Annotated in this window: 48 protein-coding genes and 1 other RNA gene (1 of these 49 cut by a window edge); 26 read left to right on the plus strand and 23 right to left on the minus strand. The window is 73.3% G+C overall.

What is annotated here, in order from left to right; genetic code table 11:
• Window positions 1-687 (plus strand): AAA family ATPase (locus ACIBFB_RS20425; protein WP_397232379.1); only part of this gene is annotated, 687 nt, incomplete at its 5' end.
• 1 nt (window position 688) lies between these two features.
• Here the strand turns inward: ACIBFB_RS20425 and ACIBFB_RS20430 are convergent.
• The 3 genes from ACIBFB_RS20430 to ACIBFB_RS20440 all read right to left on the minus strand — a co-directional run bounded on the left by ACIBFB_RS20430 (window position 689) and on the right by ACIBFB_RS20440 (window position 4,457).
• Entirely contained in the window at window positions 689-1,489 is an 801-nt protein-coding gene (locus tag ACIBFB_RS20430) for a cyclase family protein (protein ID WP_397232381.1), read from the minus strand.
• Window positions 1,490-1,624: 135 nt separating this feature from the next.
• Window positions 1,625-2,746 (minus strand): alpha/beta hydrolase, encoded by a 1,122-nt coding sequence (locus tag ACIBFB_RS20435; protein WP_397232383.1) that lies wholly within the window; start codon window positions 2,744-2,746, stop codon window positions 1,625-1,627.
• Between the two features lie 91 nt (window positions 2,747-2,837).
• Entirely contained in the window at window positions 2,838-4,457 is a 1,620-nt protein-coding gene (locus ACIBFB_RS20440) for an MFS transporter (RefSeq protein ID WP_397232385.1), read from the minus strand.
• Window positions 4,458-4,841: 384 nt separating this feature from the next.
• Here ACIBFB_RS20440 and ACIBFB_RS20445 point away from each other — a divergent pair, with 384 nt between their 5' ends.
• From ACIBFB_RS20445 to ACIBFB_RS20460, 4 genes are read left to right on the plus strand one after another with little or no spacing between them, the layout of a single operon-like run.
• The gene (locus ACIBFB_RS20445; RefSeq protein WP_397232387.1) at window positions 4,842-5,882 is read left to right on the plus strand and encodes an iron-siderophore ABC transporter substrate-binding protein; all 1,041 of its coding nucleotides are present in this window, start codon (window positions 4,842-4,844) and stop codon (window positions 5,880-5,882) included.
• Between the two features lie 10 nt (window positions 5,883-5,892).
• Window positions 5,893-6,909, plus strand: coding sequence for a FecCD family ABC transporter permease (locus tag ACIBFB_RS20450; protein ID WP_397232389.1), 1,017 nt, complete (start codon window positions 5,893-5,895; stop codon window positions 6,907-6,909).
• A gap of 29 nt (window positions 6,910-6,938) precedes the next feature.
• Complete coding sequence (locus ACIBFB_RS20455) at window positions 6,939-7,958, plus strand: FecCD family ABC transporter permease (RefSeq protein WP_397232391.1); 1,020 nt, start codon at window positions 6,939-6,941, stop codon at window positions 7,956-7,958.
• Window positions 7,937-8,749, plus strand: a complete 813-nt coding sequence (locus ACIBFB_RS20460; protein ID WP_397232393.1) for an ABC transporter ATP-binding protein — start codon at window positions 7,937-7,939, stop codon at window positions 8,747-8,749. The genes ACIBFB_RS20455 and ACIBFB_RS20460 overlap by 22 nt, the downstream gene beginning before the upstream one ends.
• Window positions 8,750-8,789: 40 nt before the next feature.
• Here ACIBFB_RS20460 and ACIBFB_RS20465 read toward each other — a convergent pair whose 3' ends face one another.
• Both ACIBFB_RS20465 and ACIBFB_RS20470 read right to left on the minus strand, forming a co-directional pair.
• A complete protein-coding gene (locus tag ACIBFB_RS20465) occupies window positions 8,790-9,278 on the minus strand; it encodes a GbsR/MarR family transcriptional regulator (protein WP_397232395.1) in 489 nt (162 codons plus the stop codon).
• Window positions 9,279-9,288: 10 nt separating this feature from the next.
• Window positions 9,289-9,900: a TetR/AcrR family transcriptional regulator gene (locus ACIBFB_RS20470; RefSeq protein ID WP_397232397.1), complete on the minus strand. Its 612-nt coding sequence runs from the start codon at window positions 9,898-9,900 to the stop codon at window positions 9,289-9,291.
• Between the two features lie 82 nt (window positions 9,901-9,982).
• On the opposite strand from ACIBFB_RS20470, the gene ACIBFB_RS20475 reads away from it, so the two are divergent.
• Both ACIBFB_RS20475 and ACIBFB_RS20480 read left to right on the plus strand, forming a co-directional pair.
• Window positions 9,983-10,399, plus strand: a complete 417-nt coding sequence (locus tag ACIBFB_RS20475) for a VOC family protein (RefSeq protein WP_397232399.1) — start codon at window positions 9,983-9,985, stop codon at window positions 10,397-10,399.
• A 176-nt stretch (window positions 10,400-10,575) separates the two neighbouring features.
• Window positions 10,576-11,202 carry a TetR/AcrR family transcriptional regulator gene (locus ACIBFB_RS20480; protein WP_397232401.1) on the plus strand — a complete coding sequence of 209 codons (627 nt, stop codon included), beginning with the start codon at window positions 10,576-10,578 and terminating at the stop codon, window positions 11,200-11,202.
• 96 nt (window positions 11,203-11,298) lie between these two features.
• Here the strand turns inward: ACIBFB_RS20480 and ACIBFB_RS20485 are convergent, their stop codons facing one another.
• Genes ACIBFB_RS20485 through ACIBFB_RS20500 form a run of 4 tightly spaced genes read right to left on the minus strand, consistent with a single transcriptional unit; the run spans window position 11,299 to window position 15,065 of the window.
• Window positions 11,299-12,510 carry an acyl-CoA dehydrogenase family protein gene (locus ACIBFB_RS20485; protein ID WP_397232700.1) on the minus strand — a complete coding sequence of 404 codons (1,212 nt, stop codon included), beginning with the start codon at window positions 12,508-12,510 and terminating at the stop codon, window positions 11,299-11,301.
• Window positions 12,510-13,529 carry a phosphotransferase family protein gene (locus ACIBFB_RS20490; RefSeq protein ID WP_397232403.1) on the minus strand — a complete coding sequence of 340 codons (1,020 nt, stop codon included), beginning with the start codon at window positions 13,527-13,529 and terminating at the stop codon, window positions 12,510-12,512. Before ACIBFB_RS20490 ends, ACIBFB_RS20485 begins: the two co-directional genes overlap by 1 nt.
• The gene (locus tag ACIBFB_RS20495) at window positions 13,526-14,308 is read right to left on the minus strand and encodes an SDR family oxidoreductase (protein ID WP_397232406.1); all 783 of its coding nucleotides are present in this window, start codon (window positions 14,306-14,308) and stop codon (window positions 13,526-13,528) included. The genes ACIBFB_RS20490 and ACIBFB_RS20495 overlap by 4 nt, the downstream gene beginning before the upstream one ends.
• Before the next feature lies 1 nt (window position 14,309).
• Window positions 14,310-15,065: an SDR family oxidoreductase gene (locus tag ACIBFB_RS20500; RefSeq protein WP_397232408.1), complete on the minus strand. Its 756-nt coding sequence runs from the start codon at window positions 15,063-15,065 to the stop codon at window positions 14,310-14,312.
• A gap of 137 nt (window positions 15,066-15,202) precedes the next feature.
• Here ACIBFB_RS20500 and ACIBFB_RS20505 point away from each other — a divergent pair, with 137 nt between their 5' ends.
• Window positions 15,203-15,496 (plus strand): GNAT family N-acetyltransferase, encoded by a 294-nt coding sequence (locus ACIBFB_RS20505; protein ID WP_397232410.1) that lies wholly within the window; start codon window positions 15,203-15,205, stop codon window positions 15,494-15,496.
• A 12-nt stretch (window positions 15,497-15,508) separates the two neighbouring features.
• A complete protein-coding gene (locus tag ACIBFB_RS20510; RefSeq protein ID WP_397232412.1) occupies window positions 15,509-16,408 on the plus strand; it encodes an LLM class flavin-dependent oxidoreductase in 900 nt (299 codons plus the stop codon).
• Between the two features lie 12 nt (window positions 16,409-16,420).
• Here ACIBFB_RS20510 and ACIBFB_RS20515 read toward each other — a convergent pair whose 3' ends face one another.
• The gene (locus tag ACIBFB_RS20515) at window positions 16,421-17,377 is read right to left on the minus strand and encodes a zinc-binding alcohol dehydrogenase family protein (RefSeq protein WP_397232414.1); all 957 of its coding nucleotides are present in this window, start codon (window positions 17,375-17,377) and stop codon (window positions 16,421-16,423) included.
• A 299-nt stretch (window positions 17,378-17,676) separates the two neighbouring features.
• Between ACIBFB_RS20515 and ACIBFB_RS20520 the strand changes: the two genes are divergently transcribed.
• A complete protein-coding gene (locus ACIBFB_RS20520) occupies window positions 17,677-19,047 on the plus strand; it encodes an acetyl-CoA carboxylase biotin carboxylase subunit family protein (protein ID WP_397232416.1) in 1,371 nt (456 codons plus the stop codon).
• Window positions 18,980-21,010, plus strand: a complete 2,031-nt coding sequence (locus ACIBFB_RS20525) for a CocE/NonD family hydrolase (RefSeq protein ID WP_397232418.1) — start codon at window positions 18,980-18,982, stop codon at window positions 21,008-21,010. Before ACIBFB_RS20520 ends, ACIBFB_RS20525 begins: the two co-directional genes overlap by 68 nt.
• A gap of 38 nt (window positions 21,011-21,048) precedes the next feature.
• Here ACIBFB_RS20525 and ACIBFB_RS20530 read toward each other — a convergent pair whose 3' ends face one another.
• From ACIBFB_RS20530 to ACIBFB_RS20545, 4 genes are all read right to left on the minus strand, one after another.
• A complete protein-coding gene (locus ACIBFB_RS20530) occupies window positions 21,049-23,442 on the minus strand; it encodes a Tex family protein (protein ID WP_397232420.1) in 2,394 nt (797 codons plus the stop codon).
• A gap of 160 nt (window positions 23,443-23,602) precedes the next feature.
• Window positions 23,603-23,956: a hypothetical protein gene (locus ACIBFB_RS20535; RefSeq protein WP_397232422.1), complete on the minus strand. Its 354-nt coding sequence runs from the start codon at window positions 23,954-23,956 to the stop codon at window positions 23,603-23,605.
• 152 nt (window positions 23,957-24,108) lie between these two features.
• Complete coding sequence (locus tag ACIBFB_RS20540; protein WP_397232424.1) at window positions 24,109-24,969, minus strand: deoxyribonuclease IV; 861 nt, start codon at window positions 24,967-24,969, stop codon at window positions 24,109-24,111.
• 71 nt (window positions 24,970-25,040) lie between these two features.
• On the minus strand, window positions 25,041-26,426 hold the full coding sequence (locus tag ACIBFB_RS20545) for an FAD-binding oxidoreductase (protein WP_397232426.1): 1,386 nt from the start codon (window positions 26,424-26,426) through the stop codon (window positions 25,041-25,043).
• Between the two features lie 61 nt (window positions 26,427-26,487).
• Here ACIBFB_RS20545 and ACIBFB_RS20550 point away from each other — a divergent pair, with 61 nt between their 5' ends.
• The 6 genes from ACIBFB_RS20550 (at window position 26,488) to ACIBFB_RS20575 (ending at window position 30,637) form a co-directional block, all read left to right on the plus strand.
• On the plus strand, window positions 26,488-27,483 hold the full coding sequence (locus tag ACIBFB_RS20550) for a helix-turn-helix transcriptional regulator (RefSeq protein WP_397232428.1): 996 nt from the start codon (window positions 26,488-26,490) through the stop codon (window positions 27,481-27,483).
• 4 nt (window positions 27,484-27,487) lie between these two features.
• On the plus strand, window positions 27,488-28,354 hold the full coding sequence (locus tag ACIBFB_RS20555) for a Nif3-like dinuclear metal center hexameric protein (RefSeq protein WP_397232430.1): 867 nt from the start codon (window positions 27,488-27,490) through the stop codon (window positions 28,352-28,354).
• A 99-nt stretch (window positions 28,355-28,453) separates the two neighbouring features.
• The gene (locus ACIBFB_RS20560; RefSeq protein WP_397232432.1) at window positions 28,454-29,215 is read left to right on the plus strand and encodes a zinc ribbon domain-containing protein; all 762 of its coding nucleotides are present in this window, start codon (window positions 28,454-28,456) and stop codon (window positions 29,213-29,215) included.
• Entirely contained in the window at window positions 29,212-29,871 is a 660-nt protein-coding gene (locus tag ACIBFB_RS20565) for a histidine phosphatase family protein (RefSeq protein ID WP_397232434.1), read from the plus strand. Before ACIBFB_RS20560 ends, ACIBFB_RS20565 begins: the two co-directional genes overlap by 4 nt.
• 15 nt (window positions 29,872-29,886) lie before the next feature.
• An RNA gene (rnpB, locus tag ACIBFB_RS20570) (RNase P RNA component class A) lies at window positions 29,887-30,272 on the plus strand.
• A gap of 215 nt (window positions 30,273-30,487) precedes the next feature.
• On the plus strand, window positions 30,488-30,637 hold the full coding sequence (locus ACIBFB_RS20575; RefSeq protein ID WP_397232436.1) for a hypothetical protein: 150 nt from the start codon (window positions 30,488-30,490) through the stop codon (window positions 30,635-30,637).
• On the opposite strand, the gene ACIBFB_RS20580 is transcribed toward ACIBFB_RS20575, so the two are convergent.
• The 3 genes from ACIBFB_RS20580 to ACIBFB_RS20590 form a co-directional block, all read right to left on the minus strand.
• Entirely contained in the window at window positions 30,586-32,946 is a 2,361-nt protein-coding gene (locus ACIBFB_RS20580) for a SulP family inorganic anion transporter (RefSeq protein WP_397232702.1), read from the minus strand. The genes ACIBFB_RS20575 and ACIBFB_RS20580 overlap by 52 nt on opposite strands.
• A 339-nt stretch (window positions 32,947-33,285) precedes the next feature.
• Window positions 33,286-35,298: a hypothetical protein gene (locus ACIBFB_RS20585; protein WP_397232438.1), complete on the minus strand. Its 2,013-nt coding sequence runs from the start codon at window positions 35,296-35,298 to the stop codon at window positions 33,286-33,288.
• A 355-nt stretch (window positions 35,299-35,653) separates the two neighbouring features.
• Window positions 35,654-36,265, minus strand: a complete 612-nt coding sequence (locus ACIBFB_RS20590; RefSeq protein WP_397232440.1) for a YbhB/YbcL family Raf kinase inhibitor-like protein — start codon at window positions 36,263-36,265, stop codon at window positions 35,654-35,656.
• A gap of 265 nt (window positions 36,266-36,530) precedes the next feature.
• Here ACIBFB_RS20590 and ACIBFB_RS20595 point away from each other — a divergent pair, with 265 nt between their 5' ends.
• Complete coding sequence (locus ACIBFB_RS20595) at window positions 36,531-39,818, plus strand: BTAD domain-containing putative transcriptional regulator (RefSeq protein ID WP_397232442.1); 3,288 nt, start codon at window positions 36,531-36,533, stop codon at window positions 39,816-39,818.
• Window positions 39,819-39,859: 41 nt separating this feature from the next.
• On the opposite strand, the gene ACIBFB_RS20600 is transcribed toward ACIBFB_RS20595, so the two are convergent.
• The 3 genes from ACIBFB_RS20600 to sepH form a co-directional block, all read right to left on the minus strand.
• A complete protein-coding gene (locus ACIBFB_RS20600; protein WP_397232444.1) occupies window positions 39,860-40,699 on the minus strand; it encodes an ABC transporter permease in 840 nt (279 codons plus the stop codon).
• Entirely contained in the window at window positions 40,696-41,670 is a 975-nt protein-coding gene (locus ACIBFB_RS20605) for an ATP-binding cassette domain-containing protein (protein WP_397232446.1), read from the minus strand. Before ACIBFB_RS20605 ends, ACIBFB_RS20600 begins: the two co-directional genes overlap by 4 nt.
• Before the next feature lie 246 nt (window positions 41,671-41,916).
• Window positions 41,917-43,122, minus strand: coding sequence for a septation protein SepH (gene sepH, locus ACIBFB_RS20610; protein WP_397232448.1), 1,206 nt, complete (start codon window positions 43,120-43,122; stop codon window positions 41,917-41,919).
• A 549-nt stretch (window positions 43,123-43,671) separates the two neighbouring features.
• Here sepH and ACIBFB_RS20615 point away from each other — a divergent pair.
• Window positions 43,672-44,532, plus strand: a complete 861-nt coding sequence (locus ACIBFB_RS20615; RefSeq protein WP_397232450.1) for a hypothetical protein — start codon at window positions 43,672-43,674, stop codon at window positions 44,530-44,532.
• A 48-nt stretch (window positions 44,533-44,580) separates the two neighbouring features.
• Here the strand turns inward: ACIBFB_RS20615 and ACIBFB_RS20620 are convergent, their stop codons facing one another.
• Entirely contained in the window at window positions 44,581-45,879 is a 1,299-nt protein-coding gene (locus ACIBFB_RS20620; RefSeq protein ID WP_397232452.1) for a D-arabinono-1,4-lactone oxidase, read from the minus strand.
• A 129-nt stretch (window positions 45,880-46,008) separates the two neighbouring features.
• Here ACIBFB_RS20620 and ACIBFB_RS20625 point away from each other — a divergent pair, with 129 nt between their 5' ends.
• From ACIBFB_RS20625 to ACIBFB_RS20635, 3 genes are all read left to right on the plus strand, one after another.
• Window positions 46,009-47,040, plus strand: a complete 1,032-nt coding sequence (locus ACIBFB_RS20625; protein ID WP_397232454.1) for a ferrochelatase — start codon at window positions 46,009-46,011, stop codon at window positions 47,038-47,040.
• A gap of 132 nt (window positions 47,041-47,172) precedes the next feature.
• Window positions 47,173-49,209, plus strand: coding sequence for a S9 family peptidase (locus ACIBFB_RS20630; RefSeq protein ID WP_397232456.1), 2,037 nt, complete (start codon window positions 47,173-47,175; stop codon window positions 49,207-49,209).
• 34 nt (window positions 49,210-49,243) lie between these two features.
• The gene (locus tag ACIBFB_RS20635) at window positions 49,244-50,056 is read left to right on the plus strand and encodes an inositol monophosphatase family protein (RefSeq protein ID WP_397232458.1); all 813 of its coding nucleotides are present in this window, start codon (window positions 49,244-49,246) and stop codon (window positions 50,054-50,056) included.
• Between the two features lie 147 nt (window positions 50,057-50,203).
• Here ACIBFB_RS20635 and ACIBFB_RS20640 read toward each other — a convergent pair whose 3' ends face one another.
• Window positions 50,204-50,368, minus strand: a complete 165-nt coding sequence (locus tag ACIBFB_RS20640; protein ID WP_017598337.1) for a hypothetical protein — start codon at window positions 50,366-50,368, stop codon at window positions 50,204-50,206.
• A 606-nt stretch (window positions 50,369-50,974) separates the two neighbouring features.
• Here ACIBFB_RS20640 and ACIBFB_RS20645 point away from each other — a divergent pair.
• The 3 genes from ACIBFB_RS20645 (at window position 50,975) to ACIBFB_RS20655 (ending at window position 53,615) form a co-directional block, all read left to right on the plus strand.
• Window positions 50,975-51,628, plus strand: coding sequence for a response regulator transcription factor (locus tag ACIBFB_RS20645; RefSeq protein WP_397232461.1), 654 nt, complete (start codon window positions 50,975-50,977; stop codon window positions 51,626-51,628).
• Window positions 51,625-52,875: a sensor histidine kinase gene (locus tag ACIBFB_RS20650; RefSeq protein WP_397232463.1), complete on the plus strand. Its 1,251-nt coding sequence runs from the start codon at window positions 51,625-51,627 to the stop codon at window positions 52,873-52,875. The genes ACIBFB_RS20645 and ACIBFB_RS20650 overlap by 4 nt, the downstream gene beginning before the upstream one ends.
• A 443-nt stretch (window positions 52,876-53,318) precedes the next feature.
• Window positions 53,319-53,615, plus strand: a complete 297-nt coding sequence (locus ACIBFB_RS20655) for a DUF4193 domain-containing protein (protein WP_075926289.1) — start codon at window positions 53,319-53,321, stop codon at window positions 53,613-53,615.
• Between the two features lie 330 nt (window positions 53,616-53,945).
• Here ACIBFB_RS20655 and ACIBFB_RS20660 read toward each other — a convergent pair whose 3' ends face one another.
• Window positions 53,946-54,224, minus strand: coding sequence for a DUF4235 domain-containing protein (locus ACIBFB_RS20660; protein WP_397232466.1), 279 nt, complete (start codon window positions 54,222-54,224; stop codon window positions 53,946-53,948).
• A 181-nt stretch (window positions 54,225-54,405) separates the two neighbouring features.
• Between ACIBFB_RS20660 and valS the strand changes: the two genes are divergently transcribed.
• A protein-coding gene (gene valS / locus ACIBFB_RS20665) for a valine--tRNA ligase (protein ID WP_397232468.1) crosses the window boundary here: on the plus strand, window positions 54,406-56,695 show its 5' portion. 287 nt of this gene lie beyond the right edge of the window; only the first 2,290 of its 2,577 coding nucleotides appear in the window; its start codon is at window positions 54,406-54,408; its stop codon lies beyond the right edge, outside the window.

A 56,695-nucleotide genomic window follows, 5' to 3' on the forward strand; every position in this document is an offset into this window, starting at 1 on the left:
CCGTCGATCACCCGGGATGTGTCGGGTGAGGGTGTGCAGCAGGCGTTGTTGAAGATCCTGGAGGGGACGACGGCGAGTGTGCCGCCGCAGGGGGGTCGTAAGCATCCGCATCAGGAGTTCATCCAGATCGACACGACGAACGTGTTGTTCATCTGCGGTGGGGCGTTCGCGGGTCTGGAGAAGATCATCGAGTCGCGGACGGGTCAGCAGGGGATGGGGTTCAACGCGGTGTTGCGGCCTCGGTCGGAGGTGGCGCAGTCGGCGTTGTTCTCGGAGGTGATGCCGGAGGATCTGTTGAAGTTCGGGATGATTCCGGAGTTCGTGGGTCGGTTGCCGGTGATCACGAGTGTGCATGATCTGGATCGTGAGGCGTTGATCCGGATTCTGACGTTGCCGCGGAATGCTTTGGTGAAGCAGTATCAGCGGTTGTTCGAGTTGGATGATGTGGAGTTGGAGTTCACGCGGGACGCGTTGGAGGCGATCGCGGAGCAGGGGATCGTGCGGGGGACGGGTGCGCGTGGTTTGCGGGCGATCATCGAGGAGGTGTTGTTGTCGGTGATGTACGAGGTGCCTTCGCGTGAGGATGTGGGTCAGGTGATCATCACGCGGGAGACGGTGATCGACAACGTCAACCCCACCATCGTGCCGCGGCGCCCGGACGACCGGCCCGGACGCCGCTCCGCCTGAGTCACCACAACGCCAGGACCCGGCACGGGCCGCCGGAGGCGTCCTCCCCCGGGAACACGCCGACCACGAGGGTCGCGCCGGTCGGCGGCAGCTGGTCCAGTCCCCGCAGGCACTCCAGCCCCCACCGGTCGGCCCGTCCGATCACCTCGTGCGCGGGGTACTCCGTCGTCGTCCCCGGGTCGGTGCTCAGGGTGTCCACCCCCACCCCGGCCACACCGCGCCGCGACACGAGGTACTCGCACGCCTCCGGCCCGAAGCCGGGGAAGTGCCAGGCGCCGTCCCCGCCCACGCCGCGCACGGCCTCGTCGCCCTCCGGCCAGCGCGCGTCCCAGCCGGAGTTCATCAGCACCGCGGCCCCGGCCGGGATCGGCCCGTGGACCCGCTCGAAGGCCAGCACGTCCTCCACCGCGACCACGGTGTCGGGGTCCTCGGCCGCCCGCGCCCGGACGTCGATGACCGCGGCGGGGACGACCAGTTCGTGCGGCGCGATCTCCGGGACGGTCCTGCCGCCCCCGATCACGTGCGCCGGCGCGTCCAGGTGGGTACCGGTGTGCTCGATCAGCGACCAGCGCTGCAGCCAGAATCCGAACGCGCCGTCGGCCTGGGCGGGCCCGGTCGGCTCCCGGCGCGGCTTCTCGTCGTCGAAGGTGGGCATCGACGGCGACACCACGTGGCTGAGGTCGGCGATCCGCCGGTGTCCGGACGGCCAGGGGCGGGGAGCCGCCGGAGCACTCGGGGGGTCGGCCGCGACCGCCTCCCCGCTCCGGGAGCGGACGGTCTCACCGGTTCCGCGCAGACACATGGTTCCCCCCTTCGGCCGCCGTGCCCTCCACGGCGGCGCCTGGCCTCACCCTGGCACATCCGCCCCCACGGCGAAGGGGACCGACCCCCCGTGGGGGAGTCGGTCCCGTTCAGTGTCGGCGACGGGCGTCGCGTCCTAGCCGATGGACTCGGTCAGCCACGCGTCCATGTCCTCGAAGACCGTCTCGGCGTTGCGCTCCAGACCCATGTAGTGACCGGCGTCCGGCACCACCAGGGTGCGGACGTCGGGCGAACCGCTGTACAGGTCGGCCTGCAGCTGGACGTCCTGGATACGGGCGTCCTCCTCGCCGAAGACGACGTGCACCGGGACGTCGATCTCGTCCATGCGCATCAGGTCGACGTAGATCGCCGAGGTGATGGTGGACATGTCGTTGCACGGGTGCGCGTTCTGGAGCGGGGTGACCGCCTCCAGCATCTCCGGGGTGGCGTCGGCGAAGTTGCCGGTCAGGAACTCCTCGGTGCCGTTGTCGTAGTAGTTGTAGCCCTCGGGCAGCTCGGGACGGGGGTCCTCCATCGCGGGGCTCATCCGCTGGAGGCAGCCGCCGGTCGCGGCGATGAAGCGCTCGTCGGCCTCGGGGGTGAAGCCGAGGTCGCCCCAGCCGTGCACGGACAGGCCGTCCACGTTGCCGAACGAGATCGCGGCGATGTTGACGATCAGACCGCCGTTGGACTGGCCGGCGAGGACGACCTTGTCGAACTCGGGCGTGCGGCGGCCCGGGACGGCGCCCCGGTCGGCCGAGCGGTCGAGCTCGTAGTCGCCGTCGCGCAGCTGCTCGACGATCTGGTTGGTGATGTCGGCCTGGGCGCCGATGCAGGTGTCGTAGCCGTTCGGGACGCCGCTGTTGTCGTAGCCGATCCGGTCGATGCTGACGGAGATGTGGCCGCGCTCGGCCATCTCCTCGACGTGGTTGTAGCCCTCCATGTCCATGTTCCAGTACCACTCGCCGCCGGCGATGCCGTGCTGGTACATGGTGACCGTGAGGTCCCGGGGACGGCCGCGGAAGGCGTCGGCGGGAGCGGTCAGGTGACCGGCCACCTCGTAGGTCTCACCGTCGGTGTTGCACTGCACGGCCGACCGGTTGACGTTCTCCACCTCGAAGGTGACGGGGAGCTGGATGATGTCCCCACCGCGCTGGGCCGAGGTGTCGGGTTCGGCGAGCGCCGAGCCGGCGGCGGGCACGACGACCAGCCCGAGGGCGGTCGCGGACGCGAAGATCGCCTTGTTGATCCGTCGCATGATGGCCTTCCTATTCCTTGTGAGAACTGCGTCGTCCCGGAAAGGACTGGGGGTTGGCGTTGGTGCGGGTGCGGGCCGGAGCCCGCGGGTCTCAGTGCGCGTCTCCGGCGGGTTCGGAGCGCGGCGTGGGGACGGGGGCGTCGGTGGCCGGGTCGGCGTCCGCGGGCGCGCCCTCGTCCGCCGAGGGCCGGGGCTCGCGCAGCAGGCCGATGATGAAGGGCACGCCCGCCAGGCAGACCGCCGCCAGGATCCACAGCGTGAGCTGGAAGGCGTCGGTGTAGGAGGCGGCCATGACGCCGAACACCTCGGTCTCGTCGCCGGTGACCGTGCCGGCCGCTCCGGCGAGGTCGCCCTGGGCGACCCGGTTGGCCAGGGCGCCGATGTCGAGCGCCTCGTCGGAGGTCACCGCGGGCAGCTGTTCGGTGAGGTTGGTCTGGGTCAGGCTGACCAGGAACGCGCCCATGCCCGCGACCGCGATCGCCTCGCTGGCCAGGCGCATGGTGTTGAACATCCCGGCGGCCATACCGGCGCGGGCCGGTTCGACGGAGCTGACCGCGGCGCCGTCGATGATGCCGAAGGAGATGCCGACGCCGGAGCCGATCACCATGAGCGGGCCGAGCAGCCCGATCAGCGTGGTCTCGGGGTTGAGCGTGGTGAGCCAGGCGGCGCCGAGCCCGATGAGGAGCATGCTCAGGCCGAGCAGCCAGCCGACGGGGATGAAGCGCAGCATCTGGCCCGCGAACAGTGGGAGCCCCATGACCGGGACGGTCAGCAGCATCATCGTCAGGCCGGAGCCCTGCGGGGACATCCCGTTGACGCCGATGAAGTAGGAGGGCAGGAAGACCAGCAGGCACACGAAACCGAAGGCGAGCAGGACCGGCACCAGGCACACAGCGATGAAGCGGGGGTTGCCCAGGAGGGAGAGTTCGAACATCGGGCGCCGCTGCACCCGCTCGGCCACCGCGAACGCGACCATGAGCGCCGCCGCGAGGGCGAAGCCGCCGAGCACGACAGGGTCGCCCCACCCGCGCTGGGGTCCCTCCACCACGCTGAGCGTCAGCAGGAACAGGCTGCTGGTGAAGGTGATCGCGCCCCACCAGTCGACGCTGGTGGCGTCGGGGTCCCTGGACTCGGGCAGCTTGGCCGCGCCCAGCAGGACGACACCGGCGATGACCGCCTGCGCGATGAACACCCCCCGCCAGCCGAACGCGCCGACCAGCAGCCCCGCGGTCGAGGGGCCGAGCGCCAGCCCCATGCCGAAGGAGGCGCCGAGCATGCTGAAGGCGCGGGCCCTGGTGGCGGGGTCGGTGAAGACCTGGGCGAGCAGGGCGGACCCGGCGGTCATCACCGCGGCCGCGCCCGCGCCGGAGGCGCCGCGCAGGACGTCGAGCAGGACGATGTCGCTGATCAGTCCGCTCGCCAGGGAGGACAGCGCGAAGAGGGAGAGTCCGAGGGTGAACATCAGGCGGCGGCCGAACAGGTCCGCCAGGCCGCCGCTGGCCAGCATGAAGCTGGCGAACATCACGTTGTAGGCGTGCACGACCCACTGCAACGGAGCGAGGTCCGTCTCGAGGTCGGTGCCGATGTCGGGGAGGGCGACCGACGATCCGGTGAGGGCCGCGGGCAGGAGCGCCGCGGCGACGCACACCAGGACCAGCGGCAGCCAGGACCGACCGATTCCCGTCGCCTGCGCGGTTGGGGGTCCGGACACGATGACGACTCCTTGTGAGGTTCCACGGGCAGTGATGACTGATATCGATCAGAAGGAAGCAACCTGACTATAATCAGATCTCTGATACTCGCGCAATCGTGTTCGGTTCACCAGTCGCGGAGTGTGACGCTTGACACGTTCGCCGTGGTCGCGGAGGGCGACGCCGCGCGGCCCCGGCGGGAATCGAGCGCCGCCGGGGTGGGGGCGCGTCTCGCCCGCGGAGTTCAGAATTTTTGAAACGACTGGTAAGTGAGGTTAGACTTACCTTGGTTGTCGTCAGGTTTGTCCTGGTCTGTCCCCCCGCGTGGCCCCTGGGGCTCCCACCCCCGCGCGGCCCTCCGGACACGAGGCGACCTCCCCCGTCACGAAGAAAGCAGCGTCAGCATGGACTTCACCCTGCGCCGCCTCGGCGCCCTCGGATCGACCGCCCTCCTGGCCCTCGGCCTCGCCGCCTGCGGCGCCGAACCCGCGGAGCAGGACGGAGGCGACTCCGCCTCGGCCGACGGCGCCTTCCCCGTCACCGTCGAGCACGCACTCGGCTCGGCGCAGATCCCCGAGCGGCCCGAGCGCGTGGTCACCCTCGGCCAGGGTTCCGCCGAGACCGCGATCGCCCTCGGCGTCACCCCGGTCGGCATCGAGAGCTACCCGTGGGGCAGCGACGACACCGGCTACCTGCCGTGGATCCACGAGGCGGTCACCGAGGCGGGAGACGAGCTGCCCACCCAGTTCGCCGGGGCCGACGACATCGACTTCGAGGCCGTCATCGAGCTGGAGCCCGACGTCATCCTCGCCCCGTGGTCCGGGATCACCCAGGAGCAGTACGACGTCCTCTCCGACATCGCGCCCACGGTCGCCTACGCCGAGGAGGCGTGGAACGCCGAGTGGCGCGAGCAGATCGAGGTCGTCTCCACGGCGCTGGGCCAGCCCGACGAGGCCGCCGGCCTGATCGAGGACATCGAGGGCCGGTTCGCCGCGGTCGCCGAGGAGCACCCCGAGTTCGAGGACCTCGTCTTCTCCTACGTCTACACCGACGGCCCCGGCACCCTCGGCGTCTTCATGCCCACCGAGCAGCGCGTGGCCATGGTCAGCAACATGGGGCTGACCGTCGACCCGGTCGTGGAGACCTTCCCCGAGACCGAGGGCACCGACTCGGCGGTCATCGGCCTGGAGAACGCCGACCGGCTCAGCGGCAGCGACCTGGTCTTCACCTTCTACACCGACCCCGAGACCCGCGCCGAGATCGAGGCGCAGGACCTCTACGGGGCGATCCCCGCCGTCGAGCGCGGATCCGTGGTCGCCAGCGACGACACCTCCTTCGTCACCGCCTCCTCGATCATCAACCCGCTCACCGTCCCCTGGGTCGTCGACCGCTACGTGCCCCTGATCCAGGAGGCCGCGGAGAACATCGACGGCGCGACCCCCTGACAGCACGATCGTGAAGACACTCCCGGCGCCGCCCCGGAGGGGACCCGCCCGCACCGCCGCCGCGCTCGGCGGCGGCGCCGCGGCCCTGACCGGGGCGGCCGTCCTGAGCCTCGCGCTCGGCGGTCGGCCCACACCGCCCGCCGAGCTGTGGGCGGTCCTGACCGGTGAGGCGGACGCATTCACCACGGCCGTGGTGGCGAGCCGCCTCGCGCGGACCGTCGTGGGCGCCCTCTGCGGGGCCGCGCTGGCACTGGCCGGAACCCTCATGCAGGGCGTCACCCGCAACCCGCTCGCCGACCCCGGCCTGCTGGGCGTCAACGCCGGCGCGGCGGCGGCCGTGGTCACCGGCACCGCCCTGTTCGGGCCGGCCACGACCACCGGGGCCCTGTGGTGGGCACTGCCCGGCGCGCTCGCGGCCGGACTGGTCGCCCACGCCGTCGGCACCCGGGGCGGCGACGGCGGAACGGCCCGCCTCGTCCTCGCCGGAGCGGTGGTCTCCGCCGTCCTGACCGCCTACGTCCAGGCGGTCTCGCTGAGCATGCCCGAGGTGTTCGACACCTACCGCTACTGGGTCGTCGGCTCCCTGGCCGGACGGGACCTGGACGTCTCCCTCGCGGTGCTGCCCGTCATCGCCGCCGCCACCGCCGTCGCCCTGCTCGCGGCCGGAGGGCTCAACGCCCTGGCCCTCGGCGAGGAGGCCGCCGTGTCCACCGGGGCCGACACCGCCATGGTGCGCGCCGCCGCCCTCGTCGCGGCGATCGTCCTGGCGGCCGCCGCGACCGCCGCCGTGGGGCCCATCGGCTTCGTGGGCCTGGCCGTTCCGCACGTCGTCCGCGCCCTGGTCGGCGTGGACTTCCGCCTGCAGGTGCCGTTCGCCCTGCTCGTCGGCCCCACCCTGCTGCTGCTCGCCGACGTCGCGGGCCGCACGGTCGCCCGGCCGATCGAGCTCATGGTCGGCGTGGTCACCGCCTTCGTCGGCGCGCCCGTGCTCCTGTACGCGGTGCGCCGGATGCGGGGGGCGACGTGAGCCGGGCGGCGGGCCGCGGGGAGGGTCCCGTGCTGAGGGTGGGGCGGGTGATCGCGCTGCCGCTGCACTCGCGCGCTCTGCTGTGGGCCGCCCTCTACGTCGTCCTGGTGGCGGGGATCGCCGCGCTCACGCTCACGCTGGGCCGCCTGGGCATCCCGCTCGACCGTCTGCCCGCCGTCGTCGCGGGTTCGGGTGAGGCCACGGAGACCTTCGTGCTCGACCGTCTGCGCGGCCCCCGGCTGACGGTCGCCCTGGGCGCCGGCGCGGCCCTGGGCATGGCGGGCGCCCTGTTCCAGTCGGTGACCCGCAACCCGCTGGGCAGCCCCGACGTGATCGGGCTGGGCGCGGGGGCCGGGGCCGGCGCGGCGGTCGCCGTGCTGCTGCTGCCCGGCGCCGTGTCCGTCCCGCTGGGGGCGCTGGCCGGATCGGCGCTGGCCATGGTCCTCGTGGCCCTGGCCACCGGCACCGGGCTGCGCCACCCCGGCCGACTCATCGTCGCCGGGATCGGCGTGGCCGCCATGGCGCACGCCTTCACCCAGTACGTCGTCGCCGTGCTGGCCAGGAACGAGGCCACGGTTCTGTCCGCCTACATCTACGGGAGCCTCGGGGCGCGGTCGTGGGACCACGCCGCGACCATCTGGCTCGTGCTGGCCGCGGCCGTCCCGTTCACCCTGGCCCTGGCCGGTCCGGTCGCGGTCAACGAGATGGGCGACGAGCTGGCCGACTCCCTGGGCGCGCGGGCCGGACGCACCCGTACGGCGGCCGTCGTGCTGTCGGTGGTGCTGTCGGCCGCGGCCGTCGCCGTCGCGGGGCCGATCGCGTTCGTGTCGCTGACCGCACCGCAGATCGCGCGCCGGACGACGCGTGTCCCCGGGCCGAACCTGGCCGTGTCAGCCCTGGCCGGTGCGCTCCTGCTGGCCGCGGCGGACCTGGTCGTGCAGCAGGTCCCGGCGGCGGAGGGGCTGCCGGTCGGGGTCCTGACCATGGCGCTGGGCGGCGTGTACCTGGGCTGGCTGTTGGTTCGAGAATGGCGAAGGGGAGTCTTGTGAGCGAGGCCAACGGTCCGGCGCTGACCGCGGAGGGCCTGACCCTGGGGTACGGGGCCGACCCGGTCGTGCGCGACCTCGACCTGGAGGTGGCCGAGGGGGAGTTCACCGTGATCGTCGGTCCCAACGGCTGCGGCAAGTCCACCCTGCTCAAGGCGCTGGGCAGGGTGAACGCGCCGGTGGCGGGGCGGGTGCTGCTGCACGGCCGCGACGTCCGCGCCCAGCGGTCCAAGGCGGTCGCGCGGCGCATGGCGCTGCTGCCGCAGAGCCCCCTCGCCCCGGAGGGCATCACCGTCCGGGCGCTGGCCGCGCGCGGCCGGTTCCCGCACCACACGCTGCTGCGGCAGTGGAGCCCGCGCGACGAGGAGGCGGTCGACGAGGCGCTGGAGCTCACGGGGATGGCGGACCTCGCCGACACGCTGGTGGGGTCGCTGTCCGGAGGGCAGCGCCAGCGCGCGTGGGTGGCGATGGTCCTGGCCCAGGACACCGGTGTCCTGCTGCTGGACGAGCCGACCACCTACCTGGACATCGCGCACCAGTACGAGCTGCTGGAGCTGTTCGCCGACCTGCACCGGCGCGGGCGCACGATCGTCGCGGTCCTGCACGACCTGGCCCAGGCCGCCCGGTTCGCCACCCGGCTGGTGATGATGGCGGGCGGCCGCGTGGTCGCCGACGGCGCTCCGGAGGACGTGGTCACCGCGCCGCTCGTGGCGGAGGTCTTCGGGCTGGCCTGCGACGTGGTGCCCGACCCGCGCACGGGGACTCCGCTGGTCATCCCGCACGAGCGGTCCTGAGGAGGGACGCGGGGACCGGGGGACGGGCGCGCGGCCCGGGTCAGCGGTCGCGGCGGGCCTTGTACTCCTCCCAGTGCGTCAGGAGGGTGTCGTGGTAGTCGTCCAGCCAGGTCATGTAGTCGTACATGTTGCGCAGGCGGGTGCGGGACGGCGGGCTCAGCCCCGGCAGCCGGTCGAGCGCCGACCGGGCCAGCTCGCGCTGCTGCCTGAGGTAGCCGCGTTCGTTGCGCAGGAACCCGCCCCAGACGTCCTCGTCCATGCTCACCAGGCGCGAGCGCCGGTCGGGCGCCTCCTGGAGGGTCACGAAGCCCAGGTCCACCAGGCGGCGCACGGACTGTGAGACCGACCCGCGGCTGACCTGGGCGCCCTCGACGATCTCGTCGGCGGTGACCGCCTCGCGGTCGGCGACCAGGAGGAAGCCGACGATGCGCCCCTCGGCGCGGGGGCGGCCCTGCGACTGCCAGAACTCGGAGAAGCGCCGGACGAAGTCGGCCCTGAACTCCTGCTCCTCCCGTTCGCTCTCCGACATGCCGGCCAGCCTATCGCCCGCCGCGCGCGGCCGCGTCGGTCCGCAGCGATTCCAGCATCGCCGACAGGGCCGCCCACACGTCCTCCAGGTCGCGGTCGGTTCCGGCCGAGGCCAGCCACAGGGCGGCCTCGTTCATCGCGCCGGAGAGCAGGTGGGCGAGCGGCGCGATCGGCTGCGGGCGCAGCAGGCCCGCGTCGGCCAGTTCGGTGAGAGCCTCGGCCAGGTGGCGGGCCGACCCGGCCTCGTCCATGGCCCGCCAGGCGTCCCAGCCCAGGATCGCGGGGCCGTCCACGAGCATGATCCGCTGGACCCGCGGGTCCGTGCTCGCGGTGAGGAACGCCCTGCACCCCGAGGTGAGCTGGAGCCAGGGGTCGTCGTGGGCCTCCGCGGACTCCGCCACAGTCGCGGCGACCTCCGCCTGCACCTCCTCCAGGACGGCGCGGAACAGGTCGGCCTTGCCGTCGAACTGGTGGTACAGCGCGCCCTTGGTCACCGAGGCCGCCGCGACGACCTGGGCCAGGCCCACCCCGGCGTACCCGTGTTCGGCGAACAGCCGACGCGCGTGCCCGACCAGCGCCCTCCGGGTCCGTTTCCTCTGCTGCGCGCGTGCGGTCGCGGCCATCGGCTCCCCTCCCACTTGACATACCTTCGGTATGCCAATAGCGTACCTTCACATACCAAGAGTACGTGAAAAGGGGTCGATCATGCGTCTGACCAGCTTCTACCCGGTGATCTGCACGTCCCGGATCGACGAGACGCAGGCGTTCTACACGGATCTGTTCGACTTCGAGGTGACCTTCGCGGCCGACTGGTACGTGAGCCTGCGCCGCCCCGGGCCGCCCGCCCACGAACTCGCCCTCCTCGATTACACCCACCCCACGCTGCCCGAGGCCTACCGCGCCCCCGTGCGCGGCCTCCTGCTGAACTTCGAGGTGGCGGACGTGGACGCGGAGTGGGAGCGGCTCGTCGAGCGCGGCGGCCTCACGCCCCAGCTGTCCCTGCGCAGCGAGGACTTCGGCCAGCGGCACTTCATCGTGGCCGACCCCAGCGGCGTCCTCGTCGACGTCATCACCCCGATCGAGCCCTCGGCCGCGTTCTCCGAGCAGTTCACGGACGGGTGAGGGGTGCGGTCGGCCGGGGGCGGGGGCGGGGGCTCCGCGCCCCCGGGGCGACGGCGCCGTGGCGCCGGCCGACCGCGGCGAGCGGCCGTGCGTCGGCATGTGCACGCGGTACCAGCCGGTCGGTATGCTGTCCTGACCGGTGGCGGTGCCCCCGGGGGTGCGAGGTGAGGCTGGACATGGCGCGAGGACAGCGATCGGTCGGATCGGACGGGGGAGCCGTCCCCGAACGCGGGGCGGTGCCCGAGCGGCTGCTCGGGGCGGCGACGCGGCTGTTCGCCCAGCGGGGGTTCGAGGGAACCTCGGTGCAGGAGATCGTCGCGGCCGCGGGGGTCACCAAGGGCGCGATGTACCACTACTTCGGCTCCAAGGACGACCTGCTCTACGAGGTCTACGCGCGCGTGCTGCGGATGCAGACCGAGCACCTGGTCCGGATCGCGGCCCAGGACGCCTCGGTCGCCGAGCGGGTGCGCGAGGCGGCGGCCGACGTCATCGTCACCAGCGTCGCCAACCTGGACGACACCGTCATCTTCTTCCGCTCGATGCACCAGCTGGACCAGGACAAGCAGCGCACCGTGCGCGCCGAGCGCAGGCGCTACCACGAACTGTTCCGGGACCTGGTCCAGCAGGGCCAGGACGAGGGGGTCTTCCGCGACGACGTGCCCGCCGACCTGGTCGTCGACTACTTCTTCGGATCGGTGCACCACCTGGGCACCTGGTACCGCAAGGACGGCGCCCTGTCCGGCGAGGACGTCGGACGGCACTTCGCCGACCTGCTCATCCGCGGACTGCGCCCGAAGGACTGACGGAGGGCGCGGCCCCGGGCGCCGGGGCACGCGCCCGGCACGCGTGCCCCGCCCGCCCACGCTCCCGGGCCGGGCGCGGGACCGGACCAGCGGCGCCTACCGGTACCGCGCCAGCTCGGCGCGGGCCAGGGACCGCAGGTGCACCTCGTCCGGACCGTCAGCGAGCCGCAGCGTCCGGATGCCCGCCGTCCACGCGGCCAGCGGAAGGTCCTGGCTGACCCCCGCCGCCCCGTGCGCCTGGACGGCCCGGTCCAGGATCCACTCCACCGTGCGCGGCGTGGCGATCTTGATCGCCTGGATCTCGGTGTGGGCGCCGCGGTTGCCCACGGTGTCCATGAGGTAGGCGGTCTTGAGCACCAGCAGCCGCAGCTGTTCGATCCTGACCCGCGCCTCGGCGATCCACTCCCGCACCACCCCCTGGTCCGCCAGCGGACGCCCGAACGCGACGCGGTCCAGCACCCGCCGGCAGGTCATCTCCAGGGCACGCTCGGCCATCCCGATGGCGCGCATGCAGTGGTGGATCCGCCCGGGACCGAGGCGGGCCTGGGCGATCGCGAACCCGTCGCCCTCGCCCCCGACGAGGTGGTCGGCGGGTACGCGCACGTCCTCGAAGACCACCTCGGCGTGGCCGCCGTGGTCGTTGTCGTCGTACCCGTACACGCCCATGCCCCGCCGGACGGTCACGCCCGGGGTGTCGCGCGGTACGAGCACCATGCTCTGCTGCCGGTGCCGCTCGGCGTCCGGATCGGTCTTGCCCATCACGATGAGGACCGCGCAGTCCGGGTTCATCGCCCCGGTGATGTACCACTTGCGGCCGTTGACCACGTAGGAGTCGCCGTCGCGGGTGATCGTGGTGGCGATGTTGGTGGCGTCGGAGGAGGCCACGTCCGGTTCGGTCATCGCGAAGGCCGACCGGATCCGCGCCTCCAGCAGGGGCTCCAGCCACCGCCGCTTCTGCTCCTCGGTGCCGAACATCGCCAGCACCTCCATGTTCCCGGTGTCCGGCGCGGCGCAGTTGAGCGCCGCGGGAGCCAGCCGGGGGCTGCGTCCGGTGATCTCGGCCAGCGGCGCGTAGGTGAGGTTGGAGACGCCCCCGTGCTCGGGGTGGCCCGCCAGGAAGAGGTTCCACAGCCCCTGCGCACGGGCCTTCTCCTGGAGCTCCCGCACGACCGGCGCGGTCGCCCACGGGTGGTCGCGGTCGGCGAGCTGGGCCTCCAGCACCGACTCGGCCGGGTAGACGTGGTCGTCCATGAAGGCCAGCAGCCGCGCGCGCAGCCGCTCGGTCTCCTCGTCGAAGGTGAAGTCCATCATTGCTCCTTCAGGGTGGCGTGGGCGCGCTCGACCAGCGGCGCGACCATCGCGCCGATCCGGTCGAAGCCCGCTCCGACGGTGAGGCCCCGGCTGTGCCGGAGATGGATGCCCTCGGCGATCACCGCGAGCTTGAAGCAGCCGAAGGCCACGTACCAGGCGAGCCGGGACACGTCGCGGCCGGTGGCCGCCGTGTACAGCTCCACCAGCTCGGCCGAGGAGGGGAACCCCTCGGCGGAGGTCGCGGGAACGGAGTCGCCGCCCACGTCGGCGGCCTGCTCCCGGTAGACGAGCATCAGCCCCAGGTCCACGAGCGGGTCCCCGAGGGTGGCCATCTCCCAGTCCAGGACGGCCGTGAGGTCGCCCTCGGGGGTGACGAGGACGTTGTCGAGCCGGTAGTCGCCGTGCACGATCGCGGGCGCCGACTGCTCGGGGACCGTCCGCGCCAGGTGCTCGTGCAGCTCGTCGATCCCGGGGATGTCGCGGCTGCGCGAGGCGTCGAGCTGCTTGCGCCACCGCCGCACCTGGCGTTCCAGGAAGCCGACGGGGCGGCCGAAGTCACCGAGCCCGACCTTCCCGGGCGCCACCGCGTGCAGCTCGCCCAGTGTGGCCACGAGCGACTCCGCCGCGGCGCGGGTCCGCTCGGCGCCCAGCACCGCGATCTCGTCGCGGGTGCGGAAAGGGGTGCCCGCCACGTACTCCATGACGTAGAACGGCGCCCCGAGCACGTCGGGGTCCTCGCACAGGGTGTACGTGCGCGGGACGGGGACGGGGGTGTCGCGGAGCGCGGTCATCACGCGGTACTCGCGCGCCATGTCGTGCGCGGTCGCGAGCACGTGCCCCAGCGGAGGGCGGCGCACCACCCAGCTGCCCGTTCCGTCGGTGACGACGTAGGTCAGGTTGGACTTGCCGCCCGCGATGACCCGTCCGCTCAGCGGGCCCGCGACCAGCCCGGGCGCCGCGCGGTCCAGATACGAGCGCAACCGCGCGGGATCCAGCCCGGGAAGCTCCTCGGTCACTCCCCGGCCTCCCCCGCGAAGACCTTCTCCCTCAGGTGCCGCATCCCCGCCAGCCAGCCGTCGGTGTCGGCGGCCCGGGCCGCGTAGTACCCCGCGACCTGGGGGTGGGGGAGGATGAGGAAGCGCCCGTCCGCCAGTCCCGCCATGACGGTGTCGGCGGCCTCCTCGGGGGTGATCGCGTCCGCGTCCATCAGGGCCTTCCCGGTCTCCCCGCTGGCCTCCAGCATCGCGGTGCGCACCCCCATCGGGCACACGCACTGCACGGTGACGCCCCGGTCCCCGTAGGTGGCCGACAGCCACTCGCCGAACGCCAGCGCGGCGTGCTTGGTCACCGAGTAGGGCGCGCTGCCGAGCATCGTCAGCAGTCCCGCCGCCGAGACGGTGGACACGAACCGCCCCTGGCCCCGCTCCAGCCAACCAGGCAGGAGCTCGCGCGCGGCGCGCACGTGCGCCATCACGTTGACCTGCCAGGACAGCTCCCAGTCGGACTCCGGGCTCTCCGGGCCGGTCCCGACGCCCACACCGGCGTTGGCCACGTAGAGGTCGATCGCGCCCAGGTGGGCGCCCGCCTCGGCGACGAGCGCCGTGACGCCCTCCTCGCTCGCCGCGTCGCCCGGCACGGCCACCCCGCCGATCTCGGCGGCCACGGCCTCGGCCGCGGCGGCGTCCAGGTCGTTGACGACCACGCGCGCTCCGGCCCCCGCCAGTCGGCGCGCGAGCGCGGCCCCGATCCCGTTGCCCGCGCCCGTGACGACGGCCCCGCGTTCGTTCAGCTCCATGTCAGAAACCTCCGGTGAGCGTGACGCCGCCGTCCAGGACGAGCGTGCGGCCGGTGACCCAGGCGGCGTCGTCGGACAACAGGAAGGCGACGGCGCCGGCCACGTCCTCGGGGACGCCGAGGCGGCCCAGCGGGTAGGCGGCCGAGACCTCCTCCTCGCGCCCCTCGTACAGGGCGGAGGCGAAGCGCGTCTTGACCACGGCGGGCGCCACCCCGTTGACGCGCACGTCCGGAGCGAGCTCCACGGCCAGCTCGGCGGTGATGTGGCTGAGCATCGCCTTGGTGGCGCCGTAGAAGCCGATGCCGGGCGAGGGCTGGGTTCCAGCCACGGACGACACGTTGACGACCGCGCCGCCGTGCTCGGCCATCCACGCCTTGTGCGCCGCGCGGACCCACGCGAGCGCGGACAGCACGTTGACCTCGACCATCTTGCGCGCGGCGGCCGGGTCCAGGTCGATCAGCCGGCCGAACACCGGGTTGATGCCGGTGTTGTTGACCAGCAGGTCGACGCTGCCGAAGGCCTCCATGGCGGCGGCGACCGCGGCGTCCTGGTGCTCGGGGTCGTCGGCCCTGCCGGGCACGGCGACGGCGTGGTCGGGGCCGCCCAGGGCTTCGACCGCCTCGTCCAGGGCCTCGGCGCCGCGCGCGGTCAGGCACACCCGAGCGCCCTCGTCGACGAGGCGTCGGGCGATGCCGAGGCCGATGCCGCGGCTGGCGCCGGTGACGATGGCGGTCCGCCCGCCGAACCGGGATGTCATCTGGTTCTCCTTAGACCGACTGGTCGGTATGTATGGGGGACTCTACGCGGACCCACGGGCGCGCCGCAAGGGGACTCTGCGCGACAATGGCGCTGGGCCGGACCGGCCCGGACCGCGAACGGCAGAGTGAGGCTTCCATGGCAACCGAGGTGACCGACGCGCCGGACCGGCGCCGGTACGAGATCAGGGTCGACGGGGAGACCGCGGGCTTCTCCGAGTACGTGCGCACCGGTGATCTGGTCACCTTCACGCACACCGAGATCACCCCCTCCCACGAGGGGGAGGGGCTGGGCGGGACCCTCGTGCGCGCGGCCCTGGACGACGTCCGCTCCCAGGGGCTGTCCGTCCTGCCGCTGTGCCCGTTCGTCAAGGTGTGGATCGCCCGCCACCGGGAGTACGCCGACCTGGTCTACCGGGCTCCGACGGAGTAGGGGAGGCCCACGATGACCGACTACGGACGCGACGTCGCCTTCGGCGTCTTCCCGACGCCGAGCGCCGACCCCGACGGCCTGCGGACCCTGTGGGCGGTCGTGGCCGCGGCCGAACACGGCGGACTGGAGTTCGCGGGGATCCAGGACCACCCCTACCAGCGCGCGCACCTGGACACCTGGACGCTGATGGCCGCGGTCCTGGCCCGGACCGAGCGGCTGCGGGTCTTCCCGGACGTGGCCAACCTGCCCCTGCGCCCACCCGCGATCATCGCCACGTCGGCGGCGAGCCTGGACGTGCTCTCCGGCGGCCGTTTCGAACTGGGGCTCGGCGCGGGTGCGTTCTGGGACGCGGTGGCGGCGATGGGCGGGCGGGCCCGCGCGCCGCGCGAGGCCGCCGACGCCCTCCTGGAGGCCGTCGAGGTGATCCGGCTGATGTGGTCGGACGCTCGCTCGGTGCGCTTCGAGGGGGAGCACTACCGGTTGTCCGGGGCCCGGCCGGGCCCCGCGCCCGTCCACGGCATCGGGATCTGGCTGGGCGTCCTGGGCCCGCGGCTGCTGCGCGCCCTGGGCAGGACGGCCGACGGCTGGCTGCCCTCCAGCGGCTACGCCCGACCCGACCAGCTCGCGGACATGCACGCGCGGATCGACGCGGGCGCCGCCGAGGCGGGTCGCGACCCCGCGTCGATCCGGCGGGCGTACAACGTGTGGGGGACCATCACCGACGGCTCGTCCGGCGGGTTCCTGGAGGGGCCCGTGGACCAGTGGGTGGACGAGCTGACCGAGCTGGTGCTCGAGTACGGCATGGACACGTTCGTGTTCGGTCCGTCGGCGGATCCGGTCGCGCAGGTGAGCCGGTTCGCCGCCGAGGTGGCCCCCGCCGTCCGCGAGGCGGTGCGGGCCGAGCGGGGGTGACCGCGGCGGGGCCTACCGCGACGGGTCGAGGGTCAGCTTCCCGACGGTGCCGCGCGAGCGCAGGTCCTCGTGCGCCCGTCGCGCCTCGGACAGGGGGTAGGTCCCGCCGACGATCGGCCGCAGTCGGCCGTCGGCGACCATCGCGAACTGTTCCGCCATGGCCTGGCCGACCACGTCGCCGGGCAGGAACCAGGCGTGCGGGAGCCACATCCCGCTCACCGTGGTGGAGAAGCGCATGAGGTTGGGCAGCTTCACGGCCCTGGGCTCCTCGCGCGAGGCCATGCCGTAGAAGGCGAGCCGGCCGAACGGGGCCAGGGCGCGCAGGCTCTCGTCGGTCACCCGGCCGCCGACCATGTCCAGCACCGCGTCCACGCGGCGGCCCCCGTTGGCGGCGATCAGCGCCTCGGTCATGTCGGGCGCGGCGGAGTCCACCACGGCGTCGGCGCCCAGCTCCAGGGCCAGGTCGCGCTTGGCCTCGCTGCTGGCCACCGCGATGACGCGGCCCGCGCCGAACGCCTTGGCGAGTTGGACGGCGAGGGTGCCGACCCCGCCCGCCGCCGCGTGCACGACCACGGACTCGCCCGGGTCCATCCGCACGCTCCTGCGCAGCAGCACCCAGGCCGTCGCGCCCTGGACGACGAGCGCGAGCGCGGCCTCGTCGGAGACCCCGTCCGGGATGTCGTAGGTCGTCCCGGGGGTGCTCAGGGCCCGCTCGGCGTAGCCTCCCGCCGCGGTCAGGGCCACGACGCGGCGTCCGTCGGCGGTGCGTCCGGCGATCTCCCCTCCGGGGACCATGGGCAGGGACGAGGGGGAGAGGTAGCTGTTCTCCGCCTGGTGGGTGTCGGCGTAGTTGATCCCGGCGCGGGACACCTCGACGAGGACGCCGTCCGGTCCCGGCTCGGGGTCGGGCAGCTCCGTGGGGACGAGGACCTCGGGTCCGCCGAACTCGGTGATCTGGATGGCGCGCATGGTGGCCTCCGTTCGTAGGGACGTACCGACCGGATGGTATGTTACGCGCCGGTCGTCCGCACACGTCACCCCCGCGCTGGGCGCCGCGCACCGTCCCGCTGCGCGCGCCTCGCTGGTGCAAGACGGACAGAGCGGCGTAAAACTTCAGAAAAGACCCGCGTCTGACACCGGTGGTCATGTGAAATTCCGTGTCATCGCGAGTGAGGGTGGATACGGGGACGGTGCCCCCGTGCGACGTGTCCCGGCGGGGCGCGCGACGGGGACGCCAGGGGCCCGCGCCGCCGCACCGGAGGTGCGCGATGACCACGAACGTCTTCGTGCTGGGTCTCGACGAACAGAACCGCGAGGTACTGAACGGGCTGCCCGGCACCGCGGACTGCCGGTTCCTGACGCTGCTCGGTCTCGACGAGATCGGCCAGGAACGGGACATCGACATGCCCGGCCTGCTCGCGCTCGCGTCCAGGCGGCTGGATTCCTTCGACGGGACGGTCGACGCGATCATCGGCCTGTGGGACTTCCCGGTCAGCTCGCTCGTACCCCTGCTGTGCCGCCCGCGCGGACTGCCCTGCGCGTCCCTGGAGGCGGTCGTGCGCTGCGAGCACAAGTACTGGAGCCGTCTGGAGCAGCGGGCCGTCGTTCCGCGGGCCGTTCCGAGGTTCGCGGTGGTCGACCTCGACTCCGCGGCCAGGCCCGGGACCCTCTCCTACCCGCTGTGGGTCAAGCCGGTGAAGTCCTTCTCGTCGGAACTGGCGTTCCGGGTGACCGACGACGCTGGGTACGAGGCCGCGATACGCCGGGTCAGGAAGGGCGCCGGACGCGTCGGAGCCCCCTTCCAGTGGGTGATGGACCGGGTCCGGATGCCCGCCGCGATCCGCTCCGTCGGCGGCACGGCCGGGCTCGTGGAGGAGGAGGCGACGGGGGACCAGCTGACCGTCGAGGGGTACGTCCGCGGCGGCGTGGCGCACTCCTACGCGCTCGTCGACTCCCTCGTCTACCCCGGCACACCGAGCTTCCTCTGCTACGAGTACCCGTCCCGGGCGCCGGCGTCGGTCCGCGACCGCCTGTTCGACCTGGCCGACCGGGTGATCGCCCGGGTCGGGCTGGACGACACGACCTTCAACGTCGAGTTCTTCCACGATCCGGAGACCGACGCCGTCAGGCTCCTGGAGATCAATCCCCGGCACTCCCAGTCGCACGCCCGGATGTTCGAACTCGTGCGCGGGGTGTCCAACCACGAGATCGCCCTGCGGATCGCGCTCGGGGAGGAACCGGTGCTGGAGCGCGCTGGGACGTACGGGGTGGCCGCCAAGTGGTTCCTCCGGCGCTTCCGCGACGGGTTCCTGGCGTCGGTTCCCACCCCGGAGGACGTCGCGCGCGCCGAGGACCGGGCCCCGGACGCGCGGGTGGAGATCACCGCGCGCGCGGGCGGGTGGCTCTCCGACCTGCCGATCCAGGACAGCTACAGCTACGAGCTCGCCGACGTCTTCGTGGCGGGGCGGGACGCGCGGGAGTGCGAACGCGGGTTCCGCGCGTGCGCGCGCGAGCTGCCCTTCACCATCAGGGACGTCCGCGAGGACCGACCGCGAAGAGGAGCGGGAGACGATGAGAACCGTCAGCGAACTGCCGAACGACGTCCGCGAGGACGTCTGCGTCCTCATCCCGCTCAGTGACGGCGTCCGGCTCGCCGCACGCGTCTGGCGCCCCGTCGGCAGCGACGGACGCCCGGTGCCCGCGATCCTGGAGTTCATCCCGTACCGCAGGCGCGACCTCACCGCGCAGCGCGACTCGGTGCACCATCCCTACCTGGCCGGGCACGGGTACGCGTGCGCCCGCGTGGACCTGCGCGGCAGCGGGGACTCCGAGGGCGTGCTCACCGACGAGTACCTGGAGCGGGAGCTCCAGGACGCGGAGGAAGTGCTCGCCTGGCTCGCCGACCAGCCCTGGTGCGACGGACGCACCGGCATGATGGGCATCTCCTGGGGAGGGTTCAACGCCCTCCAGGTCGCCGCGCGGCGCCCCGGGAGCCTGCGCGCGATCGTGACCGCCTGCTCCACCGACGACCGCTACTCCGACGACGTGCACTACATGGGCGGGTGCCTCCTGGTCGACAACCTGTCCTGGGCCTCCACCATGTTCGCCTACAACTCCTGCCCTCCCGACCCCGCGCTGGTCGGCGAGCGCTGGCGGGAGATGTGGCACGACCGGTTGGACGGCAGCGGGCTCTGGCTGGACACCTGGCTCCGCCACCAGCACCGCGACGGCTACTGGAAACACGGGTCGGTCGCCGAGGACCTGGACGCCGTCCAGGTGCCCGTCCTGGCCGTCAGCGGGTGGGCCGACGGCTACTCCAACGCCGTGTTCCGCCTCCTGGCGGGGCTGCGCGTACCCCGGCTCGGACTCCTCGGACCCTGGTCGCACAAGTACCCCCACCTCGGCCAACCCGGCCCCGCCGTCGGTTTCCTGCAGGAGCTGGTGCGCTGGTGGGACCGCTGGCTCAAGGACGCCGACAACGACGTGATGGACGCACCCGCGCTGCGGGCCTGGATGCAGGAGAGCGAGCGCCCGTCCACCTCCTACGAGGAGCGGCCCGGACGCTGGGTCGGAGAGCGCGCGTGGCCGTCGCCCAGGATCGTGCCCGTGTCCCGGGCCCTGGGGCACGGCCGGGTGCTGGGCGAGGGCGAGGAACCCGGCGACGGCGCCGTCCTGACCCTGTCCTCGCCGCTGTCCACCGGCCAGCACGCGGGCAAGTGGTGCTCCTACAACGCGCCTCCGGACCTGCCCCACGACCAGAGGGAGGACGACGGCGGGTCGATCGTCTTCGACAGCGTGCCGCTCCGTGAACGGATCGAGATCCTGGGGTCCCCCGTGGTCGACCTCGAACTCTCCGTCGACCGGCCCGACGCCATGGTCGCGGTGCGCCTGTGCGACGTCACCCCCGACGGCGAGGCCACCCGCGTCACCTACGGACTGCTCAACCTCACCCACGCCGACGGCCACGAGACGCCGCGCGGACTGGTGCCCGGGCGCGTGTACCGGGTCTCGGTCGCCCTCAACGGCGTGGCGCAGGCGTTCCCGCCCGGCCACCGGATCCGGGTCTCGGTCTCCACGTCCTACTGGCCGCTCGCCTGGCCCTCACCCGAGCCTGTGCGGCTCGCCGTGTACCCGGGCGCGAACACGCGGCTGCTGCTTCCGGTCCGCATGACCGGCGCCGCGGACGAGCCCGTGGTGGCGCCCTTCGGAGAGCCCGAGGGAACCGCCCCGGTCCCGACGAGCCAGATCTCGCCCCCGGAGCACCGGTGGGACCTGGCGCACGACCTCGTGCGGTACCGGGCCTCGCTGAACGTGGTCAAGGACCTCGGCACGGTGCGCTTCGACGACATCGACCTGGAGGTGACCCGGCGGGCGGAGGAGACCTACAGCTGGGTCGGCGACGACTACGACACGGTCAGAGGCGAGACGGTGTGGACGATGGGCTTCGCGCGCGGGGACTGGTCCGCGCGGACGAGGACGCGCACGGTGCTGACGTCGACGGCGACCGACTTCCACGTGCACGCCACGCTCGACGCCTACGAGGACGACGAGCGCGTGGCGACGAGGATCTTCAGCTCGGTCATCCCCCGCGACCACGTGTGACCGGGACCCGGGGGGCCCGGCCACACGCCGTGCGGGAGCTACCTGGTCAGGCCGGCACGCCTCAGGGCGTCGGCCATCGCGCCGGAGGGGGCGTCCTTCCGGTTCTGCTCGCCCCGGCCGCCGCCTCCCCTGCGGCCGTCGCCGCCGCCCCCGCGGCGCCGGTCACCGCGACCGCGGTCCTCGCGGCCGCCGCGCTCGTCCCTGCCGCCGCGGCCGCCGCGCCCCCCGGAGGCCTCGTCGTCCAGGCGCATGGTGAGCGAGATGCGCTTGCGCGGGATGTCGACGTCCTGGACCTTCACCCGGACCACGTCGCCCGGCTTGACCACCTCGCGCGGGTCCTCGACGAACCGGTTCGACAAGGCCGACACGTGCACCAGGCCGTCCTGGTGCACGCCCACGTCCACGAACGCCCCGAACGCGGCCACGTTGGTGACCACGCCCTCCAGGATCATCCCGGGCTCCAGGTCGTCCAGCTTCTCCACGCCCTCCCTGAAGGTCGCGGTGGTGAACGCCGGTCGCGGGTCGCGGCCGGGCTTGTCCAGCTCGGAGAGGATGTCGGTGACGGTCGGCAGACCGAAGGCGCCGTCGACGAAGTCCTGCGGCCGGATCCGCGACAGCGCCTTCCCGTCACCGATCAGCGACCGCAGGTCGGTGCCGGTCCGCTCCAGGATGCGCCGCACGACCGGGTACGCCTCGGGGTGCACGGCCGAGGCGTCCAGCGGGTCGTCGCCGTCGGGCACGCGGAGGAAGCCCGCGCACTGCTCGAACGCCTTGGGGCCCATCCGCGGGACCGAACGCAGCGCCTCGCGCGTCCGGAAGGGACCGTTGGCGTCGCGGTGGGCGACGATGTTGCGGGCCAGGGTGGAGGTCACGCCCGACACCCGGGTCAGCAGGGGGACAGACGCCGTGTTGACGTCCACGCCCACACCGTTCACGCAGTCCTCGACGACCGCGTCGAGCGAGCGCGACAGCTTCGCCTCGGCCAGGTCGTGCTGGTACTGGCCGACGCCGATGGACTTGGGGTCGATCTTGACCAGCTCGGCCAGCGGGTCCTGGAGCCGGCGGGCGATGGAGGCCGCGCCGCGCAGGGACACGTCCAGGTCGGGCAGCTCCTCGGAGGCGTAGGCGGAGGCCGAGTACACCGACGCGCCCGCCTCGGACACCATCACCCTGGTCAGCTTGAGCTCGGGGTGGCGCTTGAGGAGGTCGGCGGCGAGCCGGTCGGTCTCGCGCGAGGCCGTGCCGTTGCCGATCGCGACGAGCTCCACGCCGTGTTCGGCGCTCAGCCGTGCCAGCGTGGCCAGGGAGCCCTCCCAGTCCTTGCGCGGCGCGTGCGGGAAGACCGTGTCGGTCGCCACGACCTTGCCGGTGCCGTCGACGACCACGACCTTGACACCCGTGCGCAGACCCGGGTCCAGGCCCAGCGTCGGACGGGTTCCGGCGGGGGCGGCCAGGAGCAGGTCGCGCAGGTTGGCGGCGAAGACGTTCACGCCCTCGTCCTCGGCCCGCTGCCACAGCCGCATGCGCACGTCGATGTCCAGGCGGACCAGGACGCGCGTGCGCCAGGCCCAGCGGACGGTGTCCTGGAGCCAGCGGTCGGCGGGGCGGCCGCGGTCCACGATGCCGAAGCGGTGGGCGATGGCGTCCTCGTAGGAGCTGCGGGGGACGGTGCCGTCCGCCTTCTCGGCGGGCGGCTCCTCCGGCTCCAGGGTGAGGGTGAGCACCTCCTCCTTCTCGCCCCGGTACAGGGCCAGGACGCGGTGGGAGGGCAGCTCGGTCAGGGGCTCGGAGAAATCGAAGTAGTCGGCGAACTTCGCGCCCGACTCCTCCTTGCCCTCGCGGACGGCCGACCCCAGGCGGCCCCGGTTCCACAGCCGTTCGCGGAGCACTCCCGTGAGGTCGGCGTCCTCGGCGAAGCGCTCGACGAGGATCGCGCGCGCGCCGTCCAGGGCGGCCTTGGCGTCGGCCACGCCCCTGTCGGCGTCGACGTAGGCGGCGGCGCTCTGCTGCGGGTCCAGCGAGGGGTCGGCCAGCAGACCCTCGGCCAGCGGTTCGAGCCCGGCCTCGCGCGCGATCTGGGCCTTGGTGCGACGCTTGGGTTTGTAGGGGAGGTAGATGTCCTCGAGACGGGCCTTGGAGTCGGCGGCGTTGATCCGCGCCTCCAGCTCCTCGTCCAGCTTGCCCTGGGAGCGGATCGACTCCAGGACCGCCGTCCGGCGTTCGGCCAGCTCGCGGAGGTAGCGCAGGCGTTCCTCCAGCGTGCGCAGCTGCGCGTCGTCCAGCCCGCCGGTCGCCTCCTTGCGGTACCGGGCGACGAAGGGCACGGTCGATCCGCCGTCGAGGAGCCCGACGGCGGCGGTGACCTGGTGCGCGCCCACGCCGAGTTCGTCGGCGATGCGCTGGTCGATCGTGGGTGTCACAGGGGTCGTCACGGGTAAACGTCCACTCTCTGGCTGGTCGGTGCTGGGACATTCTCGCGGCGGGACGGACGGTTGTCATCCCGGCGCGGCCCGTGGTCCGGCCTCCCGCACCGCGCACGGCCCCGGGATTCGGCGGCGGCGCGGGCCGGCGGGCGGTGGCGGGCGGGGCCGGTCAGGGGCCGTTGCCCTCCATCAGGTCCGGGGCGTAGTACTCGTCCACCGGGATGGGGCCGCGGTAGCCCTGGCACATGCACTGGCGGTAGGTCGACCCGCTCTGCCCCGTCCACCGGCCGGGGATGACCACCTGGGTCATGCACTTCTTGGACTCCCGGTCGTGGAAGACCAGGTGGTGGCCGCATCCGCAGAGCGGTTGGGGCTGCTGCGACCCGCCGTGCAGGGCCCGGGCCTGTTCCTCGCGCCGCTGCTGTTCGAGCGACTGCCTCGCCTGGCGCCGGGTGACGATCCGGCCGGCCAGGAACGCACCCAGGGCGATCGTGGCGCCGACGACCATGGAGACCGGATCCATCCGGGGCTCCCTTCCCTTGACGCGAGGCCCGTCCCGCACGGGCGTGTCCGTCCATTGTGGCCTATCGCCGTGGACAACGACGGCGGGGTGCGCCGCGGTTCCGCGCGGGCCCGCGCATCCGGTTCCGGCCGAGCCACCGCGCCCCGCCGGGGTCAGCTCCCGCGCAGCCCCTTGAGCGCGGCGACGTCGGCCGCGTGCGGCCCGGCCGGTCCGGGTGTCTCCAGGATCAGCGGGATCCCCGCGGTCACCGGGTGCGTGAACAGCTCCCCGAAGGGCCGCGCCCCGATGTGCCCCGCCCCGATGTTCTCGTGGCGGTCCTTCTTGCTCCCGCACGGTTCCTTGGAGTCGTTGACGTGGATCACCCGCAGCCGGTCCCTGCCCACGACCTCGCCGAAGCGGTCCAGGGCCGCGCGCATGCCCTCCGGGGTGGAGATGTCGTGTCCGGCGGCGAAGAGGTGGGCGGTGTCCAGGCACACCCCCACGTTGTCGTGCCAGTCCAGGGCCTCGAAGTAGGGCACCAGGTCGTCGACGGTGGCGCACAGCACCTGGCCCTGCCCGGCCATCGGCTCCAGGAGCACCGGCGGGACGCCGTCGCCGAGCCGTTCCAACAGGGGCATCAGCCGGTCCCGGACCCGCTCCAGCCCGGCCTCGCGTCCGCCGGAGACCGCCGACCCCGTGTGCACCACCACGCCGCGCGCGTCGATCTGCCCGCCCCGGGTCAGCGCGTGCTCCAGGGACCGGACCGACTTCTGCGCGGTCTCCTCGTTGGGCGCCCCCAGGTTGATCAGATAGGGCGCGTGCACGAACAACGGGAGGTCGGTGCGCTCCCGCATCCGGGCGTCCTGCTCCGGGTCGCCTCCGTTGGTCGCCCACCCGCGCGGGTTGGACACGAACACCTGCACCGTCTCGGCGCCGATCTCCTCGGCGTAGGCCAGGCCCTTGGTGGCCATGCCGCCCGCGACCGGGACGTGGGCTCCGACCGGGGACTGGGGCCGCTGTTGTTCATTGTTCATAGCGGGGACCAGCCTAGACGCAGGCGGGCACGGATCCGGCCGCACGCGCGGGGCGCGGCCGGACCCGTCCCTCACACCAGCGGCGGGATCCGGTGGTTGGACAGGACCACCTCGTCCGGGTCGTACGCGCCCCTGATCCGCGACAGACGCCGGAAGACCTCCGGGGCGAAGGCCTCGCGGACCTCGGCGTCGCCCAGAGGCCCGAAGCTGAACCCGAGCGAGCGCCCGACCGCCCGTCCGGAGAACAGCGCCGCGGCGCCGTCCCGGAGCTCCCGTGCGCCCGGATCCTCCTCGCCGCCCCCGTTGGCGGTGATCACGGTCAGGGAGTACGCGGCGTCGCGGTGGCCGACCGCGGCGGACGGATCCGGTCGCCGCGCCAGGGCGCCGCCCAGGTGGCGCAGCCCCACCACCGCCATGAACGGCAGACCGGGACCGGTCATCTCGGTCAGCCGCGCGGTCGCCGCCGGGTCCAGCCCGTCCAGCAGCAGGTTGCGCGACCGGAAGCCGTGCGGGCGGTCGGGTTCGGCGTACACCTCCCCGGACCTGGCGTAGGGCAGCTCGCCCAGGGTCTCGCGCAGGATCGGCCCGGCGGCGCGCAACGGCTCCACCACGGCCGGCCCCCGGTCGGGTCGGCCCGCCCAGGCCACGGCCACCTGGGCGACATGCCTGCCCCGCAGCGGTGCGGGCACGCCCGGAACGTCGGGAAGGACCAGCTTCGTCAGCCCCGAGGTCAGCTCCTCGGGAACCGTGGCGGTCCACGCGCGCCACGCGTCCAGGATCTCCGGCGCCCCGTCGACGTCGAAGAACAGGCTGCCGCCGTAGAGGCGCTCCAGGGGGAACAGCCCGATCTCCATCCCCGTGACGACGCCGAACGCGCCGCCACCGCCGCGCAGAGCCCAGAACAGGTCCGGCTCCTCCCGCTCCGTCACCCGGCGGGCCAGGCCGTCGGCGGTCACCACGTCCAGTCGCGTGACGTGGTCGGCGGCGTAGCCGCGTGCTCTGGCCAGCAGTCCCACACCGCCGGTCAGCGTGTACGGAACCGCGCCGACCCCCGGCGCGCTGCCGGACAGCGGGGCCAGTCCGTACTCGGCGGCGGCCGCGACGACGCGGGCCCAGGGCGTGCCCGCCTCCACCCACGCCGTCCGCCGGTCCGGATCCACCCGCACCCCCGCCAGCCGGCGGGTGCTGATCAGGACGCCCCCGTCCAGGGGAACGCCCACCCCGTGGCCGCTGGCCTGGACCGCGACCCGGAGCCCCCGGTCCGCGGCCACGGCCACGGCCGCCCTCACGTCGTCGGCGTCGGCGGCGCCCACCACCGCCGTGGGTCGGTGCCTGCCCAGCAGTTGGAGCCCGGTCCGCTCCGTGTCGTATCCGTCCTCCGCCGGCGACAGCACCGGTCCGGAGACCCGTGCGGCCAGCGCTTCCACCACATTCGTGTCCTGCGTCGTGTGCGTCATGCGGACAACGTAGAAGGCATCGCGGCCGTACCTTGGCCGCGATGCCTGGCATTCTGGGCGCATGGACGACACATCGGTCCGCAAGGGCATGCCGCAGCGGCTGTTGCGCCTGCTGTCGCTGCTGCAGAGCCGCCGCGCGTGGACGGGAACGGAGCTGACCGAACGCCTCGGGGTCAGCGCCCGCACCCTCCGCCGGGACGTCGACCGGCTCCGTTCCCTCGACTACCAGGTGGAGGGCGTGCCCGGCGCCGCGGGCGGCTACCGGCTGGTTCCCGGGCACGAGCTTCCGCCGCTGCTGCTCGACGACGAGGAGGCGGTGGCGATCGGGCTCGGCCTGGTGACCGTGTCCGGTGTCGGGGAGAGCGCGCTCACGGCGCTCGCCAAACTCCAACGGGTGCTCCCGTCCCGGCTGCGCCCCCGTCTGGCCGCCGTCAGCGACACCGCCACGGCGGTGCGCCGGGGAGACGTCCCGACCGTCAGCCCCTGCGACCTGGCGATGCTGGGCTCGTGCTGCCGTGAGCACGCGGTCGTGGACTTCGACTACCGGGACCGGGAGGGCCGCCTGCGGGAGCGCCGGGTCGAACCGCACCACCTGGTCGACCACCAGGGACGCTGGTACCTGGTCGCGCACGACACCGACCGCGGGGACTGGCGGACCTTCCGGGTGGACCGGATGGACGGCATCCGACGCACGCACCGCCGTTTCACCCCCCGACCCCTGCCCGCCGCCGACCCCGCCGAGTACGTCGTCCGGTCCTTCGCCGGGGCGACCCACCGCCACACCGCGCGGATCGGCCTCGGCCTGTCCGCCGAGACCGTGCGCACCCGGCTCCACGGGCCGATCCCGGGCGCGATCGAGGCCTCGGCGCCGGACGCGTGCGTGGTGCGGATCAGCGCCGACGCGCTCGACCTGGTCTGCCAGTACACGCTGGCCGTGATCTCGCTCGGCGCCGACTTCGACATCGACGCGCCGCCCGAGGTCCTCGATCGTCTGGGCTCCGTCACCGGTCGACTCGCGGACCTGCTTCCCGAGCGCGGCGGTCCGGTGAGGCGCTAGGGTCGTGGCCGTGAGCACCGCGACCCCACCCCGCAGCCTGGCCGACGTGATCTCCGCGTTCGAGGCGGTCTACCCACCCGCGTGGGCGATGGAGTGGGACGCGGTCGGACTCGTGTGCGGCGACCCCGAACAGCGTGTGGAGCGCGTCCTGTTCGCCGTCGACCCGGTCGCCGCGGTCGTGGACGAGGCCCTGGAGTGGGGCGCCGACCTGGTCGTCACACACCACCCCCTCATGCTGCGCGGCGTCACGAGCGTCGCCGCGAACACCCCCAAGGGCAACGTCGTCCACCGGCTCATCCGCGCCGGGGCCGCGCTGTACACCGCGCACACCAACGCCGACACCGCCGCGCCCGGGGTGTCCGACGCCCTGGCGCGCGCGGTCGGGCTGAACGGGCCCCTGCGCCCGCTCGACCCCGACACCACCGACCCCGAGGGGCGGCGCGGCATCGGACGGATCGGCGCCCTCGACCAGCCGATGATCCTGCACGACTTCGCCGCCCAGGTCGCCCAGGGGCTGCCCGCCACGGCGCCCGGGATCCGCGTCTCCGGTGACCTGGACCGCCTGATCACCACGGTCGCCGTGTCCGGCGGGGCGGGCGACTCGCTGCTGGGCGCCGCCCGCGCCGCGGGCGTGGACGCGTTCGTCACCTCGGACCTGCGCCACCACCCGGCCTCGGAGTTCGGCGAGGACCCGGGGCCCGCCCTGGTCGACACCCCCCACTTCGCCAGCGAGTGGCCCTGGCTCGCGGACGGGGCGATCCACCTGGCCGACGCGCTCGCGCGCGGGGACGGCCGGAATGGGGCTAACGTGGAGATCCGGGTGTCGACGGTCGTGACGGACGCCTGGTCGCAGACCTTCCATCACATCTGAGGCCCCCCTTCCGCCCCGCCGGGCGGTCCAACCCAACTGCACAGAGACGGGCGCGGACGGCGACCCCGCCTTCCCCAGCCACTCCAGGAGACGTGACACGTGAAAGCCGAACCCGCCGCACAGGCCAGACTGCTCGACCTCCAGGCCCTGGACACCGAGCTCCAGCGTCTGGACCACCGTGCCCGGAACCTCAAGGAGGACTCCGAGGCGGCGGAGCTCAAGGAGCGCGTCGACCAGATCGACGCCGAACTGATCGCCGTGCGGACGCGGATCTCCGACGTGGGCCGTGAACAGCGCAAGGCCGAGAGCGACGTCGACCAGGTGCGGGCGCGCGCCGAGCGCGACTCCAAGCGCCTGGAGTCGGGGGCCGTCACCCACTCCAAGGAGCTGCAGAACCTCCAGTCGGAGATCGCCTCCCTGGGCCGCCGCCAGTCCGAACTGGAGGAGGTGGTGCTGGCGGTGATGGAGCGCGCCGAGGGGCTGGAGGCCGAGGCCGCCCGTCTGACCTCCGAGCACGAGGAGACGGCCGCCCGGTACACCGAGGTCACGGCCCGCCGCGACACCGCCGCCGCCGAGATCAACCTGGACCGGGACCGGGTCGCCCGGAACCGCGGGCGCGTCGCCGCCGACGTGCCCGCCGACCTGCTGGCGCTGTACGACAAGCTGCGCGGCCAGTACGACGGGCTGGCCGCCGCGCCGCTGCGGTACGGGCGCTGCGGCGGATGCAAGCTCGCGCTCAGCACGGTCGAGCTCAACGGGATCCGCGCCACCCCCGCCGACGAGGTCGTCCGCTGCGAGGACTGCCGCCGCATCCTCGTGCGCACCGAGGAGTCGGGTCTGGGCGCCCAGGCGGAGCAGTGAGCACCGGCTGGTCGTCCGCCGAGGACCGGCCGACCCGGCTGGTCCTGCTGCGGCACGGGCAGACCCCCCTGTCCGTGGAGCGCCGGTTCGCGGGTCGGGGCGACTTCCCGCTGACCGACCACGGACACTCCCAGGCCGCGGCCGCCGCGCGGCGCCTGGCCGCGTGGCCGATCGAAGCGGTGGTCTCCTCGCCCCTGCGGCGGGCCCGCGACACCGCCGCCCACGCGGCGAAGGAGCTCGGGCTGCCGGTCGAGATCGACGAGGGGTTCGTCGAGACCGACTTCGGGGCCTGGGAGGGGATGACCTTCGCCGAGGCGAGGGCCCTGGCGCCCGAGGGCGTGGACCGGTGGCTGGCCGACCCGGAGACGGCCCCGCCCGGAGGCGAGAGCTTCGCCGACGCCGCCGCGCGGGTCGTGGCCGCCCGGGACGCGCTCGTCGAACGGTATGCGGGCCGCACGGTCCTGGTGGTCACCCACGTGACGCCGATCAAGGTGGTCGTCCAACAGGCGATGCTCGCCCCCCTGACGGCGCTGTACCGGATGTTCCTGGACACGGCCTGCCTGACCGAGGTCGACTGCTACGCCGACGGTCCCATGGTGGTCCGCTCGCTCAACGACACCGCCCATCTGGACGGAACCCCCGGCCAGCGGGCGTAGAATGCGGGGTGAGGGGGAGTCGGCCAGACGGTCGCGGAGCTGTGCCGAGGCACGGTTTCGAGGAAAGTCCGGACTCCACAGGGCAGGGTGGTCGGCAACACCGACCCGGGGCGACCCGCGGGACAGTGCCACAGAGAACAGACCGCCACCGTTCGCGGTGGTAAGGGTGAAACGGTGGTGTAAGAGACCACCAGCGGCCGGAGCGATCCGGTCGGCTAGGTAAACCCCACCCGGAGCAAGGTCAAAAAGGGAGCCTTCGGGCTCCCGCGCGGATGATCGAGGGCGGCCCGCCCGAGTTCGCGGGTAGACCGCACCGAGGCCGTCGGCAACGGCGGTCCCAGATGGATGGCCGTCCGGTCCCTTCGGACCGACAGAATCCGGCTTACCGGCCGACTCCCTCCCTCACGCCCCCCACGCTCCACCGAACCCGTTCCGACGCGCGGACGTGACACGCCGGGGCTAGTGGGCTACAGCGCCGGGGTGATGGCCCGAGCCGTGGGTCCGAAGGTAGATTGGCCCTGCGTTCCGCGCCCCGGCGGGGCCCGGGGCGCGTCCGCCCGTGGGCCGCGCGGTCGGCGGCCCGGCGGGCATCGGCGTTCACGGGAATGGGTGACACTTGTTCGACTCAGCGTTCATCTGGGTGATCCTCTTCGGCCTGCCGGTCCTGGCCATCGTCGTGATCATCGCGCTCGCCGCCTACCAGGCGTCGGGCGTTCAGCAGGACGGCCGTGACGACGCACCGGACGACGACCCGTCGATCAACTGACCACCGACGTCCGTGCCCGTGCGCTGCGGCGGGACCGTTCCGGTGACGACGCCCGGCACGGGCGTGAACCGACCCGTCGCGGCGTCCAACAGGTGCACCCGCGCCGTCTCCAGGTCGTAGTACATCCCCGTCAGCGTCAACGTCCCCGACTCCACGCGTTCCCGCACCACGTCGTAGCCCATGAGGTTGCCGAGCTGCTCCTCGACGTTGACCTGGGCCAGGCGGCACAGCGTCTCCGTCGTCGGCGGGCCCTCGGGCAGATCCGGCGCCGCGTCGAGGCGCGCCAGGCTCGGCCCCGCGTTGGCCAGCCAGCGGCACATGTGCGACGTGCCGGGCTCACCGGCGTCCGTGTGGGCCCCCTCCAAGAGCGCCCGCATCGCCCCGCAGTGCGAGTGCCCGCACACCACGATCGACGGCACCCCCAGCACCGTCACCGCGTACTCCACGGCCGCGCCCACCGAGCCGTCTCCGGGCGTCTCCGACGGCGGCACCAGGTTGCCCACGTTGCGCAGGGTGAACAGGTCGCCCGGGCCGCTGGCGGTGATGAGGTTGGGCACCACCCGCGAGTCGGCGCACGTGACGAACAGTGCGGTCGGGTTCTGGCCGTGCGCCAGCCGGCTCATCACCGACCGCATCCGGTCGGCGGTGCTGGCGTGGTACTCGCGGGCCCCGGCGGTCAGCAGCCCCAGGGCGTTCAACTGGCCGTCGGTCTCCGCGCGCATCTCCCACGGCGCCCACCACCGAACCGGTCCGGTCGGCGCGGTCTTCGCCGCGGGCGCCGTCCGGGTGGAGCTGCGCGTGTACCACTGCTCATGGGCCTCGTCGATGTCGACGGCGCCGCCGCCCCGCTCGTGGTCCACACGCCAGGCGTGCACGGCCTCGAACGCCGCGTGGTCCATGAAGTCCACGTGCAGGTCGAGGTCGACCCGGGCGCCCGGGGGGATGGTGCGCAGGACGTGCGCCAGGCGCGGCACTCCCAGGAAGGTCAGCGACCCGTGGACGGACACGTGCACGCGGTCGCCGCGCTCCTCGGTGCGCACGGTGAAGCGGGTCAGCCGCCGGAGGGAGACGATCATCGCCAGCGCGAAGCCCAGGCACACCCCCTCGAGCAGCCCCAGGAAGACCACCGCGAACAGCGTGACCAGGTAGACGCTGCCCTCGTGGTGGCGGCGCAGGTCGCGCAGGTGGGCGATGGACACCATGCGGGCGCCGACGAAGACCAGCAGCGCGGCCAGCGCGGCCATCGGGATGAGTTCGACCACGCGCGCGAACAGGGCGACGAACACCAGGATCCACACGCCGTGCAGGATCGCCGACAGCGGGGTGCGCCCGCCGGCGCGCGCGTTGGTCGTGCTGCGCACGATCACGCCCGCCACGGGGAGGCCGCCCAGCGCCCCGCTGACGGTGTTGGCCGCGCCCTGGCCGAACAGCTCGCGGTTGAGCTGGACCCGCCGACCGCCGTGCTCGCGGTCCACGGCGATCGCCGACAGCAGCGACTCCACGCTGGCGACCATCGCCACGGCGGCCACGGCCAGGACGACGCCGTGCCACTGGCCGGTCTCGGGCAGGGCCGGGCCGGACCAGGCCTCGACCAGGGAGTCGGGCAGGGTGACGGTCTGGACCTCCCACCGGCCCAGGGTGGCGATGGCCGTGGCGGTGCCCACCGCGACCAGCGAGGCGGGCACGACCGACGGCCGGATCCGGCCGATGGCGGGCAGCCGGCCCCAGCCGAACATGATCGCGATGGTGATGACGCCGACCGCGACGGCGGCCGTGTGGTTGTGCGCGACCTGGTGCGGCAGATCGGAGATGTTCCTGAGCGCCGAACTCTGCGGCGCACCGCCCAGCGCGACGTGCAGCTGCGCGAGGGCGATGGTGGCGCCGACCCCGGCGAGCATGCCGTGGATCACCGCCGGGGAGACCGCCAGCGCCGCCCGGGCGATGCGCACGGCGCCCAGGGCGATCTGGAGTACTCCGGCGAGCACGGTGATGAGGCAGGTGACCCGCCAGCCGTAGGTGGTGATCAGTTCGGCGACGATGATGGTCTGCGCCGCGGTCGGCCCGCTGACCTGCACCATCGAGCCGCCGAGCAGCCCCGCGACGATACCGCCGACGACGGCCGCGGTCAGTCCGGCGATGAGCGGCGCGCCCGCGGCGACGGCGATGCCCAGGGACAGGGGGACGGCGACCAGGAACACGACGAGGGAGGCGCCGACGTCGGCGGCGACCGTTCTGCGGTCGAACAGACGGCCGTGCGTGGCCGGAGCGGCCGGCGGCTCGGTCGGTGGCCCCTGGGCGTGGGTGCGCATGGTGGCTCCGTTCGGGTCGGACCAGGCGGTCGGGTGGCGGTGCACGCGGACGTCGGTGTCCGGACGGGGGATGCGCGTGGGAACGCGGAACGACGGGACGGACGCGAAGAGTCCGGTGTCAATCACCAACTGTAGTCAACAGAGTGCATGCGATGTGACGGACTGTCGTGGATTCGGCAATCGTTTCCTCGGTTTCACAACGCGCGTGCGTTCCGAGAACGAAGAACCGCCGAGGTGACGGGGGTGTCCCGTCGCCTCGGCGGTGTGAAGGGGTGCGCTGACCGGCGGAGACCGGTCACCCCGTGTCACGCATGGCGGTCATCGCGCGCGGTGGCCGTCTCAGATGAAGCGGCCGTCCTCGTATCCGCCCTCGTAGTGGTCCCGGCCTCGCGCGGGCGGGTGCGGTGCGTCGGGCGCACTGTGCGGGGGGCCGTACGGTGCGCTGGGCGGGGGCAGAGGGGGGTGTCCGTGGAGGGGCGGAGCGCCGTTCTGGGTCCCGTCCCACGGCCCCCAGCCCTCCGCGGGCGCGTGGCCGCCCCCGTAGCCGGGGCGCTGTCCGGTGTACCCTCCGTCGAGAGCGTCGGGGTTTCCGTAGGGCTCGCGGGACCGCGGCGGCTGGGGGCCGTAGCCGGGGAGGGCGTCGCCCGGAACCTCGCCGGGCGGCGGGCCCGCCGGACGGCCGCCGGTGGGCAGGCCCCGCGATCCGCCCGTGTAGGCGGTGCCTCCCGGCGGAGTCGGCTCCGAGGGGAACCGGGAGTATCCGCCCGTGTCGAACGGCGATCCTCCGGGCTCGCCGGGCGCCGCGTGGCCGCCCCCGAAGCCGCCCGCCCGGTTCTGGGGGGCGGGGACGGTGGGCGAGCTCGGCCCGCCGAGGGCGTCGTCGCCCCACAGCGGCTCGTTCGTGTAGGAGCCGCGCGCGTGCGTGCCGGAGTCGTGGGAGCGCTGGTGGGTGCCGGAGTCGAACGCGGAGGGCGCGGACGCGCCGTAGCCGCCCCGCGTGTGGGAGCCGGTGTCGTAGGGCCGGTGCGCGTGCGTGCCCGTGTCGTACTCGGGCCGGGCGTAGGAGCCGGGGGCGGTGTGGGTGCCGGGGTCGGGGAACGGAGGCGTGCCGTAGGCGCCCCGCGTGTGCGCTCCGGTCTCGTGGCTTCCGTGCGCGTGGGTCCCGGTGTCGTACGCACTCCGGGAGTGCGCCCCGGTGTCGTAGGAGGGGTACCGGTGGGTGCCCGTGTCGTATCCGCCGGGCGCGTCGAGCCCGCTCCGGTCGTACCCGCTCGGGGGCGGCGGCGTCGGACGCTGGTGCGATCCCGTGTCCATGCTGGACCAGATGGGCGACCCGGAGTCCTCGGACCTGGTGGACGGGCGGAAGCCGGGGTCGAGCGGGTCCGTGGATCCGGAGCCGCTCGACCGGGGGAGTGCGCCGAACCCCGACGGCCCCGTCCCGTAGCCGGACGCGCCCGACAGCGGGTCGCCCGAGGCGGACGAGCCCGACGGGGAGGCCGCGGAGGAGGAGCCGGTGTAGGAGCCGCCGTACGTGCTCGTGGAGCCCGAGCCGCCGAGCGGGTCGCGGTCGGCGGACCCGTTCCAGGCCGTCGGTTCGGAGGACGCTGACGGGAGCGCCCGGTCGGGGGTCCACGGCCCGGTGCCGAGCGGGTCGTCGTCGCGGGACGGCTCCGGCCGGGGCGCCTCCACCGGGGATTCCTCCGCCCGCGGCAGCTGCGCTCGGATCGGCGCGTCGCCCGTCCGGGGTTCGGGGGCGGGCCCGCTGTTCTGGCCCAGGCTCGCCAGGACCGCCAGATCGTCGGAGGGGCCCGAGGTCACGGCCGGGCGCGCGCCGGGCGTGTCGCCCCCGGCGCGGACGCCGCCGCGTGCCCGTTCCGGTGCGGGGTCGGGCTCGTCCCCGTAGCCCTCGTCCTCGTAGTCGTCGTACTCCTCGTCGTAGCCGTCATCGCCGTAGGCCTCGACGTCGTCGTAGGAGTCCCCCGCGCGACCGTCCGCGACGTCGTCGGCCGCCCGCCCGTCGTCCCGGTCCCCGTCGCCCAGGCTCGACCAGAAGCCGTTGTCGGAGAGGTCGTCGTCCTCCCAGTCCGCATCGCGTTTGCGCCGGCCGCGGGGGCGCCGCCCGGGTTCCCCGTCCTCCTCAGCCCGGGCCCGCCGGGCGCGGCGGGGCGCCTCCTGGCCGCCGCGTCCGCGTCCGCGACCCCGGTCGTCGGCCTCGGTGCTCTCGTATTCCTGCTCGTCGTCGTAGTCGTCCTCGGGCGACGTCGTGCTGAGGGCGCGCATGCCCAGCAGCAGGAGCACGAGGACGGCCAGCACGACGATGACGGCGATGATGATGATGACGGTGACGGTCATGGTCTACGCACTACCTTGGAGAGGTCGGCCGCATCCGGAGCGCGCCGTGGACCGGCGTGGCGGGGGCCGGTCGGGGGGAGACGGCGGCCGCCTGGATCCGCGTACGTCCGGGCTGCCGGGTCCGCGCGCCCGGCGCGACGCGGGCGGTCCGGTGCGGTCTCAGGTCGGGGTGCTGGGCGGCGAGTGGACGGATAACGGTCATCTGAAACGGGGTGAGGGGCACGGCCCCACTGTATGCCTTGTCGTGCTCCGTGTGCAGTGGGCGACGGGAGCTTCCTCGTGTCGAACCCGGAGCAGGCGGGACGCGGCGGCAGTGGAACCGGGCGAGGGGAGGGCCGCCCGACCGCGGTTCCGGTCACTCGCTGGTGGTGACCAGCGATCCGCGCGCGACGGCCTGGTCGGCGATCGCCTCCAGGGTCCGGCTCAGTTCGGCGCCGTCGGGCAGGTCGAGGGTGCCGTCCAGGGCGTACACGGTGAAGCGGTACTCGTGCACGTCGCCGTCGGTGGGGCAGGGCGCGCCGTAACCCGCGTCCCCGGAACTGTTCACGGCCTGTTTGGCGTCGGCCGGGACGGTGCTCCGCCGCAGCTCGACCAGCTGCGGGTCGAGGTCGAAGACCACCCAGAACACCTCCGCCGCCTGGGGGTCGTCCACGACCATCGCGATCGAGCCCACGCCGTCAGGAAGCCCCGACCAGCGCACCGGCGGGGAGACGGGCCCCTCGTCTCCGTCCGACTCCCCGCCGTCGCAGGTGTAGTCGTCCGGCAGCGGCTCGCCCTCCTGCATGAGCGGGCTGGTGACGTTGATGTTGGTGGGCATGTCGCCGTTCTGCCCGGGCGAGAACACGCCGCACCCGGTGGCCAGGGCCAGGACGGCGCCGACCCCGACCGCGCCCGCACCGCGGAGCGCGGTCCTGCCGGGCGCCGTGCGCGCACTGGTGGTCCAAGGGGAAGGGAGGGCCGGGAACAATGGGACTCCTGCTGGGCTTTCGGGCCGGTGGGGCGCGATTCGACGTACGTGAGGAACGGCGTCGGAGGCGACCCGGCTCCGGTACCCACGAGGGCCGGGCCAGGAGACCTCGGCGGTCCGCCGACGCACGTTCCAGGGGAACCCTACTGCGGTCGGGCGCCCGATCCGCAGCCGTGCCGTCGCCGCTCGCCCCCGTCCCCGGTGGACGCACCGCCCAGAGCGGTAATTCCGGGCACCGGGTGACCGGATGGGTGATCATGGACCCGTGCGGTTCTCCATCCTCGGACCCCTCCTGGTGCACGACGCGTCCGGACGGCCCATCACGATCGGGGGCGCGCGTCTGCGCGCCCTGCTCACCCTGCTCCTGCTCCGACCCGGACAGCGGGTCTCGAACGAACAGCTCACGGAGGCCATCTGGACCGAGACGCCCCCGGCCTCGGCGGGCAACGCCCTCCAGGCGCTGGTGTCGCGGCTGCGTCGAGCCCTGGGGCCCGGCGTCGAGATCAACGGCGACGCGTCCGGCTACCGGTTGTGCATCGACCCCCAGCAGGTCGACCTGGGCGAGTTCGACACCCTCGCCAAGCGCGGCCGGGCCCAGCTCGCGGCCGGGGAGTCCGCCGCCGCCGTCACCGCGCTCGGCGACGCCCTGGCCCTGTGGCGCGGTCCGGCCGTGCCCGAGCTCACCTCCCGGGGCGTGGCGGAGGACGTCGCGCTGCGCCTGGCCGAGACGCACGCCGCGCTCGTCGAGGACCACCTGACCGCACTGCTCGACCTGGGCCGGGCCCACGACGCCCTGCCCGAGGCCGAGGCGCTGGCCAGGCGCGAACCCCACAGCGAACGCCCCGTCGAACTCCTCATGCGCGCGCTCGCCGGAACCGGGCGGACCGCCGACGCGCTGGACGCCTACGAGGCGTTCCGCGCGCGCCTGGCCGAGGAGCTGGGCCTGGACCCGTCGGCGAGGCTGGCGGACGCCCACCTGCGCGCGCTGCGCGGGGAGTTCACCGCCGACGCGGCGCGCGGCGGCGACCGGCCCACCGCGACGCCGACCCCCCAGGTCCGGCTGCCCGCCACCCTGACCAGCTTCGTGCCGCGCGAGGCCGAGGTGGACGCCGCCGTCGCGCAGCTGACCGAGTCGCGGCTGGTCACCCTGCTCGGCCCGGGCGGGGCCGGCAAGACCCGACTGGCCATCGAGACCGCCGCCGCCCTGGCCGACCGCGCCCCCGAGCTGCTCTCCCTCGGCGGATGGTTCGTCGAACTGGCCCCGATCGACTCCGCCGACGACATCCTCGACGCGCTGGCCGCCGCCATGGACCTGCGCGACCACGCCATCGTCCAGGCCCGTTCCAGCGCGCCCACGACCCCGGCCGAGGACCGCGTCGCCGCCTTCCTCGGCGACCAGCCCGCGTTCGTCGTGCTCGACAACTGCGAGCACCTCGTCGAGGGCGTCGCGCGGGTCGCCGAGCCCCTGCTCGCCCGATGCCCGGGGCTGCGTCTGCTCACCACCTCCCGCGAACCCCTGGGTGTGCAGGGCGAACGACTCGTGCCGGTCCCGCCCCTGCCCCTGCCGCCCGAGGACGCCACCGCCGAACAGGCCGTCGGGTTCGCCTCCGTCGCGCTGTTCACCGAACGCGCCCGCGCCGTGCGCCCGGACTTCGCGGTCGGCGCGGACAACGTCGGACACGTCGTGCGCATCACCCGGGCCCTGGACGGCATCCCCCTGGCCCTGGAACTGGCCGCCGCCCGACTGCGGTCGATGTCCCCCTCCCAGCTGGTCCACCGCCTCTCCGACCGCTTCCGCCTCCTGACCGGGGGCAGCCGCTCCGCCCGCCCGGGCCACCGCACGCTGCGGGCCGTCGTCGACTGGAGCTGGGAACTGCTCGACGAGCCCGAGCGCCGCGTCCTGCGCCGGCTGTCGATCTTCGCGGGCGGGGCCACCCTGGAGGCCGTCGAACGGGTCTGCGCGGACCCGGGCGGGGACGGCACGGTGGGCGGCCGCGACGTGTGGGGCGTGCTGTTCGCCCTGGTCGACAAGTCCCTCGTAATCACGGAGAACCCCGTACGCGAGGACGCCCCGCCCCGGTACCGGCAGCTGGAGACCGTCCGCGCCTACGCGGCCGAGCGGCTCGCGGACAGCGGCGAGGAGAACGAGGTCCGCGACCTCCACGCCCGCTACGTGCGCGACCTGTGGCGGGAGGGCGACCCGCTGCTGCGCGGTCCCCGCCAGACCGAGTGGGTGGTCCGGCTCGGCGCGGAGGCCGACAACTGCGGCCCCGCCGTGCGCTGGGCGGTGCGGCGGGGGGACGTCGACCTGGCCCTGGACCTGGTGGAGTACACCCAGTGGTTCTGGATCCTGGAAGGCGGGTGGCACCAGTTCTGCCGCTGGTGCGCGGAGGTGCTGTCACTGGTCGGCGACCGGGTCCCGGAGGGGAGGGCGGTCGCCTACGCCAGCTGCCTCTTCCACAGCGCCCCCGAACTCGGGACCGCCCACGAGACGATCCTCGCCAACATGCGCGCCGTGCGCGAGGTGCTGGCGGAGGCGGACGAGCAGCCCGAGCGCCATCCGATGCTGATGTACGGGCTCGTCTACGAAGCGTTGAACGAGGGTCCCGACGGGCCGGCGCGCGCACGCGTCGAGCGGGCGTCCGAGCAGGACGACCCGTGGATGCGTGCGATGGTCCTGCTGATGACGTCGCTGCTCGACGCCGTCTTCGGGGACGCCAAACGCGCCATGGAGCGCGCGGTCGACGCGCGGGAGGGGTTCCGGGCCGTCGGCGACAGCTGGGGCGAGCTCCAGGCCATCCTCCAACTGTCCGACCTGCGCCGGTTCGACGACGCGGACCGGTGCCGTGTCCTGCTCGGGGACGGTGTCCGGCTGGCGGACCGGGCCGGACTGGTCTCGATCGCGATGATGATCCGGGTCAAGCGCGCCCAGCTCCTGATCGACGTCGGCGATCTGGAGGCGGCCCGGCGCGATCTGGAGTCCACGGCCGAGCACGGCCCGCCGCGCGAGGACGACCACGTGGTGATCGTGCGACTGGCCGAGGTCCAGCTTCTGCGGGAGTCCGGCGACCTGGAGCGCGCCAGGGCCGCGGTGGACGAGATCGGGCCGACCGTCAGGCGGCTGGGCGGCTTCGCCCCGGTCTACGTCGAGCCGTACTGGCTGCTCGTGTCCGCCACCGTCGCCTGGCGGGCCGGTGAGGCGGACCGGGCCTGGAGGGACGCCGGGCGTGCCTGGTGGCGGGCGGTGCGCGGGCTCGGTCCGGTCTGCGCGGACGTGCTGGAGGTCCTGGGCGCCTTCCTGGCCGGTCGCGACCCGGAACGGGCGGCCACGATGCTCGGCTACGCGCAGGCGCTGCGGGGGCTGGCCAATCTGGTGAGCCCCCTGGTGCGGGCGGCCCGGGAGGACCTGGCGCAGGTGCTGGGGGAGGCGGAGTTCAGCCGCCTGCTCGTCGTGGGGGGCGAGGAGAACCCCGCGGTGATCCGCTCCAGTGTGGGGGCCTGGCTGGCCCCGATCGTGCCGGACGACGCGGAGGACGGCGCGCGCCCGGTGTGACGACGGCGGCGCCGCGATGAGGATCGCGGCGCCGCCGCGGCTCAGGTGCGGCGCCGGTAGGCCCACACGGCCAGCGGACCGAAGACCACGACGAAGACCGCGGACCACACCAGCGTCCAGGTGACCGGGACGGCGACGTCCCCGCCGATCATCAGGCCGCGCATGGCGTTCACGACGTGCGTGATCGGGTTGTTCTCCGCGACCGCGCGCATCCAGCCGGGCATGGCCTCCGGGGCGACGAAGGCCGAGCTGCCGAAGGTCAGCGGGAACATGAGGATCATCCCGAAGCTCTGCACGGCCATCGGAGTGCGCACCATCATGCCGACGAACGCCGACATCCAGCACAGCGCGAAGGCGAACAGCAGGATGAGCGCGGCGGCGGCGACCACGCCGACGACGCCGCCGTCGGGTCGGAACCCGATGGCCAGGCCGACCAGCAGCACCATCACCACGGTGATCGAGTACCGGACCAGGTCGCCCAGGATGGCGCCGATCAGGGGCGCGGACCGCGCGATGGGCAGGGACCGGAACCGGTCGAAGATGCCCTTCTCCACGTCCTGGCACAGGGTGAACCCGGTGCCGAGCGTGGCGAAGACCACCGACTGGGCGATGATGCCGGGCATGAGGAAGTCCCGGTACTCCCGCCAGTCGCCCATGATCGCCTGACCGAAGACGAAGACGAACAGCGTCACGAACATGATCGGCATGAACGTGAGCCCGAGGACCTCCTCGGGGTTCGCCTTGATCTTCAGGACGCTGCGCCAGGCCAGCTGGAGGCCGTTGCTCACCGTGTTCGCCGGGCCGATCGCCCGGGGCGCGGTCGGTGCGCCGTCGCTCCTGCGCACCCCCCCGGAGGGTTCGAGGGTGGTCACGTCGCTCATGCTCGGGCCCCTTCCGCCACGGTCTCCTCCGTGGACTCGTCTTCGGCGGTGTGTCCGGTCAGCGCGAGGAAGACCTCGTCCAGACTCGGCTTGCGCAGTGACAGTTCGGCGACGGCCACCTCCTGCTCGTCGAGGCGGCGGACCACCTCGGGCAGGACGGCTGCGTCCGTGACCGCGACGCTCGCGCCCAGCCCGTCACGGGTCACCGGGCTGCTGGTGACCGCCTCGACGATCCGGACCGCCAGGTCGAGCTGCCCGGGTTGGACGGTGCGCAGTTCCAGGACCTGCTTGCCCGCGTGGTTCTTGAGCTCCTCGGGCGTGCCCCTGCTGATCACCTTGCCGTGGTCCAGCACGACGATGTCGTCGGCGAGCTGGTCGGCCTCCTCCAGGTACTGCGTGGTGAGCAGCACGGTGACGCCATCGTCGACCAGACCGCGCACCACGTCCCACAGGCCGTTGCGGCTGTGCGGGTCCAGGCCGGTGGTCGGCTCGTCCAGGTACAGCAGGGTGGGGTGGCCCACGAGGCTCGCCGCCAGGTCGAGCCGGCGGCGCATGCCCCCGGAGTAGGTCTTGGCGGGACGGCCGGCGGCGTCGGTGAGCTCGAAGCGCTCCAGCAGCTCGGCCGAACGAGCCCGTGCGGCGCCGCGGCCGTAGCCCAGCAGGCGCGCGATGAGCATCAGGTTCTCGGTGCCCGTCAGTTCGGCGTCGACCGCCGCGTACTGACCGGTCAGCCCGATCAGCCGGCGCACGTCGTGCGGTCGCTTGACCACGTCGAAGCCCCCGACCTCGGCGTGGCCCCCGTCGGGCCGCAACAGGGTCGACAGGATGCGCACCGTGGTGGTCTTCCCGGATCCGTTGGGCCCCAGGACGCCCAGCACGGCCCCGGTCCTGGCCGTCAGGTCCACTCCGTCGAGGGCGCGCTTGCCCTTGAACTGCTTGACCAGACCCTCCGCGCGGATGGCGTCAGTCATCGCTCCTCCGTTTCTACCGTTCGACGTCCAGTCTGCCGACCGGGTCTGACAGAACGCTGACACGCGGGTGTCCGCCCTGACACGGTCCGGGGCGGTGGGTGGGTTGCGGGTCGGACGGGGAGGGTTCACGCGGTGTCGCCGGAGGCCGGTGCGGGGCGCGTGCCCGGCGGGACCGACGCTGGGTGTGCGCCGTGCCCCGGTGCGCGGCACCGGGGCACGGTCCGACGGCGCCGGCGGGCGGCGCCGCTAGTCGCCCTTCTTGGAGCCGAACATGATCTCGTCCCACGAGGGGACGGAGGCGCGGCGGCCGCGGCCCTTGCGCTTGGGCGCGGTGCGGTCGGGCGCGCCGTTGGCGGCGGCCTGGACCGGGGGCGGCTCCGGCGCGGCCGGGCGGGCGGGGCCGGTGTCGGAGAGGTCGATGGTGGCGCGGCGCCGGCGCGCGGGTCGGGGCTGGGCGGGCGGTTCGGCGGCGGGCGGAGGGGTGTCCGGTTCCACTGGCCGGGAACGGCGCTCGACGGCGGGAATGGCGCCGAAGGGGTCGGCGGGGACCGGGCGGTCCGCGGTCCGCTCCGGAGCGCGGTGGGCGACCGCCGGGTCGGTGCGAGGGGTCTCCCGGGGCGGGAGGGGGTCCAGCGGCCGCTGGTACCGCTCGTCGGTCTCGGGCGCCTCGAACGGGTCGGGGCGCGTGCGGGCGGCGGGGCGCAGCGGCTCGTCCGGGGCCGCGTCCCGGGCCGGGGCCAGCCGACGGGCGGGTGGTTGGTCGGTTCCGTGTTCGGCGGGCCGCCCGACGTCGGTCCTGGGGCGCTCCGCCGTGCCCTCGGGCCGACGCGGAGCGAAGGGCGTGACCGTCGTGTCGGGGGAGGCCGGCCGCACGGGCGCCGCGGGCTCGGTGAACCGGGCGGCCTCCTCGTCGGCGGGGGTGACGGTGTTGTGTCTGGGCTCGTACAGCCAGTGGGCGACGCGCTCGTCGCCGCCGTGGAGGAAGACGAGCTTGATCTGCCAGGTCCGGTCCTCCCGCTTCCAGGAGTCCCACGAGGCGTCACCGGTCTCCAGCTGGTGGGCGCCGATCCGCTTGGCGACCACGTCCTCCAGGGAGGGGCCGGGTGCGGCGTCGCCGGTGGAGCGCACGGTGGCGCGCTGGGCCTGCTGGGCGATGTACTCGCGCTCCTGGAGGACGGGGCCCTCGAACCAGCGCACCCGTTCGATGGGGATCCCGGAGATCTCGGAAATGGCCTCCGCGGTCTCGCCGGACCGGATGCGGGCCTGGATTTCCTTGGGGCGCAACGGATTCTCCACTTCGATCTCGTACTGGCCGAGCCGGGAGAACTGGCCGCGTACGGCGGCGCGGAGGCGGTCGTCGACGGGCAGCATGAAACGGGTTCCACGGCCTGTGCTGGCGAGCACCAGGTAGGTGCCGTCCTCGCTCACGGCCACGAGGCGAAGCTCGTGCATCGCCCTCCCTTTCGCGTCCCGTCGAGGGCAGGTTCGGCGGCCAGCCCCCGCGTTCTCCAAGTCTGGTCGGCCGACCACGGTTCGGCCAGTACCGCGCCCGGCATGTCCGAACTGTGTGCCCGCCTCCCGTCCGCGGTCCTCACCACGGGCCGCCCCGGCCGTCCCGGGGCCCTCAACGGTCGTCTCCGACGCCAATCTTGGCACGCGGACCCTGCGCCGACCGGGAGCGGTCGCGCGGGATGTCGTCCAACCCGCGCGAAGGCTCCGCCGCGATGGTATCCCGCGGGTACCTAATCACCCCAGGCCTGGGGAAAACTCCGATCTCGGACCGTTCCAGGAGCACGAGGACACCGGGAAGGCAAATCGACACGCCGGTGTCCACCGACATGTGGCCTTTCTTGACTCCAGGCGTTATCGGGCACTGAGTGCGCTTAGCCTGAGTTCTTCACTTGTGGGCGGTTTGTGGTGGTTTGGGGACTCCCGCCCTCCCCACGTTCACCATCGAGTTCCCGCCGCGCCCCGCGCGGCCGACGAAGGGGGGACGACCGGATGGGTCGGACCGGACACCGCGCGGCGGACGCCGAAAGGGACCGCACGCCGGGGAAGCGGATCGATCTGAGCGTGTCCCAGGTCGCCGGGGCCGGCGCCGCCACCCTCACCGCAGCGACGGCGGCCTCCTACCTCAACGTGTACGGGACGGTCGTCGGGGCGGCGGTCATCGCCGTCCTGAGCACGGTCGCCAGCCCCCTGCTCCAGCACTGGTTCTCGCGCGGCGGCGAGCAGGCCAGGCACCTCGCGGAGCGGGCGGTCGGCTCCTCGGCCGTCGCGGCCGAAGCGCCCGCCGCCACCGCGGAGACCGGGACGGACCCCGACGCCACCCGGACGATGGCGCTGCCGACCGCGGAGGACGACGGCGGCCCCTCGGGCGGGGAGCGTCCGGCGCGGCGCGGCTGGAAGGCCGTCCTCGTTCCGGCCGTCATCGTGTTCACCCTGGTCATGCTGGTGATCCTGGCCTTCGAGCTGCTCACGGGCCGATCGATGAGCGCGTGGACGCACGGCCGGGACGAACCCACCGCGCCCTCCCTCCTCGGCGGCGGGACCTCCGCGCCGCCGGCGCAGGAGGAGGACGCCGCGACCCCCGAGGTCGCCGTGGACGTCCCCGAGGGCGCCGGTGAGCAGTCGGACGCGCCCGCCGACGAGGGCTCGGACGCCGCCGGAACCGACGGAGGGGCCGGTGAGGAGCAGGTCACGCCCACACCCGATCCCGACGAGACGGAGGACGGGGGCGACGACGGGGGCGGGACCGTCGAACCCGCCCCGCCCGTGGACGGCGGCGAGCCGGAGACCGACCCGAACGGGGAGCGGCCGGCCGACGATCCCCCGGCCGGCGCTCCCCCGGCCGGGACCTGACCGCTTCCCGGCCCCGGGAATCCGGACCGCGGCCCGGGCGGCGCCGACTCAGCCGAACACCCGGTCCAGGTAGGCGTTGCCGAACCGGCGGTGCGGGTCCACCCGGTCGCGCACCGCCAGGGCGTCCCCCATGCGCGGGTACACCCGCTCCAGGTAGGCGCGGTCGCGCGTGTGCATCTTCCCCCAGTGCGGACGGCCGCCCACGGACGTGAAGACCGCTTCCAGGTCGGCGAAGTAGGCCTCGTACGGGACCCCCTGGTACATGTGCACCGCGACGTAGGCCGTGTCCCGGTCGTGCGCGGTGGACAGCCACACGTCGTCGGCCGGGGCGAAGCGCACCTCCACCGGGAAACTCACCCGGTGGTCGCCCCGGTCCACGATCGACCGCGCCTCGCGCAGCACGTCCACCGCGTGCTCGGCCGGGATCGCGTACTCCATCTCCACGAACCGCACGTCGCGCACCGACGCGAACACCTTGTGCGAGACGTCCGTGTAGACGCGCGAGGACAGGGCCCGCGAACTGATCCGGTTCACGCCGGGCACCAGGGAGGGGAAGCTGCGGCACAGCCGGTTGACGCGCTCGAAGACCGTGTTGGACAGGAAGTCGTCGTCCCACCACGACTGGAGGGCGGGGAGCGGACGCGCCGGGCCCTCGGTGATGTTGTTGCGTTTGGTGTTGGTGTTGCCCGTGTGGGGGAACCAGAAGAACTCGAAGTGATCGTTGTCCGCGCGCAGCTCCGGAAGCCGCTCCAGGACCTCGTCCAGCGGCATCGGCTCCTCGCGCGCGTGCAGCAGGAACGCGGGGCGCACCGCCATCGTCAACGCGGTGACCACGCCGAACGCGCCCAGCCCCACCCGGGCCGCGTGGAACAGGTCCGGCTCCCGGTCGGCCGAGCACTCCACGACCGACCCGTCGGCGAGCACCATCTCCAGCCCGACCACCTGGCTGGCCAGGCCGCCCGCGTCCCGCCCGGTCCCGTGCGTGCCCGTCTGCACGGCGCCCGCCACGGTCTGCACGGCGATGTCGCCCATGTTGGCCAGGGCCACGCCGCGCTCGGCCAGGGCGTCGTTGAGGTCGCACAACGGGAGCCCGGCCTCGACCGTGACCGTCCCCGCGTCGGGGTCGACCGAGCGCACCGCGGTCAGGGACGCGGGGGAGAGCAGGAGCCCGTCGGTGACCGCCACGTCGGTGAAGGAGTGGCCCGAACCGACCATCCGGACCCTCAGGTCCTCCTCCGCCGCGGAGGCGACCGCGGCCGCGACCTCGCCTGTGCTGTTCGGGGCCGCCGTCCGCCGGGGGCGGGCCTGGTGGGTGCCCGCCCATGTGTTCCACAACACGTCAGTCATGCGACGTGACATTACCCACGAGTCACTTGTGTGGCCAGGGGGGACCGGTGTCCGGACGGGCCGACGAACACGGGACGCCGGAGCGGGGGCGGGCGAGCGGGCGCCGGGAGGGCTGGTTTGATAGGTGCCATGAGGCCTTACGACGCGTTTTTGCTGATCTCCTTCGGTGGACCGGAGGGCGAGGACGAGGTCATCCCGTTCCTGGAGAACGTCACCCGCGGGCGCAACATCCCCCGCGAGCGGCTGGCGGAGGTGGGTGAGCACTACTTCCTCTTCGGTGGCGTGAGCCCGATCAACCAGCAGTGCCGGGACCTGATCGCGGCGATCACCGACGACTTCGCCGCCAACGGGGTGGACCTGCCCGTCTACTGGGGCAACCGGTTCTGGGAGCCGATGCTCGCCGACACCCTCGCCCGGATGCGGGACGACGGCGTGCGCAGGGTGCTGGCGCTGCCCACCTCCGCGTACTGCAACTGGTCCAGCCGGACCGCCTACCACGAGGACATCGACCGGGCCCGCGCCGCCCTGGGCGACGGCGCCCCCGAGATCGAGCTGGTCCGTCCCTTCTACGACCACCCGGGCTTCGTCGAGCCCCTGGTCGAGCACACCGGCGCGGCCCTCGCCGCGCTCCCCGAGGACCGGCGCGCGGGCGCGCGGCTGCTGTTCTCCGCGCACTCCATCCCCACCGCGATGGCCGAGGCCAGCGGCGGCCCCGGCCAGCCGTTCGGCTCGGAGGGGGCCTACGGTGCCCAGCTCGCCGAGGTGGCGCGCCTGGTGACCGAGCGGCTCGACCGCGAGTACCCGTACGAGGTCGTCTACCAGAGCCGGAGCGGCCCGCCCAGCCAGCCCTGGCTGGAGCCGGACGTCAACGACCGCATCGAGGAGCTGGCCGAGGACGGCGTGCCCGCGGTCGTGGTCGTCCCGCACGGGTTCGTCTCCGACCACATGGAGGTCAAGTTCGACCTCGACGTCGAGGCCCGCGAGACCGCGCGCAAGCTCGGCGTCGGCTACGAGCGCGCGCTGAGCCCCGGCACCCACCCGCGGTTCGTGTCCATGGTCACCGAGCTGGTCCGGGAGTACACCGACGGCGCCGCGCCGGTGCGCCTGGGCGGCCTGCCCCGGTGCGCCGAGGGCGGCCAGGTCTGCTGCCAGCAGCGTTGAGCCGGGTCGGGCGGAGGGCGAGGTTCCTGCGCCCCGGCGGCCGCCGTCCGGGCGGCCGCTCCCGCCGTCGGCGGGGATGCGACCGATAGGGTCGGCCCCAGACCACAAGTCGACGGTTCAGGAGGATTCGCCTTGGTTCGTTCCTGGTACGAACTGCCGGAGTACGTCCGTCTCCGCCGTGTCAACGGGCTGCGCCTCTCCCCGGACGGTACCCGCCTCGTGGCGCCCGTCAGCGGCCTCGGCCCCGACGGCACCTCCTTCCACAGCGCCCTGTGGGAGATCGACACGGCCCCCGAGTCCGAGGGCGGGAGCGCTCCCCGGCGCCTGACCCGCTCCGCCAAGGGGGAGGGCGACGCCCGCTTCCTCCCCGACGGATCGCTGCTGTTCGGCTCCGGCAGACCCGATCCCGACGCCGCCTCCGACGACGCCCCCAAGGCCGCCCTGTGGATCCTGCCCGCCGGAGGCGGCGAGGCACGCCAGGTCGCCTCCAGACCCGGTGGCGTCTCCTCGTTCACGGTCGCGCGCGACTCCGGCCTGGTCGCCTTCACCTCCGACACCCACGCGGGCAGCGGGACCGCCGAGGCCGACCAGGAGGCCCGCAAGGCGCGGGAGGAGGCCGGGGTCACCGCGATCCTCCACGAGTCCCTGCCCATCCGCTACTGGGACGGCGACATCGGCCCCGACCACCCGCGCTTCCTGGTCGCCGAACCGCCCGCCGACGGCGGATCCGGCCTCGGCGAGCACCGGGACCTGGCCCCCGACGCCGGCATGGCCCTGGTGAACGCCTCGGGCGACCTCACCCCCGACGGGTCGGCCCTGGTCACCGAGTGGCAGGTGCCCACCGGCCGGGGATCCCTGCGCACCGACATCGTCACCGTCGACACCGCCACCGGCGAGCGCCGCACCCTGGCCAGCGAGCCCGACCACGACTTCGGCGGACCCCGGGTCTCCCCGGACGGCCGCCACGTCCTGCTCGCACGCGGCTCCGCGGGCACGTACGACGGCGAGCCCCGCGACCACACCCTCTGGCTCGTCGACCTCGCCACGGGCGAGGGCCGCGACCTGCTCGCCGATCACGAGCTCTGGCCGCGGGACTACGCGTGGGCGGCCGACTCCGCGTCCGTCTTCCTCGCCGCCGACCAGAACGGCCGCAGACCGCTCTTCCGCGTCGACCTGGCCTCCGGAGAGCTCACCCGCCTCACGGGCGACCACGGCGCCTACAGCGCGCCCAACCCCTCCCCGGACGGCCGCCACGTGTTCGCGCTGCGCGACGCCTGGGACGCCCCGCCCGCGCCCGTGCGCCTGGACGCCACCGCCGTCGACGGAGCGCCCACGCCCCTGCGCACGCCCGGGTCCGAACTGACCATGCCCGGCACCCTGACCGAGATCGAGACCACGGCCGACGACGGCGAGCGGATCCGGTCCTGGCTCGTCCTGCCGGAGGAGGCCTCGGCCGAGTCCCCCGCGCCCCTGACGCTCTGGGTGCACGGCGGCCCCTACATGAGCTTCAACGGCTGGTCCTGGCGCTGGAACCCCTGGCTGCTCGCCGCGCGCGGCTACGCCGTCCTGCTGCCGGACCCCGCCCTGTCCACGGGGTACGGACAGCGGATGCTGCGCCGTGCCTGGGGGAAGTGGGGGCCGCGCACCCACGCCGACGTCATGGCGATCACCGACGCCGCCGAGGCGCGCGCGGACATCGACGCCGACCGCACCGCCATGATGGGCGGCTCCTTCGGCGGGTACATGGCCAACTGGATCGCCGGACACACCGACCGCTTCCGCGCCATCGTCTCGCACGCATCGCTGTGGGCGCTGGACGGCTTCAGCAGCACGACCGACCTCCCGCCGGTGTGGGAACGGGAGTTCGGAACCCCGCTCGCCCAGCCCGACCGCTACACGCTGAACTCGCCGCACCTGCGCGCCGACCGCGTCCGCACGCCCGTGCTCGTCATCCACGGGGACAAGGACTACCGCGTGCCGATCGCGGAGGGGATGCGCCTGTGGCGGGACCTGCTCCTGCACGAGGTGGACGCCAAGTTCCTGTACTTCCCCGACGAGAACCACTGGATCCTCAAGCCCGGCAACGCCCGGATCTGGTACGAGACGATCTTCGCCTTCCTGGACCACCACGTCCACGGCAAGGAGTGGACCAGGCCGGAACTGCTCTGACCCGTACCGCCCACCCACGAACGGGGGACCACACGTGAGTACCACCCACCATCGCCCCGACCCGGAGGAACTGCGCGCGCTCGCCGTGCGCGCCGCGGCCGAGGCGGGGGAGCTCGCCGCCGAGGGCCAGGCGGGCATCACCGTGCTCGACACCAAGTCCAGCCCCACGGACGTCGTCACGAAGATGGACCGGGCCGCCGAGGAGCTGATCCGCACCCGCCTGCTGGAGGCCCGCCCCCACGACGCGGTCCTCGGCGAGGAGGGCGGCGGCGTGAGCGGCACCAGCGGAGTGCGGTGGATCGTCGACCCGATCGACGGCACGGTCAACTACCTGTACGGGAGCCCGGACTGGGCGGTGGCGATCGCCGCCGAGGTGGACGGCAGGGTCGTGGCCGCGGCCGTGAACGTCCCCTCGCGCGGGGAGATGTTCGAGGCGGTCCTCGGGCACGGATCCCGCCGCAACGGCGTGGCGCTGCGGGCGCCGGACGCGGTGCCGCTGGACCGGGCCCTGGTCGCCACCGGCTTCGGGTACTTCCCCGAGCGGCGCGCGCAGCAGGCGCGGGTGCTGCTGGAGGTGCTCCCCAGGGTGCGCGACATCCGGCGCTGCGGCGCCGCGGCCGTGGACCTGACCGGTCTGGCGACCGGCCGCTGCGACGCCTACTACGAGCGCGGACTCAATCCCTGGGACTGGGCCGCACCCGGCCTGGTCGCCAGCGAGGCCGGCGTGCGCGTGGGCGGGGCCGCCGGCGGGCCGCCCAGCACCGATCTGGTCATCGCGGCGCGCCCGGAGCTGTACGAGGCGCTCGACGGTCTCCTGGCGCCGCTCGGCGCCGACACCGACGGCTGAGGGCCGGAAGGCCCGCGGCCTCCGGGCCCGCGGCGGTGTGAGCGCCCGGACACATGTGAGGGGCGGGGCGGACCCGTGGTCCGCCCCGCCCCGTGTCCTGGGCCCCGCCGGTCCGGGGGGATCCGGGTCAGGGCCGCCGCACCCGCGTCAGCAGCGGGTGTCGATGCCGTTGCGAGCCGCGATCCGGTAGAGGTCCTCGAGCTCCGACGCGTGTGTGTCGGCGAGGAAGTCGTCCCCGGCGGCCTGAGCCGAGCGGAGCGACCGGGAGGTCTCGTTGATCCGGACCTTGATCTCTGCGAGGAACTCGCCCATGACACCTCTCTCAGGGGTCGGCACCGGGACACAAGGGTGCCCCGGTGAATGCCGTCAGCGCACGACTGCGTGTCCGCGCGATCCGATGGCGCCGCCTCGGTGCGGCGCGTGCCCGTCGCGGTCCGGCCGGAGGCGGCCGGTGTCCACGCGTGCGTCTCCATACCCCTACCGCACCGTCATCCAAACCCCGTCGGCGCCCCCGGTTTCCCGGACCGGGCCGCCCGGCCCGGGACGGGACCGGGGCCCGCTGGTGTCGCATGACACATTTCCCCGGTGCGCACCGTGCTTACTTGTTTCTTATTCTTGATGTGTCAGATTCGAGATGTGCGGGGTTGGGCCGCCGCCGACGGTTGGGGGATTCGTCGGCGGCGGCTCCCCGTGCGCAGCAGGGATCGAAGCTCTCGGCCCAGCGCCCGTGTCCCCACGGGATGAGGAGAGTGGCCCTCCGCGGAGGAGGCCACGGCGGGTTTACCGCCTCCTTACTCCGTATGTGGGAGAACGGATGACGCGGCCGGGACCAAGAACGCCGCTGCCGGTGTGTTGGGGGATGCGCCGGCAGCGGCCCCTCTTTCTTTTTCCCAGGTAGCAGAGGTCGAGAAGGTCAACGTGCGCGTACTCGTGGTCGAAGACGAACGGGTCCTGGCCGACACCGTGGCGGTCGGACTCCGGCGCGAGTCGATGGCGGTCGACGTGGTCTACGACGGCGACACGGCCCTGGAGTACGTGGCCGTCAACGACTACGACGTGGTCGTCCTCGACCGGGACCTGCCCGGTACCCACGGCGACGACGTCGCCCGGTCGCTGGTCGGCGACAGCTACACCGGCCGCATCCTCATGCTCACCGCCTCCGGCGGTGTCCAGGACAAGGTCGAGGGGCTCACCCTGGGCGCCGACGACTACCTGGCCAAACCCTTCGCCTTCGCCGAGCTCGTCGCGCGCGTGCACGCCCTGGGCCGTCGCGCGGTGCCGCCGCTGCCCCCCGTCCTGGAGCGGCACGGCATCGAGCTCGACCCGGCCAACCACCGGGTCCACCGCGACGGCCGCGAACTGGCGCTCACCCCCAAGGAGTTCGCCGTCCTCCACGTGCTCATGCGCGCGCGGGGGACCGTGGTCAGCGCCGAGGGCCTGCTGGAGAAGGCCTGGGACGAGAACGCCGACCCGTTCACCAACGTCGTCCGGGTCACGGTCATGACCCTGCGCAAGAAGCTCGGCGACCCGCCGGTCATCCAGACCGTCCCCGGCGCGGGGTACCGGTTGTGAGACCGGCGGAGCGCCCGGAGCCCGGACAGGTCGAGCCGACCCGCCCGGGTGACACCGGCACGTGGCGCAGGCTCAACACCGTGGCGCCCTCCGGACAGGGCGCGGAGCGCTCCGCCGCCGCCGACCGGGTGCACCGCTTCACCGACAACCTCAGCCTGCGCACACGGCTCACCCTGATCTACGGGATGCTGTTCTTCGCCGCGGGCTCGGTGCTGGTACTGGTCAACTACCTGATTGTCACGGTGCTGCTCAACGCCCTGCTGGCCGAGGAGAGCGCCGCGGAGCTGGCCGCGCAGAGCTACCTCATCGAGGAGGTCCTCACCCACGTCACCCGCTTCTCCCTGCTCGCCCTGTTCCTGGTCGGGCTGCTCGCGGTGGCGTTGGGGTACGCGGTGGCCGGGCGCGCGCTCTCGCCGCTGCAGAAGATCACCCGGATCGCCCGGAGGCTGTCCGAGCGCTCCCTGCACGAGCGGATCGCCCTGTCGGGGCCCGACGACGAGATCCGCGAACTCGCCGACACCTTCGACGGCATGCTGGAACGGCTCGACCGCGCCTTCGACGGGCAGCGCCGCTTCGTCGCCAACGCCTCGCACGAGCTGCGCACCCCGCTGGCGATCAACCGGACCCTCCTGGAGGTGGCGCTCAGCTCCCCGGAGGTGTCCGCCGACCTCAAGAGCGTCGGACAGACCCTGCTGGAGACCAACGCGCGCCACGAACGCCTCATCGACGGTCTCCTCTTCCTGGCCCGCAGCGACCGCGAGCTGGAGGCGCGCACCCGGGTCGACCTCGGCGAGGTCGCCGAGACCGTGCTCAGCCAGCTGGCGGGCGACCTGTCCGAGTCCGGCCTCCAGCTGCGCCTGGACCTGCGCCCGGCCCTGGTGGAGGGCGATCCCGTCCTCCTGGAGCGGCTCGTCGGCAATCTCGTGGAGAACGCACTCAAGTACAACGTCGCCGAGGGTGAGATCACCGTCCGAAGCGGCATGTACGAGGGGCGCCCCGCCGTCCAGGTGGAGAACTCGGGCAAGGTGATCCCCGCCTACGAGATCGAGGGCCTCTTCGAGCCGTTCCGCCGCGGCTCCGGCGACCGCGTGGGGTCGGGGCGCAGCGCGGGACTGGGACTGTCCATCGTCCGTTCCGTCGTGCGCGCGCACGAGGGCGTCGTGACCGCCTGGCCGCGCGCGGGCGGCGGGCTCGTCGTCACGGTGTGTCTGCCCGTTCCCCCCGCGGAGGCGGCCGAGCGGCGCTGAGAGCCGCTCGCGAGCTGCGCACGGCCACGCTTCGTGGTATCTATACGTGTCCGAAGACACGCCCACCCCTGTCACGGGCGTCGACTCCGGGTGGGTATGCTTCCCCGGGCGTGGACACGGAGGGAATCCCTCCTGACGTGGGCATGTCTTGGATATTGCCCGCCGGTGGGGGAGTGTTCCGCGCTCGTCCGAGATGGGCGAACAGGGTCCTATGCAGGAGCCCGACACCGGGTAGTACACGGGGAGCCGACCGACGCGTGGCCGCCATGGCCGCCTTCGGTCACGGTCCCGCGAGAGTGCCGCTGACCTGTGGACGGTGACCCGGGAGGGGGCACGGTTCGCCAGGAACGGAAACTCATCGGCCGAACCGGGCACAACGAAGGTCTCTCAAGCGTTACACCCGCGCGACGAGGCACTGAACGAGGGGGATGGAGTTAGCACAGATGGCCACCGACTACGACAGCCCGCGCAAGACTGACGAGGAAATCAACGAGGACAGTCTCCAGGAGTTGCAGGCGCGGCGCGGGGAGAAGGCCGCCGGGCCGATCGACGCCGACCCGGACGAGGTCGCCGAAGGCATGGAGCTGCCCGGCGCGGATCTGTCCGGCGAGGAGCTCGCGGTCCGCGTCCTCCCGCGTCAGGCCGACGAGTTCACCTGCGCGCGGTGCTTCCTGGTGCACCACCGCAGCCAGCTCGCCGAACAGCGCGACAAGCAGCTGATCTGCAAGGAGTGCGCCTGAGCGGACGGGGCGGACCACCGTCCCCGTCCGCGGTACCACCGCCGAACCCCCGTCGCCGGGGCCCGCACGGCGGTGACCGCCGCGCCGGGCGTCGACACCACACACGGCGGTGGACGGCCGACCACACGCGTACCGCGTGCGGTGGGCCGTCCACCGCGTGCGTGTTCGCCCTGGGCCTCCGCATCGCTTCGGCCCGTGTTCGGGTGCCCTGACGGCAGCGGTTCCCCGTCTTCGCCTGCCGCTCGTTCCTCGCTCGCGGCCCGACTCGTCTCGCGGAACCCCGCCAGCGCCCGGACGGCAATCCCCGGGGCATCCGCTCCCGGGGCGTGGTCAGGCCTCGATCGCGTCGCGGTCGGGCCGGGCCAGTCCCTTGCGCGCGGTGCGCACGGCCAGCACCCGGGCGACCTCCACGCCGACACCGGCGACCACGGCCCACCCCAGCGCGCGGCCGAGGCCGACCTCGGGGGACTCGATGTCCGTCGGAGGCTCCTCCCCGGTGGCGCGGGTCCAGGCGAAGGTCAGGGCTTTGCGGGTGACGTACTCCGCGGCGAACCCCGCCGCGAATCCGATCAGAGCGGGGGCGAGTTCACCGCCGTCCTTCTTGGCCATCTTGTCTCGTTCACCGTTTCCGTTGGGCTTCGACGGCACGCGCGTCGCGCGCCGTGTCCGTAGTGGGGATCCTTTCACGGACGCCCCTCGGGCGCATGATACCCTGGTAGGGTATTGACGTCCGCCCGGGAGCGCGGGGAAAGCGGAACGAACACGGCCGTCGGAGCACTACCATTGCCACATGACCAACGGCTCTCATTCCTTCCGCATGCCCGACAAGCCTTCGCTGGACGGTATCGAGGCGAAGTGGGTCGACGTATGGGATGAGTCCGGCGTCTACCACTTCGACCGCACCCGCGGCCGCGAGGACGTCTTCTCCATCGACACCCCGCCGCCCACCGTCTCGGGTTCGCTGCACATCGGCCACGTGTTCTCCTACACGCACACCGACACCGTCGCCCGCTTCCAGCGGATGAACGGCAAGGCCGTCTTCTACCCGATGGGCTGGGACGACAACGGTCTGCCCACCGAACGCCGCGTCCAGAACTACTACGGCGTGCGCTGCGACCCGTCGATCCCCTACGACCCGGACTTCCAGCCCCCGGTCAAGCCCGACCCCAAGCGGCAGATCCCCATCTCCCGCCGCAACTTCATCGAGCTGTGCGACCAGCTCACCGAAGAGGACGAGAAGGTCTTCGAGTCGATCTGGCGCCGCCTCGGGCTGAGCGTCGACTGGCGGCACACCTACGCCACCATCGACGACAACTCCCGCGCCGCCGCCCAGCGCGCCTTCCTGCGCAACCTGGCCCGCGGCGAGGCCTACATGGCCGAGGCGCCCACCCTGTGGGACGTCACCTTCCGCACCGCGGTCGCCCAGGCCGAGCTGGAGGACCGGGAGCGCCCCAGCGCCTACCACAAGCTCGCCTTCCACCGGCCCGACGGCACCCCGGTGCACATCGAGACCACCCGCCCCGAGCTGCTCGCGGCCTGTGTCGCCCTCGTCGCCCACCCCGACGACGAGCGCTACCAGGACCTGTTCGGCACCACGGTGCGCACGCCGGTCTTCGGCGTCGAGGTCCCCGTCCGGCCGCACCGCCTCGCCGACCCCGAGAAGGGGTCCGGCATCGCGATGATCTGCACCTTCGGCGACATCACCGACGTCACCTGGTGGCGTGAGCTCCAGTTGGAGACCCGGCCGGTCATCGGCTGGGACGGCCGCATCATGGCCGACCCGCCCAAGGGCCTGGAGTCCCCCGAAGGGCGCGAGGCCTACGCCTCCCTCGTCGGCGCCACCGTCCACACCGCCCGCGAGCGCATGGTCGAGCTGCTGCGCGCCAGCGGCGACCTGATCGGCGAGCCCACCGCGATCACGCACCCGGTGAAGTTCTACGAGAAGGGCGACAAGCCGCTGGAGATCGTCACCACCCGCCAGTGGTACATCCGCAACGGCGGTCGTGACCAGAGCCTGCGCGAGGCGCTCATCGAGCGCGGGCGCGAGCTCGACTGGCACCCCGAGCACATGCGCTCGCGGTACGAGAACTGGGTCGGCGGACTCAACGGCGACTGGCTGATCAGCCGCCAGCGCTTCTTCGGCGTGCCGTTCCCGGTCTGGTATCCGCTCGACGCCGAGGGCAACCCCCGCTACGACGCGCCGATCCTGCCGAACGAGGAGCAGCTGCCGGTCGACCCCAGCTCGCAGACGCCCGAGGGCCACACCGAGGAGCAGCGGGGCCAGGCGGGCGGCTTCATCGGCGACCCCGACGTCATGGACACCTGGGCGACCTCCTCCCTGACGCCGCAGATCGCCTCCGGATGGGAGCGCGACCCCGACCTGTTCGGGCGCGTCTTCCCGATGGACTTCCGCCCGCAGGGCCAGGACATCATCCGCACGTGGCTGTTCTCCACGGTCGTGCGCGCCCACTTCGAGAACGGCACCCTGCCCTGGAGCACCACCGGCATCTCCGGCTGGATCCTGGACCCGGACCGCAAGAAGATGTCCAAGTCCAAGGGCAACGTCGTCACGCCGGTCGCGCTGCTGGAGAAGTACAGCTCCGACGCGGTCCGGTACTGGGCGGCCAGCGGGCGCCTGGGCACCGACACCGCCATGGACGAGGGCCAGATGAAGGTCGGCCGACGGCTGTCCATCAAGATCCTCAACGCCAGCAAGTTCGTCATGTCGGTCGCGGGAGAAGGCGCCGCCACCGACCCGTCCGCGGTCACCGAGCCGCTGGACCGCGCGATGCTGGCCACGCTGGCCGACGTGGTCGAGGACGCCACCGCCGCCTTCCGGGCCTACGACCACACCCGGGCCCTGGAGCGGGCCGAGCGGTTCTTCTGGGACTTCTGCGACGACTACCTGGAGCTGGTCAAGGCCCGCGCCTACGACACCGAGTCGGCCGGGGGCGCCTCGGCGCGCGCGGCCCTGCTCATCGCCCTGGGCGCCCTGCACCGGCTGTTCGCCCCGTTCCTGCCCTTCGTCACCGAGGAGGTCTGGAACTGGTGGCAGGAGGGCTCCGTGCACTCCCAGCCCT

The sequence above is a fragment of the Nocardiopsis sp. NPDC050513 genome (genome assembly GCF_044457925.1).
Classification (GTDB): Bacteria; Actinomycetota; Actinomycetes; order Streptosporangiales; family Streptosporangiaceae; genus Nocardiopsis.

Coding starts and splice junctions, on each gene's coding strand:
- ACIBFB_RS20435 (WP_397232383.1), bottom strand. CDS start 2,746: ATGCGACGGATCAACAAGGCGATCTTCGCGTCCGCGACCGCCCTCGGG.
- ACIBFB_RS20655 (WP_075926289.1), top strand. CDS start 53,319: ATGGCCACCGACTACGACAGCCCGCGCAAGACTGACGAGGAAATCAAC.
- sepH (WP_397232448.1), bottom strand. CDS start 43,122: ATGCACGAGCTTCGCCTCGTGGCCGTGAGCGAGGACGGCACCTACCTG.
- ACIBFB_RS20550 (WP_397232428.1), top strand. CDS start 26,488: ATGGACGACACATCGGTCCGCAAGGGCATGCCGCAGCGGCTGTTGCGC.
- ACIBFB_RS20465 (WP_397232395.1), bottom strand. CDS start 9,278: ATGTCGGAGAGCGAACGGGAGGAGCAGGAGTTCAGGGCCGACTTCGTC.
- ACIBFB_RS20495 (WP_397232406.1), bottom strand. CDS start 14,308: ATGGAGCTGAACGAACGCGGGGCCGTCGTCACGGGCGCGGGCAACGGG.
- ACIBFB_RS20605 (WP_397232446.1), bottom strand. CDS start 41,670: ATGACTGACGCCATCCGCGCGGAGGGTCTGGTCAAGCAGTTCAAGGGC.
- ACIBFB_RS20475 (WP_397232399.1), top strand. CDS start 9,983: ATGCGTCTGACCAGCTTCTACCCGGTGATCTGCACGTCCCGGATCGAC.
- ACIBFB_RS20520 (WP_397232416.1), top strand. CDS start 17,677: ATGACCACGAACGTCTTCGTGCTGGGTCTCGACGAACAGAACCGCGAG.
- ACIBFB_RS20505 (WP_397232410.1), top strand. CDS start 15,203: ATGGCAACCGAGGTGACCGACGCGCCGGACCGGCGCCGGTACGAGATC.
- ACIBFB_RS20470 (WP_397232397.1), bottom strand. CDS start 9,900: ATGGCCGCGACCGCACGCGCGCAGCAGAGGAAACGGACCCGGAGGGCG.
- ACIBFB_RS20525 (WP_397232418.1), top strand. CDS start 18,980: ATGAGAACCGTCAGCGAACTGCCGAACGACGTCCGCGAGGACGTCTGC.
- ACIBFB_RS20515 (WP_397232414.1), bottom strand. CDS start 17,377: ATGCGCGCCATCCAGATCACCGAGTTCGGCGGACCCGAGGTCCTCGTC.
- ACIBFB_RS20660 (WP_397232466.1), bottom strand. CDS start 54,224: ATGGCCAAGAAGGACGGCGGTGAACTCGCCCCCGCTCTGATCGGATTC.
- ACIBFB_RS20545 (WP_397232426.1), bottom strand. CDS start 26,426: ATGACGCACACGACGCAGGACACGAATGTGGTGGAAGCGCTGGCCGCA.
- ACIBFB_RS20540 (WP_397232424.1), bottom strand. CDS start 24,969: ATGAACAATGAACAACAGCGGCCCCAGTCCCCGGTCGGAGCCCACGTC.
- ACIBFB_RS20460 (WP_397232393.1), top strand. CDS start 7,937: ATGGCGAAGGGGAGTCTTGTGAGCGAGGCCAACGGTCCGGCGCTGACC.
- ACIBFB_RS20480 (WP_397232401.1), top strand. CDS start 10,576: ATGGCGCGAGGACAGCGATCGGTCGGATCGGACGGGGGAGCCGTCCCC.
- ACIBFB_RS20620 (WP_397232452.1), bottom strand. CDS start 45,879: ATGACTGACGTGTTGTGGAACACATGGGCGGGCACCCACCAGGCCCGC.
- ACIBFB_RS20585 (WP_397232438.1), bottom strand. CDS start 35,298: ATGACCGTCACCGTCATCATCATCATCGCCGTCATCGTCGTGCTGGCC.
- ACIBFB_RS20485 (WP_397232700.1), bottom strand. CDS start 12,510: ATGGACTTCACCTTCGACGAGGAGACCGAGCGGCTGCGCGCGCGGCTG.
- ACIBFB_RS20615 (WP_397232450.1), top strand. CDS start 43,672: ATGGGTCGGACCGGACACCGCGCGGCGGACGCCGAAAGGGACCGCACG.
- ACIBFB_RS20510 (WP_397232412.1), top strand. CDS start 15,509: ATGACCGACTACGGACGCGACGTCGCCTTCGGCGTCTTCCCGACGCCG.
- ACIBFB_RS20535 (WP_397232422.1), bottom strand. CDS start 23,956: ATGGATCCGGTCTCCATGGTCGTCGGCGCCACGATCGCCCTGGGTGCG.
- ACIBFB_RS20445 (WP_397232387.1), top strand. CDS start 4,842: ATGGACTTCACCCTGCGCCGCCTCGGCGCCCTCGGATCGACCGCCCTC.
- ACIBFB_RS20580 (WP_397232702.1), bottom strand. CDS start 32,946: ATGCGCACCCACGCCCAGGGGCCACCGACCGAGCCGCCGGCCGCTCCG.
- ACIBFB_RS20625 (WP_397232454.1), top strand. CDS start 46,009: ATGAGGCCTTACGACGCGTTTTTGCTGATCTCCTTCGGTGGACCGGAG.
- ACIBFB_RS20430 (WP_397232381.1), bottom strand. CDS start 1,489: ATGTGTCTGCGCGGAACCGGTGAGACCGTCCGCTCCCGGAGCGGGGAG.
- ACIBFB_RS20600 (WP_397232444.1), bottom strand. CDS start 40,699: ATGAGCGACGTGACCACCCTCGAACCCTCCGGGGGGGTGCGCAGGAGC.
- ACIBFB_RS20500 (WP_397232408.1), bottom strand. CDS start 15,065: ATGACATCCCGGTTCGGCGGGCGGACCGCCATCGTCACCGGCGCCAGC.
- ACIBFB_RS20640 (WP_017598337.1), bottom strand. CDS start 50,368: ATGGGCGAGTTCCTCGCAGAGATCAAGGTCCGGATCAACGAGACCTCC.